We start from the raw sequence: 57,671 nt of genomic DNA, 5'->3' as shown, positions 1-57,671 counted from the left end.
CCGACGCCATCACCGCGCTGGCAAAGGCGATCGGTATTGCCACGCTCGCCGGTCTCAGGCTGGCGGTCTATGACGCTTACCGTCCACAACAGGCGCAGGCGCAACTGTGGCAGGCGTGTCCCGATCCCCAGTACGTCGTCGATGTGTCCATTGGCTCCAACCACAGCCGCGGCACGGCGATTGATGTGACCCTGCTGGATGAGAGCGGCAAGGCGCTGGATATGGGGGCGGGCTTCGATGAAATGCACGATCGTTCCCATCAATATCATCCCTCCGTGCCGCCTGATGCGCAGCGCAATCGCCTGTTGCTCAACGCGATTATGTTTGGCGCGGGCTTTGTCGGCATCACCAGTGAATGGTGGCATTTTGAATTACCCGGCGCGGCCAGTTATCCGCTGCTCAGCGACCGTTTTGCCTGTTTTTCACCCCAGCACACCTCCCTTTAACTCTGGAGCACGGCCATGAAAAAATCGTTTATCACTACGCTCATCGTCTCCGCCCTTGTTCTGAACACGTCTGTTGTGTTGGCCGCGGTGCCAAAAGATATGCTGGTTATCGGTAAAGCAGCCGACCCGCAAACGCTGGATCCTGCCGTGACCATTGATAACAATGACTGGACGGTCACCTATCCGTCTTATCAACGCCTGGTGCAGTACAAGCCTGGCACCACGGACGTGGAAGGCGATTTGGCCACGGGCTGGAAAGCGTCTGAGGATCAAAAAGAGTGGACCTTTACGCTTAAAAATAATGCCATGTTTGCCGATGGTACGCCGGTGACAGCCGACGCGGTCAAACAGTCTTTTGAGCGACTGTTGAAAATCAGTCAGGGTCCGGCAGAGGCGTTCCCAAAAGATCTTAAGGTCGAAGCGGTTGATACCCATACCGTTAAATTCACGCTAAGCCAGCCGTTTGCCCCATTCCTCTATACCCTGGCGAACGATGGCGCGTCGATTATTAACCCTGCGGTACTCAAAGCAAACGCAGCGGACGATGCTCGCGGTTACCTGGCACAACATACCGCCGGTTCCGGTCCCTTCATGCTGAAAAGCTGGCAGAAAGGACAGCAGCTGATTCTGGTTCCCAACCCGCACTGGGCGGGTGATAAGCCGCACTTCAAGCGCGTCTCGGTCAAAATCATCGGTGAAAGCGCGTCGCGCCGCCTGCAGCTTTCTCGCGGCGATCTGGATATTGCAGACGCCCTGCCCGTGGATCAACTTACCGCCCTGAAACAGGAAAATAAGGTCAACGTGGCGGAATACCCCTCGCTGCGAGTGACTTATCTGTACCTCAACAACAGCAAAGGGCCGATGACACAGGTCGATTTGCGTCGCGCCGTCTCCTGGGCGACCGATTACAACGGCATGGTGAAAGGTATCCTGAGCGGGAACGGTAAGCAGATGCGTGGCCCGATCCCTGACGGGATGTGGGGCTATGATGCCACCGCCATGCAATACAGCTTTGACGAGGAGAAAGCAAAAGCGGCGCTCGGCAACGTGAAAGACAAACCGGCAAGCCTGACCTTCCTCTATTCTGATAACGACCCGAACTGGGAGCCGATCGCCCTCTCTACCCAGGCCAGCCTCGGCAAGCTGGGCATTAACGTAAAGCTCGAAAAACTGGCGAATGCGACCATGCGCGACCGCGTGGGTAAAGGCGATTTCGACATCGCGATCGGTAACTGGAGCCCGGATTTTGCTGACCCCTATATGTTTATGAACTACTGGTTTGAGTCGGATAAAAAAGGGCTGCCGGGAAATCGCGCGTGGTATGAAAATTCAGAGGTGGATGGCCTCCTGCAGAGTGCACTGAAAACCACTGACCAGGCTGAACGCACCAAAAACTACCAGCAGGCGCAGAAAATTGTGATCGACGAAGCGGCCTACGTTTACCTGTTCCAGAAGAACTATCAGCTTGCGATGAACAAAGAGGTCAAAGGCTTTGTGTTCAATCCGATGCTTGAACAGGTCTTTAATATTAACACCATGAGCAAGTAAGCCAGCTGGCGCCGGGTTTCCGGCGCCCGGGGGGAAACGTATGACGTTCTGGAGCATTGTGCGCCAGCGCTGCTGGGGGCTTATCCTGGTGGTCGCGGGCGTCTGTATCATCACGTTTATTATTTCGCACATGATCCCGGGCGATCCTGCGCGTCTGCTGGCGGGCGATCGCGCCAGCGACGAAATCGTGCAGAATATTCGCCAACAACTGGGTCTGGACCAGCCGTTATACGTCCAGTTTGGACGTTATGTCGATGCGCTGGCCCATGGCGATCTCGGCACCTCTATCCGCACCGGACGCCCTGTCGCTGAGGAGCTGAAGGCGTTTTTCCCGGCCACGCTGGAGCTGGCTTTTTGCGCTCTGGTGCTGGCGTTATTTATCGGCGTACCGCTGGGGATCCTCTCCGCGGTCTACCGAAATCGCTGGCTCGATCATCTGGTTCGTCTGATGGCGATAACCGGCATCTCTACTCCGGCGTTCTGGCTCGGGCTGGGCGTGATTGTTCTGTTCTACGGCCATTTGCAGATCCTTCCCGGCGGCGGTCGGCTGGATGACTGGCTTGACCCACCCACGCATATCACCGGTTTTTATCTGATTGACGCGCTCATTGAGGGGAACGGAGAGGTCTTTTTCAATGCCCTTCAGCATCTGCTGCTGCCCTCCCTGACCCTTGCGTTTGTCCATCTGGGGATCGTGGCGCGCCAGGTCAGGTCGGCCATGCTGGAACAACTCAGCGAAGATTATATCCGCACGGCTCGCGCCAGCGGCTTACCGGGTGCATACATCATTTTGCGCTATGCCCTGCCCAACGCGATGATCCCCTCAATTACCGTTCTTGGCCTGGCGCTGGGCGATCTGCTGTATGGCGCCGTTCTGACCGAAACCGTCTTTGCCTGGCCCGGTATGGGCGCATGGGTGGTGACCTCTATTCAGGCACTGGATTTTCCCGCCGTCATGGGGTTTGCCGTTGTGGTTTCACTCGCCTATGTGCTGGTGAATCTGGTCGTTGACCTGCTCTATCTGTGGATTGATCCACGCATCGGGCGCGGAGATGCACAATGATGATGTCACACGAAACGCCCGTCCCAGCCCCCTCAGTCAAATGGCGGCTAAATGGGGCAAAACTCTTCTGGCTGCTGCGTAAAAGCCCTCTTACGCTGGTGGGGGGCGCCATTATGATATTGATGCTGGCCCTGATGCTGCTTTCACCCTGGATAGTCCCCTACGATCCCAATGCGCTGGATCTTACGGCACGTCTGCTGGCCCCCTCTGCGGCACACTGGTTTGGTACCGATGAAGTTGGGCGGGATTTGTTTAGCCGGGTGCTGGTGGGCAGCCAGCAATCCATCGCCGCGGGCCTGGCGGTGGTAGTGATTGCCGGGGGAATCGGCTCCTTGCTGGGCTGTTTGTCCGGCATTCTCGGCGGTCGGGGGGATGCCATTATTATGCGCATTATGGATGTCATGCTCTCAATCCCGTCGCTGGTGCTGACCATGGCGCTGGCCGCTGCGCTGGGGCCGAGCCTGTTCAATGCCATGCTCGCCATCGCCATTGTGCGCATCCCATTTTATGTCCGACTGGCGCGCGGGCAAACGCTGATCGTTCGCCAGTTCACCTATGTTCAGGCGGCACGTACTTTTGGCGCATCGCGCTGGCATCTTATCAGCTGGCATATTCTGCGTAACGCGTTGCCGCCGCTGATTGTCCAGGCATCGCTGGATATCGGCAGCGCGATTCTGATGGCGGCGACGCTTGGATTTATCGGCCTGGGCGCACAGCAACCCACCGCTGAATGGGGCGCGATGGTCGCCGTCGGGCGTAATTACGTGCTGGATCAGTGGTGGTACTGTGCCTTTCCCGGCGCGGCAATACTGATCACCGCCGTTGGCTTTAATCTGTTTGGTGATGGCATTCGCGATCTGCTGGACCCGAAATCTGGAGGAAAACAGTGATGAGTGATTCTGTTCTCTCAATCGACGATGTACACCTGAGTTTCCCGATCTTTCGCGGTGAAGTCCACGCGTTAAACCGGGTCACGCTTGAGATAAAGCGCGGCGAGATTGTTGGTGTGGTTGGTGAATCCGGTTCCGGAAAATCGGTCACCGCCATGCTGGCCATGCGTTTATTGCCGGAGGGCAGCTACCATATTCACAGCGGAAGGGTGAATTTACTGGGTGAAGATATCCTGAACGCCAGTGAAAAACAGATGCGCCAGTGGCGCGGAGCCAGGGTGGCGATGATTTTTCAGGAGCCCATGACGGCGCTCAACCCCACCCGCCGGATTGGCAAGCAGATGACCGAAGTGATCCGCCAGCATCAGTCACTCTCCCGCGACGCGGCCAAACAGAAAGCGATCTCTCTGTTAGAAGAGATGCAAATCCCGGACGCCAAAGAAGTGATGAGCCGTTACCCTTTTGAGCTTTCCGGCGGTATGCGTCAGCGGGTGATGATTGCCCTGGCCTTCTCCTGCGAGCCGGAACTGATTATCGCCGACGAGCCGACCACCGCCCTCGATGTGACCGTACAGCTGCAGGTCCTGCGCCTGCTCAAACACAAAGCCCGGGCCAGCGGAACATCGGTACTGTTTATCAGCCACGATATGGCCGTGGTCTCGCAGCTGTGCGACCGGGTCTACGTGATGTATGCCGGAAGCGTTATTGAAAGTGGAGAGACGCAAACGCTCATCCATCACCCTGTACACCCTTATTCTATTGGCCTGCTGAAATGTGCCCCTGAATAGGGGGAACCGCGTGAAATGCTGCCCGCGATTCCCGGCACGGTACCTAATCTGACCCGTTTACCCACCGGCTGCGCCTTTCGCGAGCGCTGTTTCGCGGCGGGCACAAAATGTACTCAGACCCCGGCGCTTATGCCTGCGGGAAATGACGATCGGCAGGTCGCCTGCTGGTATCCACAACGGGAGGCGCATCATGTCTGATATTTTACTGGAGCTGGATCGCGTGCATGTCAATTTTGCGGCACGGAAAAACTGGCTGGGTCGCGTAACGGAACAGGTTCATGCCCTGAACGGAATGGATTTGCAGATCCGTCGGGGTGAAACGCTGGGCGTGGTCGGGGAATCCGGATGCGGTAAAAGCACCCTGGCACAGCTGCTGATGGGCATGATTAAACCGAGCGAAGGTACCTGCCATCGCGCCGCTGACGGCATGCAAATGGTGTTTCAGGATCCGCTCTCCTCGCTCGATCCTCGCCTGCCCGTGTGGCGTATCATTACCGAACCGGTATGGATACAAAAACGCCGTCGCGAACGTGAACGGCGCGCGCTTGCAGAGAGCCTGGCCATGCAGGTGGGTATTCGTCCTGAGTACCTCGACCGGCTGCCGCACGCGTTTTCCGGTGGACAGCGCCAGCGTATCGCCATCGCCCGGGCCCTGTCGTCCAACCCGGATATCATCGTGCTGGATGAACCCACCAGCGCGCTGGATATTTCCGTACAGGCGCAAATCCTCAATCTGCTAGTGACGCTGCAACGCCAGCGCACGCTTACCTATGTTTTGATTTCACATAACGTCTCCGTCGTGCGCCATATGAGCGACCGCGTTGCCGTAATGTATCTCGGACAGATTGTCGAACTGGGCAATACGCATCAGGTTCTGAGCGCGCCTTTGCATCCCTACACGCAGCTTTTGCTCGATTCTGTTCCCAAAACCGGTGTGCTGCTGGATGACGCGCTGGCATTGCGCAAAACCGACCTGCCGGGCAACCGCCATTTGCCCTCTGGTTGCTTCTTCCGCGACCGCTGTCCGCTGGCGACCGAAGGCTGTCAGGCGGTGCAAACGTTGCAGACTGCAGCGGATGGACGCGCGGTACGCTGCTGGCGTAATGTCTCCTGATGCGTCTCATCATACTTCTGCTTGTGTTTTCCGCGAACACTCTGGCGGCACAGCTTGTGCCGCCATCCGGCTTTGGCAAACCGCTGCCGCATACCCATAACGGGCTGTGCATTGCCCTGCCTGCACCCTGGACAGAGCGTCTCATTTTCCGCAGTAAATATGACGGTTCCGACAGCGCACGCGCGACCCTGAATCCCGTTGCGGAACAGACTTTCCGCAAACAAACAAAAGCGATAACCGACTTCGAACGCGGGCTTTCTGAGATGGTCTGGCGTTATAAACAGAGCGGCGATCCTGCCACGCTGCACTGTATTCTTCATGAGCTGAATGCCTGGGCCTCTGCCGAGGCGTTGACCTCGACGCAGACGAATCACACCGGGCGGGCGATGCGCAAATGGGCGCTCGCGACGGTGGCCACCAGCTGGATTGAACTCAAATTCAAGCCTCTTGCACCCGTAAAAGAGACCAGTGAGATAGAGCGCTGGATATCCCTGCTCGCCGATCGGGTGGTTGAAGACTGGGATGGTTTGCCGCCTGAGAAAACCAACAATCACACCTACTGGGCCGCATGGTCCGTTATGGCGGCCTCTGTTGCGGTCAACCGGCGGGATTTGTTCACATGGTCACTCAAAGCGTATCGCCATGCGGTCGGACAGATTACCGACAAGGGAACGTTGCCTAATGAGATGAAACGCGGTACCCGGGCGCTGGCTTATCATCATTACGCATTACAACCGCTGGTGATGATTGCCAGTTTTGCGCAGGCCAATCATGTAGATGTTATGAATGAAAACAGCGGCGGGTTGTTACGGCTGGCGGGCTTTGTTTTACAACATGATAAAACCACCTATGAGTGGCTGGAGCCCTGGTGTTCACTTACCGATTGTGACAGTGTCACTACTTTGGCACGGGATCGTGGCCGTCCATGGGTGAATCGTCGTATGGGAGGGAATTTAACGGTGCTGTATGCGCGGTGAGTGCAAGCCGGGCTGACGCCCGGCAGCAAAACTTAATTCAGGGTGTAGTCCAGGGTGATTTCTGCTTTCAGCACCTGAGAGACGGGGCAGCCCGCTTTGGCTTTCTGAATGATGCCGTCAAACTGCTGCGGATCGATACCCGGTACGGTAACTTTGCTTTGCAGCGCAATCTTGCTGATAGCAAATCCGCTGTCGGTTTTGTCCAGTGAGACATCCGCCGTAGTATCAATGGCGTCCGCGGTATAGCCCGCTTCACCCAGCATGAGCGATAAGGCCATTGAGAAACAGGCCGCATGCGCCGCCCCGATCAACTCTTCAGGGTTGGTGCCTTTTGCGCCTTCGAAACGGGTGTTGAAGCCGTAAGGTTGCTGATTAAGAACGCCACTTTCGGTAGATACCGTCCCTTTCCCACGTTTAATGTCACCTGACCAGTGTGCCGAACCGTGTTTATGAATCGTCATTCTTGCTCTCCTTTTGACTTACAAAGGGTTAAGTATAGAACGTGGTTCAAAAGTTGGGAGGAAGACGGACAAGTCTTAAGGCAACCGCACCGTACTGGTCACGACGCCATCAGACTGCCCGCCAGTTCATCGAGAAATAACCGCTGGGCGGCGGGCTGATGATCCCGTGACTGGTAGATCCCGTAAATACTCATCGGTTTAGGCTCGAAACCGGGCAACAGCGTCACCAGCTTTCCGCTGTCCAGCGCAGCTTGCGCCTCAATAATGGGAAGCATCGCGATCCCAAGATGCTGCACAGCCGCATCCATTAGCAGAGAGGAGATGCTGGCACACAGATTTCCACTTACCGCCACCGATTCGACCTCGCCCTTCTCGGTGATAAACCGCCACGATTGCCCGGCGAAGAAGCTGTAATGCAGACAGTTGTGCTGGGCCAGTTCAGTGAGACTGGCTGGCGTTCCCCTGGCCCTGAGATAGTCCGGGGAAGCGCACAGCACAGAGCGACACTCACCCAGACGGCGGGCTATCATTCCCGGCTCGGGGTTGTCAGTAATGCGCACGGCCACGTCAATGCGCTCGCCCACAAGGCTTACCGGATGGTTGTTGACATCCATCTCAATTCGCACGTTTGGGTAGCGGGTTAAAAAGCCGGGTAACACCGGCGCGACGATCTGCATCGCGGTCACGTGCGCGCACGCCACGCGTAAAATACCGGCGGGGATATCCTTTGCCGACTGGTCTTCAATTTCCTGGGATAACCGGGTCAGGTTCCTTGTCTTTTGCAACACCTTTTCGCCTGCAGGCGTGAGCGTCAGCTTGCGGGTCGAGCGGTTAACCAGCCGCGTTCCGGCCCACTTTTCCATCTGCTCAAGATAGCGACTGACCATGGGCCGTGAAATTCCCAGGGCTCGCGCCGCCGCACTCAGACTGCCCAGTTCACATATCCGGTTATAAACCTGGGCGGCGATAACACGATCCATTTGCGACTCCATCTGCTCGATTGATGAAACAAAGCATGTCTTGTTTCAGGAATTCTGGCAAATCCTGAATTCGGTAAAATAGCGGCTTTCCTGATAAACAGAGACAATATGATGAAGCTCACCCGCATCGCCCTGCTGTGCACCCTTTTTACCCCAGCCGTGTTTGCCGCACCGTTAACGCTGGATACCTATAATCCTCAGGACAAGGGCATATTCGCCGTCTCGTCCACGATTGTTTCCGGTCCTGAAGAAGCGGTGCTGTTTGATGCTCAGTTCAGCGTAAAAGACGGTGAGGCCCTGGTTGAAAAAATCCGTCGCAGCGGCAAACGCTTAAACAAAATCGTCATCACTTCAGGCGATCCGGATTTCTATTTTGGCCTGCAGCCGCTGGTGAAAGCCTTCCCGAATGCGAAGGTCGTAGCCACCCAGCAGGTGGTTGATCACATCAACGCCACCAAAGACGCCAAGCTCGCCTTCTGGGGGCCGCAAATGAAAGATGGCGCACCGACACAGCTTATTGTTCCGCAGGTGCTGGCCTCTAACACCTTTATGCTCGATGGCGAAAAAATTGAGATTGAGCAGGCCGATAACTACGCCGCGTACGTCTGGATCCCGTCGGCCAAAGCCATTCTTGGCGGTACGGGTGTGTCATGGGGGATCCACGTCTGGACTGCCGATACGCAAACCCCGGCCCGTCGTCAGCAGTGGCAGAAAACCCTGAGTGATATGGCGGCGCACAAACCAGAACGCGTTATCCCCGGACATTATCTTGGCACACCGCCAGCGGGCACCGGTGCCATCACGTTTACCCGGGATTATCTTGTGCAGTTTGAGCAGGCGCTGGCAGACCATAAAGATTCCGCAGGGGTTATTTCAGCAATGAAAAAACAGTGGCCAACGCTGTCGGAAGAAAGCTCATTGTCACTCAGCGCAAAAGTGAACACGGGCGAAATGAAGTGGTAACAGGCTAAATGTCTCCTGCTATATTTTAAACTTTATAGCAGGAGAAAATATGAAGACGACAGTTCGAGGAATTGACCATATCGGCATTACGGTGCCGGACATAGAGCAAGCCACCCTATTTTTTGAACAAGCCTTTGGGGCACGGGTCATATATCGCTCCGTCGAATCTGACAGCGAAAATATTGATCACACCGCGCAACAACACACCTTACGATTATTCCCTGGTACAAAAATTCGCGCTATCCGCATGCTGTGTCTACCTTCTGGCCCGGGTATCGAGTTATTCGAAATGCATGGACCGGAGCAAGGTCACCCGGCACGAGCAAGTGACTTTGGTTTGCAACACTTCGCCGTCTATGTCGATGATTTTGCGCAGGCTATAGCCGCATTTACCGCAGCAGGGGGAGAGATGTTTACTGAGCCCAAACCGCTCTCTTTTCCGGATGAACAGGGAGAGGGAAACGCATTTTGTTATGGTCAAACCCCCTGGGGAAGCATCGTAGAGTTAATTTCATGGCCCTCACCTATGCCTTATGAAAAAAAGACAAACTTGCGCCGCTGGAAACCCTAAAAATGAAATTTACACAGTGGAAATATGACGTTTACATTTCCAGGATGAATCTTAACCACAGCGCGTAAACAATTTGCCATTCTGTTTATGAATTACATTTTATGCGACCGGAACATTAAACAGATAACGACACGGAGGCAGCATGTTTACTCATTACTCAGCAAAAACCGCATCAGCACAACCCGACCTCGTTAATGCCATTGCAATTGGTTTGCAAGCCGAACACGGCGCTGTAACTCAGGATGACATTTTGATGGAGCTCACCCGCTGGGTAGAAGCCTCTGACAATGACATCCTGAGTGACATCTACCAGCAGACCATCAATTATGTGGTAAGTGGCCAGCACGCCTCTTTCTAAAAATCTGCTAAGATGGATCTGCAACCTATGGGGTTACATTTTGATCACCTTGTCACTCTTAACAGGATTAAGGAGTTAATATGAAAACGAACCGTCAGGCACGCCATATTCTGGGACTTAACTACAAGCTTTCTAACCAACATAAAGTGGTGATTGAAGGCGACAGCGAAAAGCTCGTTTCCCATGCGACAGGCAGAAAACGCCGCACGGGCAAGTAAGTCCCCGGCAGGATCCACGACACCATCGGCATTCCCGATGGTGTTTTTGTTTCTGCGGGGCGGTAATTCATATTCAGCTCCTCTATAATACCCCCCGACCGACCCCCTGAAGACACGCCAGAAAGATGAGAAACAATCGACCAGGGACGGATATTCAAAAAATCGAGTGAGTGACATGGACAACAAAGCAAAAAAGCATCGTTCCCTTTACATCCCCTACGCCGGCCCGGTTCTGCTGGAATTCCCCCTTCTCAATAAAGGCAGCGCATTCAGCATGGAAGAGCGCAGCAGCTTCAACCTGCTTGGGCTGTTACCGGAAGTGGTAGAATCCATCGAAGAGCAGGCAGAACGCGCATGGATCCAGTATCAGGGTTTCAAGACTGAAATCGATAAGCACATCTATCTGCGTAATATTCAGGACACGAACGAGACGCTGTTCTACCGCCTGGTGCAAAACCATCTCGAAGAGATGATGCCAGTGATCTATACCCCGACGGTTGGCGCAGCCTGTGAGCGTTTTTCCGAGATTTATCGCCGTTCTCGCGGTGTCTTTATCTCTTATCAGAATCGTCACAACATGGACGATATTCTGCAGAACGTGCCGAATCACAATATCAAAGTGATCGTGGTCACCGACGGTGAACGTATTCTGGGGCTCGGCGATCAGGGGATCGGCGGCATGGGCATCCCAATCGGTAAGCTCTCACTTTATACCGCCTGTGGCGGCATCAGCCCGGCCTATACGCTGCCTGTGGTGCTGGACGTCGGGACCAATAACCAGCAGCTGCTTAACGATCCCCTCTATATGGGCTGGCGTCACCCGCGCGTCACTGACGATGAGTATTATCAGTTTGTTGATGATTTCATTCAGGCCGTGAAGCAACGCTGGCCGGACGTGTTGTTGCAGTTTGAAGACTTTGCGCAGAAAAACGCCATGCCGTTGCTCACGCGCTATCGCGACGAGATCTGCTCGTTTAACGATGATATTCAGGGCACCGCGGCAGTCACAGCCGGCACCCTCATTGCAGCCAGCCGGGCGGCGGGCAGCCAACTGAGCTACCAGAAAATTGTCTTCCTGGGCGCAGGCTCGGCAGGCTGTGGTATTGCTGAACAGATTATTGCGCAAACCCAGCGTGAAGGATTAAGTGAAGAGTTAGCCCGCTCACGCGTGTTTATGGTCGATCGCTTTGGCCTGCTCACCGATGCGATGCCAAACCTGCTGCCGTTCCAGACCCGACTGGTGCAAAAACGCGAGAACCTGAAGAACTGGGATACGGATAACGAGGTGCTCTCCCTGCTTGACGTGGTTCGCAACGTTAAACCGGACATTTTGATTGGGGTTTCAGGACAAACCGGCCTCTTCACGGAAGAGATCATTCGCGAGATGCACAAGCACTGCGCACGCCCCATTGTGATGCCGCTGTCTAACCCGACCTCCCGTGTCGAGGCCACGCCGCAGGATATCATCGCGTGGACCGAGGGTAACGCCCTGGTGGCAACCGGTAGCCCGTTCGATCCGGTGATCTGGAAAGACAAGCTTTACCCTATTGCTCAGTGCAACAACTCCTATATTTTCCCGGGGATCGGTCTTGGTGTGATTGCCTCAGGCGCAAAACGGATCACCGACGAAATGCTGATGTCAGCAAGTGAAACGCTGGCGAAGCATTCACCGCTGGTGAACAATGGTGAAGGTCTGGTTTTACCGGAGCTGAAGGATATTCACATTGTGTCTAAAGCGATCGCCTTCGCCGTGGGCAAAATGGCACAGCAACAGGATGTGGCCGTTAAAACCTCGGCAGATGCGCTGCAGCAGGCGATTGATGAAAACTTCTGGATGCCGGAATACCGCAGTTACCGTCGCACCTCTATCTAAATAACCACCGGTCAGTGGATGAATAACCCACTGACTTTTTTGTCTCAATCGCCCAGCTTGTGCCATCTCCTGATATTCGCTTATACTTTCGCCATTCATTCACCCATCGAATATATAAGGAGGCAAATTATGCTGTACTGTGAAATTTTTAATTTTTCACATACTCTTGGTGATCGCACCTGCTCAAGCGTTATCGATATCGTGCTGCGATAACTTCGGCTTGAGCGAAGACACCCTGTTCTGAATCCCTTCTCTCGGGCTTACTGAGTTATCGTCAGCGATGTTTGACGAGGCATTTTCCTGCCTGTAACTCTTGAGTAAGCAACAATGAGCACTTTACTGACTGCACAATCTTTACGTGTTGATACGGCGTTTGGCACGCTCTTCGACTCCCTCTCCTTTACCCTGAAGAAAGGCGACCGCATTGGTCTGCTTGGGGATAATGGCTGCGGCAAAAGCACCCTGCTAAAAATCCTCGACGGTACAGAATCTGCGACTTCCGGCACCGTGGCGCTGGCTGGCCAGTGTCTGATGGCCCGCGTGGAACAACATCTTCCCGAATCGGTACTTACTCTCACCATGCTGGATGCGGTGATCGCACAGCTACCTGCCGCAGAGCGCGGGAGTTTATCCTGGAAAGCGGAAGCGTTGCTGGGCAGCATGGGCTTTACCTCACAGGACTGGAACCTGGGCTGCGCGACGCTCAGCGGCGGACAGCACACGCGTCTGATTCTGGCCCGTGCGCTGATTCATGAACCCGATCTGCTTTTACTCGATGAGCCGAGCAACCATCTGGACCTACCGACGTTGATCTGGCTGGAGCAGTTTTTGCAGAACTGGTCAGGCAGCTTTGTGCTGGTCTCGCATGACAGACAGCTGCTGGATGCCGTTACTAACGGAAGCTGGATCCTGCGCGACCGGACGCTGCACGGGTTTGCCCTTCCCTGCACCGCTGCACGCCAGGCGCTGACGGCAAAAGATGAGAGCGATGCGTTACGCCATAAAGCGGAGCAAAAAGAGATCGACCGTGTCGCAGCCAGTGCGAAACGGCTGGCGACCTGGGGCAAAGTTTACGATAACGAAGATCTGGCGCGTAAAGCCAAACAGATGGAAAAACAGGTTGAGCGTTTAAAAGAGCGCCAGACCGATCTGACCGCGGGCAGCCCGTGGACGTTAACCCTCCGGGGTGACGCGTTACGCGCCGACCGCCTGCTGGAGTTGAACCATCTCGCGGTCCCGCCTGCGCCGGGGCTGCCGCCGTTATTCGACGTGGACGTTGCCAGGCTGAAAAGCGGCGACCGGGTCGCTATCGTCGGACATAACGGCTGTGGAAAATCGTCGCTGATGCGGCTGATCTGGCAGCAGTTTAGTCGCGGAATACTGGACGATGCAGTCAACATCCATCCTCGCGTGGCAATCGGCTATTACGATCAGACGCTGCATCAGCTCCCGGATGAAGCCACTCTACTGGAGGCCCTCGAACCTTTTGCGCCGCATCCGCAGGATCGCAAAATGGCGCTGATCGCCTCCGGTTACCCCTGGGCACGGCACGGGCAAAAAATCAGCACCCTGAGCGGCGGCGAGCGCTCGCGTCTGTTATTCGTCGGATTGACGCTGGCGCGCTACAGCCTGCTGATGCTCGACGAGCCGACCAACCATCTGGATATCGAAGGTAAAGAGGCGCTGGCCTGCACCCTTAAGGCGTTTGAAGGCGGGGTACTGTTGGTGAGTCACGACAGGCAGCTTATCACCCAAAGCTGTAATCGGTTCTGGCTGATTGAACAGGGAAAACTCAGCGAGTGGCAGGATGCACAGTCCGTCTTCGATCGGCTACGTGAACGGCCAGAAACGCCACCATTACCCCATTCTCAGGCGAAAGAATTGCTGCCGGTTCTGGACAGTGACGATCTGCTGGAGAAGCTGGTCACGCTGGAAACCCTGCTGGCTGAGGATTTAGCCAGAAAGCCTAAACATCAGAAACCGCACCTGCAGGCGCAGTGGCGTAAGGAGATTCAGGCCCTGGAAGATAACTTGTAAAACAGAGCCCGGCGCAGTCGCGCCGGGCCTTTTATTATTGCGGGGCCTTTGCTTTCCAGGCATCCCATGCCTGCTTGATTTCCTGCTTCGCGCTGGCGGCATCGTTAAAACCGCTTAACTCCACAGTTTTGCGCCCTTCCGGCAGTTGCTTATAGACGCGGAAGAAGGATTCCAGACGCTGAACCTCAATCTTTGGCAGATCGCTCAGCTCTTTGATGTCGTCATAGGTTGGGTCAATTTTGCTCGCTGGCACTGCCACGATTTTGTCGTCCTTCTCCCCTCCGTCGACCATTTTCAGCACGCCTATTGCGCGCAGCTTGATCAAGGTGCCGGGCGCCATCGGGGCACGCGTATAGAAAATGACGTCAAGCGGATCGCCATCACCCGCCAGGGACTGCGTCAGAGAGCCGTAGTTTGCCGGATAAGCGACCGGCATGGACTGGAAGCGATCGGCAATAATGAACCCGGTTTTAGCGTCGGTTTCATATTTGATCATGCCGCCCGCAGGGATTTCAGTTACTGCATAAAACTCTTCCGGATTGTTGTCCGGCTGGGGGAATTCGAGAATATTTTGAGCCTGAACGGAAGCGGACAGAAGAAGACTTACCGCGACGATTTTTTTCACCAGATGCATTGTCTTTTAACTCTTCGGTTATTGAGAAGACAACACGTTACGTTTCGTTCATGACAGAAACATGACGATGAGTTGTCAGATTTAATGTCTCTGCTCGTTGAGTAAAATCTGCGTCTCTGGGTTAATTTGTACGCAAAACCCCCTGAATTTATGACAATTTGTTGCGCCGGCCTTGTATAACTGTCACAAGCTTATACTCTGTAAGGAGTAATACACCTGCTAATGATTCTCATTGTGAATAAGGAAAACGCATATGAAAGCTGCAGTTGTCACTCAAGACCATCAGGTAAACGTTACGGAAAAAACCCTCCGCTCCCTGCAACACGGCGAAGCATTGCTGAAAATGGAATGTTGTGGTGTGTGCCACACCGATCTTCACGTGAAAAACGGCGACTTTGGCGATAAGACGGGCGTCATTTTAGGCCATGAAGGTATCGGGATTGTCAGGGCGATTGGCCCGGGCGTTTCCTCACTGAAAGTGGGAGACCGTGCAAGCGTAGCCTGGTTCTTTGAGGGGTGCGGGCATTGCGAATATTGTAATAGCGGAAACGAAACCCTCTGCCGTGACGTGAAAAATGCCGGTTACAGCGTGGACGGCGGCATGGCGGAAGAGTGTATCGTTACCGCTGACTATGCGGTGAAAGTGCCGGACGGCCTGGATTCTGCCGCTGCCAGCAGTATCACCTGTGCCGGTGTCACCACCTATAAAGCGGTGAAGATTTCCAGCATTAAACCCGGCCAGTGGATTGCCATTTACGGGTTGGGTGGTCTTGGGAATATTGCGCTGCAGTACGCCAAAAATGTCTTCAATGCCAAAGTGATCGCCATCGATGTGAATGACGAACAGTTAAAACTCGCTGCGAGCATGGGTGCCGATCTGACGATAAACTCACGCTCTGAAGACGCCGCAAAAATCATTCAGGAAAAAACCGGTGGCGCTCATGCCGCGGTAGTCACTGCCGTCGCGAAAGCCGCCTTTAACTCCGCGGTTGACGCGGTTCGTGCCGGAGGCCGTGTCGTGGCAGTCGGTTTACCCCCCGAGTCGATGAGCCTGGATATTCCACGTCTGGTTCTGGACGGTATTCAGGTTGTCGGTTCGCTGGTCGGTACCCGTCAGGATCTGATCGAGGCGTTCCAGTTTGCTGCAGAGGGGAAAGTGGTGCCTAAAGTCACCCTGCGTCCTCTGGAGGATATCAACGCTATCTTTAAAGAGATGGAACAGGGCCAGATTCGCGGCCGTATGGTCATCGATCTGCGTTCATAATCTGTGTCACTCCCTTGCCCCTGCGGGTAAGGGAGTTGTCTCAGGACGTACTGCGTCTGTCTGCAATCCACTCCTGCACCTCTATCTGAAACGTATCCGGCGCTTTGCGATACATCTTACGGGCCAGATCGAGGATGGTATGCCGTGCCAGCTCCTCTTCCATGCGTTGTTGCGCACTGTCCATCACTGAACGTACACCACATGGCCCGTCACAGGCCCACGCAGGCGGGGTGTCATCAAATAACGCCAGCCTTTGACGTATTTCCCGACACTCGAACATATTTTTTTCGCCATCGATGGCGTGCGCTACATCCAGCACCGAAATGAGCTCAGCGGCACGGGCAAGCTTAAAACCCCCGCCTTTGCCTTCGGTACTGGTCACCAGACCTGCGCGCGATAAACGGGTGAAAATTTTGCCGAGATAATCATAAGGCACACCCTGTAAGGCCGCCATTTCTCTGACGCTCATTTCACGCTCATTACCCCTGGCATCGACCATGCACATCAGGCTATGAATGCCATATTCCACACCAGAACTGTAAAAAGCCATTGTAAACTCCGAAATCAATCATCCTGGTTATTATAGCCTCATCAACCCGCTTAGAGACAGCGCTAAAAAGAGATTCTCCTAATACCCTATTTTTCAAGTAAATTATTTATCCGCCACCCGCTAACTGCGAAAAATGTTGTCGTAGTTAACTGCGACATGTATAGTCGCAGAATGTCAGACGCACAGCCTGACGAACATAAGGAACGAAGATGAAAAAGCACATTTTGATTGTGGGCAGCGGTTTTTCGGGTATGTGGTCCGCCATCAGCGCGGCACGCCTGGCGGCATTACAGAACAGTGACGAACTGGGTATTACGGTGCTTTCGCCGGCGCCCGAACTGCGTGTTCGCCCGCGCTTTTATGAAGAAAACGTCTCAGGCTTTGTCGCCCCGCTCACCGAATTATTCACTGAACTGAATATTGTTCATCTTGAGGGAAGTGCGGAACGTATTGATACAAAGGGTAAAACGGTATCCTGGCGTGACAAGCATGGCAGGACAACGGTGACAGGCTACGACCGTCTGATTCTGGCTGCCGGCAGCCAGACAAAGCGCCCACCCATCGCGGGCCTGGCGGAATTTGCCTTTGATATTGATCAGCTTGAGTCAGCGCAGGTGTTTGAAAGACACCTTGATGCACTCAGCGCGCAACCGTCCACCCCTGCCCGTAATACCGTGGTGGTCTGCGGCGGCGGTTTTACCGGCATTGAACTGGCGACGGAACTCCCTGCCCGTCTTCGTGCACGCTTCGGCGAAGATACAAAGACAAAAGTAATCGTAGTTGAACGCGGTGCAGTCGTAGGGGGTCGTTACAGCGAAGCGTTGCGGGATGTGATTACTGAAGCAAGCGCGGCGCTGGGGGTGGAATGGCGTCTTAATGCCGGGGTTGATGCAATAGACGCAGAAGGCGTGACGCTGACATCGGGCGAGCGCATCGCCTCCGCGACCGTCATATGGACAGCGGGCGTACAGGCGCATCCGCTGACTCAGCAGCTCGACGCCGAGCGCGACGGTCAGTCACGTCTGCGGGTTAATGAAACCTTGCAGCTCCCTGGGCTACCGGACGTTTATGCCACCGGTGATACAGCCCATGCCAGAACGGACGATGAGGGCAATACGGCGCTGATGACCTGCCAGCATGCGATTCAGCTGGGAAAATTTGCCGGACACAACGCGGCGGCCAGCTTGCTGAATATCGAACCTTATCCGTATCGCCAGGTAAATTATGTGACCTGTCTGGATCTGGGAGGATGGGGAGCGGTCTACAGTGAAGGATGGGATCAGCAGGTCAAATCCGTGCGTCAGGAAGCCAAGAAAATCAAAATGGCGATTACTAATGAGCTGATCTATCCCCCGGCAGCCGACCGGAAGGTCGCGTTTGCGGCAGCGGACCCGCTGGCGAAATTTGTTTAGCCCACACCAGACCGCCCCTCACGGGGCGGTATACGACTCAGGCAATGGCTTTCGCGCTGGCGTGTTGCCGTTTGGCTTTTTGATAGCCGTACAGCAACAGCGAGGTCATTGCCGCAAAGGAGAGAACCGCCGCAGGAAGGGTGACGTAACTCCAGCTGAAGCCGAAAGTAATCATCATTCCACCACACCACGCGCCAATAGCGCTGCCCAGGTTAAAGGCTACCTGGCCTCCCGCTGCGCCCAGCAACTCTCCCCCTTTCGCATTCTGTAACAGCAAGATTTGCAGTGGGGCCGATAAGGCAAACAGCCCTGCGCAGCAAATGAACCCCATCACCAGCGATGCCGTCATGTTCTCGCCAAACGCGAAAAGCAGGAGCAGCGACAGCACAATCACCAGATCGGTGGCCGCCGCAATTCGCAGGGGGCTAAAACGACCCGAAATCCTGCCGCTGAGGATATTACCCAGTACCATTCCCAGCCCCATCAGCATCATGATCATCGTCATATAGCCTTCGGAGAAACCGGATACGGTGACCATGAAGGGTTTAACATAGCTAAACCAGGCAAAGACACCCGCGTTGCCAAACATGGTGGCGGCAAAAATCAGCCAGGGTTCGGGCTTTTTCAGAAAGTGAAATTGCGCTGTCAGGCGGCTTTCTGATTTATCGTAGAGATTTGGAACCCACAGCGCCACCGAGACGATAACCAGCGCGTCAAAAACGGCAATCAGGAAGAAGGTATAACGCCAGTTAAAGGTCTGGCCCAGCCAGGTGCCAAGGGGGACACCTACCAGATTGGCGACGGTCATCCCGGCTATCATCCCCGCAACCGCAACGGTGACTTTCCCCGGCGGCGCAATTTTCGACAAGATGATCGCGCCAACGCCAAATATCGCGCCGTGCGGGAAGCCCGACACCAGACGGCCAATGGCCAGACCGGTATACGAGGTCGAAAACGTGAACATGGCGTTGCCAATCACGCAGAGCGCGACCAGAAAAAGGAGCGTCGATTTTAATGAGAAGCGGCTGGAGCAGAGCGCCACCACGGGGGCGCCGATCACCACGCCAAACGCATAAAAAGAGATCATATTGCCCGCGGAAGGGATGCTGATCCCCGTATCCCGGGCGAGTTCGGTTAAAACACCCATAATGCCAAACTCAGCCATTCCCAGGCCAAACGTCCCCAGTGCTAACGAAAAAATCGTTTTTTTCATACCAAAACCACAGGTTAAAAGAGTGCTGCCGCCATTATCAAACAAACTTGTATGGTGAACCAGTTCAAATCCGCCGACTGACAGGTTAATCCATTATTTCAGGTCGTTTACACTCAATGTGGGATGTCCCCTTTTCCGCGACAGATCAGCCAGAGGAAACCAGTATGGTCAGCAAGAAGAAAGCCAGTACCGCTGTCGATGTCGTTAAACATGCCCCGCTCAAAAACAAAGAGTATGAAAAAGAGCTTCGCCGCCTGCATGTAGAACTGGTTAAGCTTCAACAGTGGGTTGTCACTAAAGGTCTTAAGGTGTGTATCGTCTTTGAAGGGCGGGACGGTGCCGGAAAAGGCGGGACGATTAAAGCGATGACCGAGCGCGTCAGTCCGCGCGTTTTTCGCGTGGTTGCCCTGCCCGCGCCGACCGACAAAGAAAAAAGCCAGCTCTATTTTCAACGATATGTGCCACATCTGCCCTCTGCGGGTGAGATCGTGATATTCGATCGCAGCTGGTATAACCGGGCGGGCGTGGAACGGGTCATGGGATTTTGCACGCCCGATCAGGTTGAAAAATTCCTGGATGGCGCCCCTATTATCGAAAAAGCGATGGTCGACGCCGGGATTATTCTGTTGAAATACTGGCTGGAGGTGACGCCCAAAGAGCAGGAGCGCCGGTTACGCGATCGCATCAATGACGGGCGGAAAACGTGGAAGCTCTCTCCGATGGATATCAAATCGTTCAAGCTGTGGGATGAATACACCGTGGCGCGCGACGCCATGTTTGCCGCTACGGATACCGCCTGGGCGCCGTGGTTCGTGGCACGTTCAGAAGATAAAAAACGGGTGCGCTTAAACGTCATTTCTCATCTGCTTTCGCAGATCCCTTATAAAACGCTGCCGGTTGAAGAGGTCAAACTGCCCCGGCGTAAAATCGGTAAAACAAAACCGACCGATTATCCGTTCCGCTATATTGCCGAACGCTTCTAACTGAAGTTAAGAGAAAGGTAAAACGCCGCCGGGACGTACCGGCGGCGCAGGCGTTATTTCATGCCTTCGGTGCTCTCTTTTTTCGCTTCCATGCGCTCAACGTCGCGATACCAGCGAGGATGGTGTTTTTGCGCCCAGCGGCGGCTCACCTTCCCTTCAATCATGCCTTTGATTGATCCTTTCACCCAGAACGCCATATACATGTGGATGAGGATTGCGTGGATCAAAATGATTGCCGACGTCGCGTGAATGAGCAGACTATAACGAATCACCTGCATCGGGAAATACGGTGCGAAATACGGACGCCAGATGATAACGCCGGTCACCAGCAGCACGAAAATCATGCTCATGATGGTCCAGAACATCATTTTTTGTCCGGCATTGTATTTGCCCACTTTCGCGACTTTATGTTCGTTGCCTTTCAGAACTTCAACAATCCCCTTCACCCAGGGAATATCCTGCTTATCCGGGATATTGTGATGAACGAAACGCGCGAACATAAACATCAGCACCACGAAGATCAGTACGCCAAAGAACGGATGCAAAATGCGGCCCATCTGCGGTGTGCCGAAGGTTTCGGTCAGCCATTGCAGCGTCGGGAAGAAGAACGATATCCCGGAAACCGCCACCAGAAAGAAGCAGATCACCACCGTCCAGTGACAGGCGCGGTCAATAAATTTCGTGCGCACGATCATCTTTGACTTACTCATGACGATCTTCCTCCTCATCATCCACTTCTTTGTTTGGCCCGATACCGATGTAGTGATAAATCAATCCGGCAAAGGTGGCGATGAACCCGGCTGCGGCAAGCGGTTTCAATGCGCCTTTCCACAGATTGATTGACGTATCAATCGCCGGCTCTTTTGGCAGGTTGTGATAGAGCTCTGGCTGGTCATTGTGGTGCAGGACATACATCACATGTGTCCCACCCACGCCCTGCGGATTGTAGATCCCCGCATTTGCATAGCCGCGCGCCTTCAGCTTATCGACGCGTTGCTGCGCCACTTCCAGCATCTCTTTTTTGGTCCCAAAATGGATAGCACCGGTTGGGCATGTTTTGACACATGCAGGTTCCTGCCCCACGCTCACCCGATCAACGCAGAGGGTGCATTTGTATACCCGGTTATCCTCTTTATTCAGGCGCGGAACATTGAACGGGCAACCGGCAATACAGTAGCCGCAGCCGATGCAGTTATCCTGCTGAAAATCGACGATCCCGTTTGCATACTGAATAATCGCCCCGGCGGACGGGCACGCTTTCAGACACCCCGGATCTTCGCAGTGCATGCAGCCGTCTTTGCGGATCAACCACTCCAGCTTGCCGTTCTGATCGGTTTCGCTAAAGCGCATCACCGTCCAGGACTTCGCGCTGAGATCGGCCGGATTGTCATAGACGCCCACGCAGTGCCCCACCTCGTCACGGATATCATTCCACTCTGAGCAGGCCACCTGGCAGGCTTTGCAACCCACGCAGGAGGAGACATCAATCAGCTTGGCGACTTCCGCTTTATAGTCCCGCACACGAGGTGCGGGCGTCATTGCGTTGGTAGCGGAGCGTTTAATAATGTCTTGTGTTTCCATTGCCATTTATTCGCTCCTTACGCTTTCTCGATGTTGACCAAAAACGCCTTGTACTCTGGCGTTTGCGAGTTGGAATCGCCGACGTTTGGCGTCAGGGTGTTAGCGATATACCCTTTCTGGGCCACGCCTTCAAAGCCCCAGTGCAGAGGAATCCCTACCGTTTCCACCTGCTGACCGTGAACGTTCAGGGTCTGCAGACGGCGCGTAACCACCGCGACGGCACGTATGAAGCCGCGCTTGCTGCTCACCTTCACGTGGTCACCGTTAGCGATACCTTTCGCTTTTGCCAGCGTTTCACTGATCTCCACAAACTGTTCTGGCTGCGCGATGGCGTTCAAACGCGCATGCTTAGTCCAGGTGTGGAAATGTTCGGTCAGACGATAGGTTGTGCCCACGTACGGGAATTTGTCTTTCTTGCCCAGACGCAGCGCATCTTCTTCGTACAGACGCACAACGGGGCTTGAAATCACATTCGGGTGCAGCGGGTTTGTCCCCAGCGGCGTTTCCATTGGCTCGTAGTGTTCCGGGAACGGGCCTTCCGCCAGCTTATCCAGAGCAAACAGTCGTCCCAGCCCTTCCGGCTGCATGATAAACGGATTGGTCGCACTGCCCGGCGGCGCGGTGTTAAAGTCCGGGATATCGTTCCCCGCCCATTTCGTCCCGTTCCATTCGATGAGCATCCGTTTCGGATCCCACGGCTTGCCGTTGACATCCGCTGAGGCGCGGTTATACAGCACACGACGGTTTAGCGGCCATGCCCACGCCCAGCCCAGCGTATTCCCCAATCCTGACGGATCAGCGTTATCGCGGTTGGCCATCTGGTTGCCTTGTTCCGTCCAGCTCCCGGCATAAATCCAGCAGGATGAGGCTGTCGTGCCGTCATCACGCAAAAGCGCAAAGCTGTTAAGCAGCTGGCCTTTTTTCGCCAGCAGAGTGCCGTTAGCGTCGTACAGATCCGCCAGCGCCACGCCGTTGTTTTCCTTCGCGACCTCTTCGGATTCCGGATGATCGGGCTGTTTGTATTCCCAGCTCATCTTCAACAGCGGTTCAGCGCCCTTGCCGCCTTCGCTGCGGTACATCTCACGCAAACGATGATAAATTCCGGCAAGGATTTCACCGTCGTTGCGCGCTTCGCCCGGCGCATCCTGGCCTTTCCAGTGCCACTGCAACCAGCGACCGGAGTTGGCTATCGATCCGTCTTCCTCGGCAAAGCAGGTCGACGGCAGACGGAAGACTTCCGTCTGAATAGACGCCGTATCCACGTCATTCATCTCGCCGTGGTTTTGCCAGAAGTTGGAGGTTTCCGTGACCAGGGGATCAATCACCACCATATACTTCAGTTTGCTCAGGCTGCGAACGACCTTGTTTTTATCCGGGAACGACGCAACCGGGTTAAAGCCCTGGCAGATATAGCCCGTGACCTGGCCCTTATCCATCATATTGAAATATTTGATAACGTCGTATGCCTGGTCCCACTTCGGCAACCACTCAAAGCCCCAGTCGTTCTCTTTTTGCGCCGCATCGCCGTAGAAAGATTTCATCAGGCTGACGTAGAACTTAGGATAGTTACCCCAGTAGTTCACCTGCTCAGCCAGCGTGGCTTTTGGCGTATTAGCCGCAAGATAGGTCTGCAAATCCGCCTGTTTGTCTGAAGGCAGCGTCAGGTATCCGGGCAGGCTGGTGGACAGCAAACCGAGATCGGTCAGACCCTGAATATTAGAGTGCCCGCGCAGCGCATTCACCCCACCTCCCGCCATGCCCATATTGCCAAGCAGAAGCTGGATCATCGCCATGGTACGGATGTTCTGCGCCCCCACGGTGTGTTGCGTCCAACCCAGTGCATACAGGAACGTAGTGGTACGGTCGGCTGCACTGGTGGAGGCCAGCACTTCGCAAACCTTCAGGAAGTCCGCTTTTGGCGTGCCGCAAATGTTCTCCACCACGTCCGGCGTATAGCGGGAGACGTGCTGTTTCAGCAAGTTCCACACGCAGCGCGGATCGGTCAGGGTTTCATCGCGTTTCGCATAGCCGTTCTCGTCGAACTGATAGTTCCAGGAGGATTTGTCGTACTGCCGTTTATCGGCGTCGTAACCACTGAATAAGCCGTCGTCAAAGGCAAAATCGTCCCGCACCAGTAAATTGGCGTTGGTGTAGTGCTTGACGTACTCATCATTGATTTTGTTGTTTTCAATCAGATACAGCAGCACGCCCGAGAGGAACGTAATGTCCGTACCGGAGCGAATAGGCGCATAGATATCTGCCACCGATGCCGTACGCGTAAAGCGGGGATCGACGACGATAAGCGTCGCGTCGTTATTGTTTTTCGCTTCCATCGCCCAGCGGAACCCGACCGGGTGTGCTTCAGCAGCGTTACCGCCCATCACCACGACGACGTTTGCGTTTTTGATATCAACCCAGTGGTTGGTCATCGCACCGCGACCAAATGTTGGAGCAAGACTTGCTACCGTTGGTCCGTGTCAGACGCGCGCCTGGTTGTCTACCGCCAGCATGCCGAGTGAACGCACAAATTTTTGCGTCAGCATGCCGGTTTCATTACTTGCCGCGGATGCGCAAAGCATCCCGGTGGAAAGCCAGCGGTTAACCGTTACGCCCTTGTCGTTTTTCTCAACGAAGTTGGCATCGCGGTCAGCTTTCATCAGTTTTGCAATCCTGGAAAACGCCTCATTCCACGAGATCCGCTGCCATTTATCGGAACCCGGCGCACGGTATTCAGGATAACGCAGACGATTTTCGCTGTGGACATAATCCAGCAGGCCCGCGCCTTTCGGACACAGTGCCCCACGGCTCACCGGATGATCCGGATCCCCTTCAATATGGTAAATCGCTTCTTTGGCGTTCTTCGCGCCATCGCCCAGGCTATACATCAATAGCCCGCATCCAACAGAGCAGTACGTGCAGGTGTTACGAATCTCTTTGGCGCGCAGCAGCTTAAAGTTGCGCGACTGAGCCAGTGCAATTTTGGGCGCAAATCCCAACGCAGCAGCTGTCGTTCCGGCCATACCGCCTGCACAGATTTTAAAAAACTTTCTGCGGCTGACGTCCATTGTTGTCCTCGTTATTAATTAAGACTTCGCGGCGCAAACTAACAGCAATACCCCTGCGTTTTTTGCGTCAAATCAATGTCGCCATTTTTCGCCCCCTAAATAGTCGCCCTTGTGACGATTCTTTAATCCTAAGGGGTTACAGATTGCGCGTAAGGTTCGCGGAAGCACCTGAAAAAATGCTATAAATTCGCCCCATGTTAAGAATTTCATTGGATAAATGATGGACAAAAAGAGAGCGACGCTGATTGGTCTGGCCGCCATATTTCTCTGGAGTACGATGGTTGGGCTTATTCGGGGCGTCAGTGAAGGCCTGGGGCCAGTGGGCGGCGCAGCAATGATCTATACCGTGAGCGGATTATTATGTCTGGCGACGGTAGGCTTTCCTGAACTTAAACGTTTTTCGCCACGCTATCTTATTGCAGGCAGCGTTTTATTTGTGAGCTATGAAATTTGCCTTGCGCTCTCTCTGGGCTATGCCGCAACTCGTCAACAGGCCATCGAAGTGGGCATGGTCAATTATCTTTGGCCAAGCCTGACGATTGTGTTTGCCATTCTGTTCAATGGTCAAAAATCGAACCTGTGGGTCGTGCCGGGATTATTACTTTCGATCCTGGGCATCGCGTGGGTATTGGGGGGAGAACGCGGGCTTCATATTGATGAGATAATCGCCAATATTGTCTCCAGTCCGCTTAGCTACGGCCTGGCCTGCGCGGGCGCATTTATCTGGGCCGCCTACTGCACGGTGACCAGTAAATATGCCAAAGGGCAGAACGGCATCACGCTCTTTGTGCTTCTGACGGCCGTGAGTTTATGGTTGAAATATCTACTGAGTGAACAGCCAGAGATGGTGTTTAGCCTCCCCGTCGTGATCAAATTATTGATGTGCGGCGTGGCGCTGGGTTTTGGTTACGCATCGTGGAATATAGGTATCCTCCACGGCAATGTTTCCGTGCTGGCCACCGTCTCCTATTTCACCCCTGTGCTTTCAGCAGCACTGGCGGCGATTCTGCTGAGTGCCCCTCTCTCCTTTGCCTTCTGGCAAGGCGCCATCATGGTATGCGCGGGTTCGCTTCTCTGTTGGTACGCCACTCGTCGTTAATGAATGCGCTTCGTCGCCGGACAAAATTATTCCCGGCGACGCCACGTGTGGGTTGATAGTGTGATCCTGCGTCAAAATCTCAATTTATTACGTAGCGTCTCTGTTTAATAATTGTTTATATTGCTCACCCGTAATGTTCCCTTACATTTATATTGACATAAACTGACAACAGTTGTTATTAGTGCCCTTCTTATATTACCGCCCGATATAGCACAAATCGCAATAGTGTGTTTCTGGATATTTCAAAATAAATTGTTTGATAAGTAGTCAGATAAATCTCTAAGCTATTGTTTTCAGGTTATTGCGCTGCGTATTATTTAAGCATTTCATTCACGAGAAACGATAATTAACCACCAAAACTAAAACGACAATAAACTATTTAATCGTGAATGATAAACATGATGAAATAGTGATATTTGGCCTAATTATTAGCCAATTTCAGCCTTTTCAGGCGCATTTATCCGATCCCGATCACACTCTTTGAAATTATAAGTAATAATTTGAAACTTATTATTGAAACAAGGCTATTAGATTCTTAAAAATAGCATGCCGTTGACGAACAGCCTCGTTTACTAATTGTTTAGAAATGGCACAGGAAATACCTAAATAAAATTATAAGGGTTTTAACAATGAATCTTAAATTAGTTGCAGTGGCAGTAACTTCCATGTTGGCGGCAGGCGCGGTAAACGCTGCCGAAGTTTATAACAAAGACGGTAACAAACTGGATCTGTACGGCAAAGTAACCGGCCTGCACTATTTCTCTGACAATAGCAGCGACGACGGCGACAAAACTTATGTTCGTCTGGGCTTCAAAGGTGAAACTCAGATCAACGACCAGATGACCGGTTACGGTCAGTGGGAATACGAATTCAAAGGCAATAACGACGAATCCAACGGCGACAAAGGCAACAAAACGCGTCTGGCATTCGCGGGTCTGAAATTCAACGAATTTGGCTCATTCGACTACGGTCGTAACTACGGTGTTGCTTACGACATCGGCGCATGGACTGACGTACTGCCAGAATTTGGCGGTGACACCTGGACTCAGACCGATGCCTTCATGACCGGCCGTACCACGGGTGTTGCAACCTACCGTAACCAGGACTTCTTCGGTCTGGTAGATGGTCTGAACTTTGCTGCACAGTATCAGGGTAAAAACGACGACCGTGACATCACTAAAGCGAACGGTGATGGCTGGGGCCTGTCATCAACTTACGAAATGAACGGTTTCGCAGCGGGCGCTACCTATGCAAAATCTGACCGTACTGACAACCAGGTTGCAGCAGGTCGCGTAGCAGGCACCATCAATGCCGGCGGTGAGAATGCAGAAGTGTGGGCAGCTGGCCTGAAATATGATGCGAACAACATCTATCTGGCAACGACCTACTCTGAAACCCGCAACATGACTAACTTCGGTGATGGTTATATTGCGAATAAAGCGCAGAACTTCGAAGCGGTAGCACAGTACCAGTTCGACTTCGGTCTGCGTCCATCCATTGCTTACCTGAAATCCAAAGGTAAAGATATCAACAACTATGGCGACCAGGATCTGGTTGAGTACATCGAAGTGGGTGCGACTTACTACTTCAACAAAAACATGTCCACCTACGCGGACTACAAAATCAACCTCGTTGACGACAGCAACTTCACCAAAGCTGCTGGTGTTGCGACCGACAACATCGTTGCACTGGGTCTGACCTACCAGTTCTAAGATTGTGACGGTTTAAAAAGCCAGCCCTTGTGGCTGGCTTTTTTTCGCTCTATCTGGCGTGATAAGGGAGTACGCCATGCAACGCTATACCGGACGCTGTTTATGTGGGATGAGTCATTTCAGCGTAAATATCGATAATCTCGACGTCTATGCTTGTCATTGTACGCTTTGCCAGAAATGGTCGGGCGGCATTGCGATGTATCTTGAAACGAACGCCGCACCTGATCTGGAAAAGGCCTCCATTGCCCCCTCGTATTTCACCTCGTCTGCACGAGGTAAGCGCTGGTTCTGCCCTGGCTGCGGCTGCCCACTGTGGTTTGAACTCACCTCTTCAGGGCGCTACTTTGTTCCCTGGACACTGCTTGAACTCGAGGAAAACGATCGATGTCGTCTGGTCCTGGCGGCGGAAATATACACCGAAACACAACCTGCTTTCTGGCGGCTGACCGGACAGTACGCGCGTTTTAGCGGTACGGAGATTGAGGCGCTGGATAATCATTGTCTGTTAGCGCATGAAAATTAGCGCCTTTAGAAAACTCGCCCGACGCAGAGCGTCGGGCCTGAAAACTACTTCGGTACTTTTGCCAGGCTAAACCAGACACCGATGGCCAACAGCATTAACATCGCGCCCGCACTGCCCAGCGCCACGCTGTGGGAGGTGATAAACGCCGTCTTCGCTGACGCGATCACTGCATCAGCCAGTGCCGGCGTCAGTCCCTGGGCGACGTTAACGGCTTCACCCATTGATGATGACGCTTTTTCAGCCAGCGATGCTGCAAGCCCTGCTGGCAGCTCGATGGACGCCGAAAAGCTCCGGGTCAACAGCAAACCAAACAGCGCAATGCCCAGCCCCGCCCCCAGCTCGTAAGACATGGTTTCAATCGCCCCCGCGGCAGCCGCTTTCTCTTTGGGAGCAGCGGCCATGATCGCAGACGTCGATGCCAGCAACGCACTCGCCGCGCTAAAGCCAAGCAGAACCATCAGGCTCCATGCCTGCCATTGCTGCGTGCTGAAATCGAGTTGCGACAGACCAATAAAACTTACTGCACTCAACCCCATCCCGCCCGCGGCCACAATTCGCAGCCCCAGCCGCCCGACCAGAACCCCGGCGATTGGCCCGCTAAAACCACTGGCCACCATCACCGGCAGCATAAATGTTCCGGCTTCAAACGGGGTGAAACCGTGCACAAACTGCAGTTCCTGGGCCATTAGCAGTTCAAAACCCACCAGCGCAATCATCGCCATCACCACGCCGCTTAAAATAATGCGATGCGTAAAAAGCCGCATATCGATCATGGGCGTGCTGGCGCGAAGCTGGATCCGCACAAAAACAAACAACATACCGGCACTGGTCAGCAACGTTGCCGCCACCAGCCACGGGGAAAGCACCCCCTTCAGGGCTGTTTTAGCGCTGAACACCAGTAGCAGAATAGCAACGATCAGCATCAACGCATGGCTGATATTAATAGGCTGCTCAGGCCGTCCTTGCTGTGCGGGGACCAGACGCGCCGCGAGCGCGACAACCACTATAACGATCGGTACGTTGATCAAAAAGACGGAACCCCAGTAGAAATGCTCGAGCAGCATTCCCCCTACCAGTGGACCAAACGCAGCACCGCCGGATCCCACCGCCGCCCAGACGCCAAGCGCGATATTACGGTGGCGAGGTTCAATGAACAGCGTACGGATCCCGGCAAGCGTGGCGGGAATGATCATCGCCGCGCCAATCGCTAATGACGCGCGAGCCGTAATCAGCCAGCCCGCAGTGGGCGAAAAAGCCGCCGCCAGGGAGGAAAGCCCAAAGAGAACACTGCCGAGGATCAACAACTTTTTAAAGCCAATGCGATCGCCCAGCGCGCCCATCGGCAAGACCATGCCGGCCATCACCAGCGAATAAATATCAATAATCCACAGCAATTCGTTACCGCTGGCACCCAGCGTCAAACTCAACGTCGGCGCGGCAACGTGCAGCACCGTTGCGTCAATCGCCACCGGGATATAGACCAGCACGATAATGACTAATGCTAACCACTGACGAAACATAAATTTCCTTTTTATTCGAAATCTGGACACATGTCCAAAAGAGGATCCTACGCATTGTTGAACGCATGTCCAGTTTTTTGTTACACTCGTTTCATTACTGTTGAGAGTGAAAAAGATGGCCTATTTAAGCAAGGATGAACGAAGAGAGGCAATTCTCCATGCCGCTATGCATGTCGCCTTAAAAGAGGGATTTACCGGTATGACGGTCAGGCGCATCGCCACAGAGGCGGGCGTCGCCGCCGGGCAAGTTCATCACCATTTTGCAAGTATCGGTGAGCTCAAAGCGCAATCCTTTATTCTTCTTATCCGCGCCCTTCTGGATGCGGAAGTCGTTCCAGAAACGGCAACATGGCGCGAGCGTCTGCATGGCATGCTGGGCAGCGATGAAGGTGGCTTTGAGCCTTACATCCGGTTATGGCGTGAAGCGCAATTTCTGGCCACCCGCGATCCGGAAATCAAAGGGGCTTACGTTCTGACCATGGAAATGTGGCATCAGGAAACCGTGAAGATTATTTGCCAGGGCGCCAGCGAGAAAGCCTTTGTTTTACACGACACACCGGAAAATATTGCCTGGCGTTTAATCGGACTGGTTTGCGGGCTTGATGGAATTTATGTTCTGAATATGCCTGAAATGGATCAAATCGCGTTTAACAACCATCTTGACAAACTTATTACACTCGAATTGCATTAATACTTCTTAATGAGTAAAGCGTGACACTATAATTTACATTTAGTAACACTTAATGCGACCCCTCATCTCCCTTCTAAACACAGGGGTTCGTATTTTTATCTATCCTTCAGACGTATCCCAAAAAATCCTAATATTTCATAAAGGCGCACCATCAGGCAACTGTCTGTTTTTACTTCCTTTTTGTTTTAAATACGGGTAAGTACGAGGGTGATATGTCACAACAAAGTGAGAAAAATAATCATTATCTTTTGAATAACTGGAAACCGGAAAACGCGGCATTTTGGGAAAATAAAGGTAAGCATATCGCCCGCCGAAATTTATGGATCTCTGTCTCATGCCTGCTGCTGGCCTTTTGCGTCTGGATGTTGTTTAGTGCCGTTGCGGTAAACCTCAATAAAGTCGGATTTAATTTTACCACTGACCAACTCTTTATGTTAACGGCGCTTCCTTCTCTTTCGGGCGCAATATTACGTGTTCCCTACTCTTTCATGGTCCCGATATTTGGCGGGCGTAAATGGACCGTATTAAGCACCGTTATACTGATTATTCCCTGCGTCTGGCTCGGGATTGCCGTTCAGAACAGCGCCACGCCTTACTGGGTCTTTATTACCATTGCCCTGCTGTGTGGGTTCGCCGGTGCAAACTTTGCTTCCAGTATGGGCAACATCAGTTTCTTCTTCCCAAAAGCGAAACAAGGAAGCGCCCTCGGCATTAATGGCGGCCTGGGTAATCTGGGGGTGAGCGTCATGCAGATGGTCGCTCCGGCGGTCATTTTTCTGCCGATGTTTACCTTCCTTGGCGTACACGGCGTCACGCAGGAAGATGGGTCAACGCTCTCCCTGGCGAATGCTGCCTGGATTTGGGCGCCGCTCCTGTTTATTGCCACCCTTGCCGCCTTCTTTGGCATGAATGACATCGCCAGCTCTAAGGCGTCGATAGCCAGCCAGCTTCCGGTATTGAAACAGCCCCATCTGTGGTTGCTGAGTTTGCTGTACCTGGCAACATTCGGCTCCTTTATCGGCTTTTCGGCGGGTTTTGCCATGCTCGCGAAAACCCAGTTTCCCGACGTTAATATTCTTCATCTGGCGTTCTTCGGCCCGTTGATTGGCGCCCTGGCACGTTCGGCTGGCGGTGTGGTGTCCGATAAACTGGGGGGCGTGCGCGTCACGCTGGTCAATTTTATCTTTATGGCGCTGTTCAGCGCGCTGATCTTCCTGACCTTACCCGGCTCGGGTTCCGGTAATTTCACCGCGTTCTACCTGGTCTTTATGGGGTTGTTCCTGACGGCGGGTTTAGGCAGCGGGTCAACCTTTCAGATGATCGCCGTCATCTTCCGCCAGATCACCCTTTATCAGGTCAAACTGCATGGCGGAACGGAGGAACAGGCACAACAAGCGGCGGTGACAGACACGGCGGCTGCGCTGGGATTTATCTCGGCGATTGGTGCCGTCGGCGGCTTCTTTATTCCTAAAGCATTTGGCACATCGCTCGCCATGACCGGCTCGCCGGTGGGGGCGATGAAAGTCTTTCTGGTGTTTTACGTCGTCTGTGTTCTGCTGACCTGGCTGGTGTACGGCCGCCGTCAGAAACACGTTAAATCATAACAATTCTATTCGACACTTTGTGAACAGTGTAACCACGGGGCGGGAGTCGTCCCGTCAGGAGAAACATCATGAGTAAACTGTTGGATCGCTTTCGTTATTTCAAACAAAAAGGCGACAGCTTCGCCGACGGCCACGGGCAGGTAATGCACAGCAACCGGGACTGGGAAGACAGTTATCGCCAGCGCTGGCAGTTCGACAAAATCGTGCGATCCACACACGGTGTTAACTGCACCGGCTCCTGTAGCTGGAAAATATACGTTAAAAATGGGCTGGTGACGTGGGAAACGCAGCAGACCGATTATCCCCGTACCCGCCCTGACCTGCCTAATCACGAACCGCGCGGATGCCCACGCGGCGCCAGTTACTCCTGGTATCTCTATAGCGCTAACCGGCTGAAATATCCCCTTGTCCGCCGAAAATTGATCGAACTCTGGCGCGAGGCGTTGGCACAGCACAGCGATCCGGTTCTGGCGTGGAATGCCATCATGAGCGATCCGCAAAAGAGCAAAAGCTATAAACAGGCGCGCGGGCACGGGGGCTTTGTTCGTTCAAACTGGAAAGAGCTCAATCAGCTGATCGCTGCTGCCAACGTCTGGACGATCAAGCACTACGGGCCGGACCGCGTCGCGGGTTTCTCGCCAATTCCCGCGATGTCGATGGTCTCTTACGCGGCAGGTACGCGCTATCTTTCGTTGCTCGGGGGAACCTGTTTGAGCTTTTACGACTGGTACTGCGATCTCCCACCCGCCTCGCCGATGACCTGGGGCGAGCAGACCGACGTTCCCGAATCGGCCGACTGGTACAACTCCAGCTATATCATCGCCTGGGGCTCTAACGTGCCGCAAACGCGTACGCCCGATGCGCATTTCTTTACGGAAGTTCGCTACAAAGGCACCAAAACAATTGCCATCACCCCGGACTTCTCGGAGGTAGCTAAACTCAGCGATCAGTGGCTCGCCCCCAAACAGGGTACCGACAGCGCATTAGCCATGGCGATGGGTCACGTCATCCTGAAAGAGTTTCATCTGGATAACCCGAGCGAATACTTCCTCAACTACTGTCGCCGCTATACCGACATGCCGATGCTGGTGATGCTGGACGAGCGGCCAGACGGCAGTCTGGTTCCCGGTCGAATGGTGCGCGCGTCCGATCTCGCGGACGGCTTGAATGAAGCCAATAATCCGGAATGGAAGACAATTGCCTTTGACGCTGCGGGCTCGCTGGTCGCACCGAACGGTTCCATTGGCTTCCGCTGGGGCGAAAAAGGCAAATGGAATCTCGAATCGCTGGCGGCCGGTCAGGAGACGGAGCTGACGCTCTCGCTGCTAGCAACCCATGACCAGATTGCCGGCGTGGCGTTCCCCTACTTTGGTGGCAATGAGAATCCGCATTTCCGTAGCGTGAAGCAGGACCCCATCCTCATTCGTAAAGTGCCGTCTAAAACGCTTACGCTCGTGGATGGCAGCCAAAAACAGGTCGCCAGCGTTTACGATCTGATCCTGGCTAACTATGGGCTGGATCGCGGTCTGGACGATGAGCATGCGGTCAAGGATTACGCGGAGGTCAAAGCCTACTCTCCGGCCTGGGGCGAACAAATTACCGGCGTGCCGCGCCGTCATATCGAACAGATCGCCCGTGAATTCGCCGATACGGCACATAAAACCCATGGCCGGTCGATGATCATTCTGGGTGCCGGGGTAAACCACTGGTATCACATGGACATGAACTACCGTGGGATGATCAATATGCTGGTCTTCTGCGGCTGCGTGGGTAAAAGCGGCGGCGGCTGGTCACACTACGTCGGACAGGAAAAGTTGCGCCCGCAAACCGGCTGGCTGCCGCTGGCCTTTGCGCTGGACTGGAACCGTCCACCGCGTCAGATGAACAGCACATCCTATTTTTACAACCACGCCAGCCAGTGGCGGTACGAAAAACTCACCGCACAGGAGCTTCTTTCTCCGCTGGCGGACAGTTCGAAATTTACCGGGCATCTGATCGACTTTAACGTGCGCGCAGAACGTATGGGCTGGCTCCCGTCTGCGCCCCAGCTCGATCTTAACCCGTTACACATCAAAGCACGTGCGGATGCGGCGGGGATGACCCCGCAGGACTATACCGTTCAGGCGCTAAAATCTGGCGATATTCGCTTTGCCTGCGAACAGCCCGATAACGGTAACAATCATCCCCGCAATCTCTTTGTCTGGCGTTCCAACCTGCTGGGTTCGTCAGGCAAGGGGCATGAGTACATGCTGAAATACCTGCTCGGCACCGAGAGCGGCATTCAGGGAGACGATCTCGGTTCCACCGATGATGTGAAGCCCGAAGAGGTCGAGTGGCAAACCGCTGCTATCGAAGGCAAGCTCGACCTTCTGGTGACGCTCGATTTCCGCATGTCCAGCACCTGCCTCTTCTCCGATATCGTCCTGCCGACGGCGACCTGGTATGAAAAAGACGACATGAATACCTCGGATATGCATCCATTTATTCATCCCCTTTCCGCCGCGGTCGACCCCGCCTGGGAATCGCGCAGCGACTGGGAAATCTACAAAGGTATCGCCAAAGTCTTCTCGGAAGTGTGCGTCGGGCATCTTGGCAGCGAAACGGATGTGGTTCTGCAGCCGTTGCAACATGACTCTCCCGCTGAGCTTTCCCAGCCGTTTGATATTCAGGACTGGCGTAAGGGCGAATGCGATCTCATTCCCGGGAAAACCGCGCCGGGTATCGCCGTGGTTGAGCGGAACTACCCGGAAACCTACGAGCGCTTTACCGCGCTGGGCCCCCTGCTCGACAAGCTCGGCAACGGCGGCAAAGGCATCTCATGGAACACGCAGGAAGAGATTGAGTTTCTTGGCAAACTTAACTACGTGAAACTGGATGGCCCGGCAAAAGGCCGTCCACGGATTGAAACGGCAATTGATGCCTCTGAGGTGATTCTGGCGCTCGCCCCGGAAACCAACGGCCAGGTCGCGGTCAAAGCCTGGGACGCGTTGAGCGAGTTTACCGGTCGCAAACACAGCCATCTGGCGCTGAACAAGGAAGACGAAAAGATCCGCTTCCGCGATATCCAGGCGCAGCCGCGCAAAATTATCTCCAGCCCGACCTGGTCCGGCATTGAAAGTGAACATGTTTCCTACAACGCGGGTTATACCAACGTCCATGAGCTGATTCCGTGGCGCACCCTTTCCGGCCGCCAGCAACTCTATCAGGATCATCTGTGGATGCGTGAGTTCGGTGAAAGTCTGGTTGCCTATCGTCCCCCGATTGACACCCGCAGCGTGACGCACATGCGCGAAATCCCGCCGAACGGCTTCCCGGAAAAAGCGCTGAACTTCCTGACGCCACACCAGAAATGGGGCATTCACTCCACCTACAGTGAAAACCTGCTGATGCAGACTTTGTCGCGCGGGGGGCCGATTGTGTGGATCAGCGAAACCGATGCAAAAGAGCTGGGCATTGAGGATAACGACTGGATCGAAGCCTTTAACGCCAACGGTGCCCTTACCGCCCGTGCGGTGGTCAGCCAGCGCGTACCACCGGGTATGACCATGATGTACCACGCACAGGAGCGCATTCTGAATATTCCAGGCTCTGAAGTGACCGGGCGTCGTGGCGGCATACATAACTCCGTCACCCGCGTTTGCCCTAAACCGACGCATATGATCGGGGGCTATGCGCAACTGGCCTATAGCTTTAACTACTACGGCACCGTTGGCTCAAACCGCGACGAATTCATCATGATCCGCAAGATGAAAAACATCAACTGGCTGGATGGCGAAGGTCGGGATCAGGTACAGGAGGCGAAAAAATGAAAATACGCTCACAGGTAGGCATGGTTCTGAATCTCGACAAATGCATTGGCTGTCACACCTGCTCGGTAACGTGTAAAAACGTCTGGACCGGGCGCGAAGGGATGGAATATGCGTGGTTCAATAACGTCGAAACCAAACCGGGTATTGGTTATCCCAAAAACTGGGAAGACCAGGATGAGTGGCAAGGCGGCTGGATCAGAGGCATCCACGGCAAGCTCACTCCGCGTCTGGGCAGCAAGCTCGGCGTACTGTCGAAAATTTTCGCCAACCCCGTTCTGCCGCAGATAGATGATTACTATGAACCCTTCACCTTTGATTATCAGGATCTGCACCGCGCGCCGGACGGCGATCATCTGCCTACCGCCCGTCCTCGCTCGCTGATCGACGGTAAACGGATGGATAAAATTGTCTGGGGGCCAAACTGGGAAGAGCTGCTGGGCGGTGAGTTCGAAAAACGAGCCCGCGACCGCAACTTCCAGAAAATCCAGAAAGAGATGTACGGTCAGTTTGAAAATACCTTCATGATGTATCTCCCGCGTCTGTGCGAGCACTGCCTTAATCCAAGCTGCGTGGCCACCTGCCCGAGCGGTGCGATATACAAGCGTGAAGAGGACGGCATTGTCCTGATCGACCAGGATAAGTGTCGCGGCTGGCGTCTGTGCATCAGCGGGTGTCCGTACAAAAAAATCTACTTCAACTGGAAAAGCGGCAAATCAGAAAAATGTATTTTCTGCTATCCGCGTATTGAATCCGGGCAGCCGACGGTCTGCTCCGAAACCTGTGTCGGCCGCATCCGCTATCTGGGCGTATTGCTGTATGACGCAGACCGTATCGAAGAAGCGGCCAGCACCGAGCATGAAACCGATCTTTATGAACGCCAGTGCGACGTGTTCCTTAATCCAAACGATCCGGCGGTGATTGAAGAAGCGTTAAAACAGGGTATTCCTCAAAACGTCATCGACGCGGCGCAACGTTCGCCGGTTTACAAAATGGCGATGGACTGGAAGCTCGCCCTGCCGCTGCACCCTGAATACCGCACCCTGCCGATGGTCTGGTACGTGCCGCCGCTGTCACCCATTCAGTCCTATGCGGACGCGGGCGGCCTGCCGCAAAGCGAAGGCGTATTGCCTGCCGTGGAAAGCCTGCGTATCCCGGTGCAATATCTGGCAAACATGCTCAGCGCAGGCGATCCAGGTCCAGTCCTTCGCGCACTGAAACGCATGATGGCGATGCGCCATTATAAACGTTCTCAGACCGTTGAAGGCGTCACCGATACCCGCGCCATCGAAGAAGTGGGTCTGACCGAAGCACAGGTTGAAGAGATGTACCGTTATCTGGCGATTGCGAACTACGAAGATCGTTTCGTGATCCCCACCAGCCACCGTGAAATGGCACGCGATGCCTTCCCGGAGAAAAACGGCTGCGGTTTCACCTTCGGCGACGGGTGCCACGGCTCCGACACCAAATTCAACCTCTTTAACAGCAGCCGTATCGACGCTATCAACATCACCGAGGTGCGCGAACACGGGGAGGGAGAATAATGCGTATCCTGAAAATCATCGCGCTGTTGATTGAGTATCCGGAAGAGACGCTGTGGGAAAGCCGCGAGGAAGCGCTCTCCCTGGTGGAACAGGACGCCCCCATGCTGCTGCCGTTTGCGCAGCAGCACCTGAGCGCCCCGCTGCTGGATAAGCAGGCCGAATGGTGTGAAGTGTTCGAGCGCGGTCGCGCTACATCGCTGTTGTTGTTCGAGCATGTTCATGCTGAATCGCGCGATCGTGGTCAGGCGATGGTCGATCTAATGGGACAGTATGAGAAGGCGGGCCTTGCGCTGGACTGCCGCGAACTCCCTGACTATCTCCCCCTTTATCTGGAATACCTCAGCATTGTCAGCGACGACGAAGCGCGTGAGGGGTTGCAAAACGTCGCGCCGATTCTGGCGCTGATTGGCGGACGGCTAAAAGCGCGGGAGGTGGCGCATTACCAGCTGTTTGACGCCCTGCTGAAAATGGCGGGCACGCCTCTCTCCAGCGACAGCGTGGCGAAGCAAGTTTCCGGCGAAAAACGGGACGATACCCGTCAGGCGCTGGATGCGGTCTGGGAAGAGGAGCAGGTCAAGTTTATCGAAGACAACGCGACATCGTGCGATAGCTCGCCGATGCAGCAATATCAACGACGCTTTAGCCAGGACGTCGCGCCGCTGTATGTGGACGTCAGTGCCGGAGGCCCAAAATGACACACTACCTGAACGTGTTTTTCTATGACATTTATCCGTATATCTGCGCCACCGTTTTCTTCCTCGGCAGCTGGTTGCGCTATGACTATGGGCAGTATACCTGGCGCGCCTCTTCCAGCCAGATGCTCAGCAAACGCGGGATGAACTGGGCGTCCAACCTGTTCCATATTGGTATTCTGGGGATATTCTTCGGGCATCTTTTCGGCATGTTAACCCCGCACTGGATGTACGCCTGGTTTCTGCCCGTCGCGGTCAAACAGCAGTTGGCGATGATTGCGGGCGGGATTTGTGGCGTGCTGACCCTGATTGGCGGATCCATGCTGTTAATCCGTCGTCTCTTTAACCAGCGCGTTCGCGCCACCTCCACCACGCCGGATATCATTATCATGAGCATTCTGCTCATCCAGTGTATTCTGGGCCTGAGCACCATTCCCTTCTCGGCGCGTTACCCGGACGGCAGTGAAATGATGAAGCTGGTGGGTTGGGCACAGGGGATCGTCACTTTCCGCGGCGGTTCGTCGGAAATGCTCAGCGGGGTTGATTTTATCTTCCGCGTTCACCTGGTGTTAGGGATGACCATTTTCCTTATCTTCCCGTTCACCCGTCTGGTGCACGTATGGAGCGCGCCGTTCGAGTATTTCACCCGTCGGTATCAGCTGGTGCGCTCACGCCGCTGATGAACATTTTTCTCCCTCTCCCTGTGGGAGAGGGCCGGGGTGAGGGCATCAGCCCGCACGGGTCTGTTTTGCCGGGTAACGATTCCGCCTTACCCGGCAAATCACGCAGCCGTACCGGGGCTAGTGCGCTCACGCCGCTGATGAACATTTTTTCTCCCTCTCCCTGTGGGAGAGGGTCGGGGTGAGGGCATCAGCCCGCACGGGTCTGTTTTGCCGGGTAACGATTCCGCCTTACCCGGCAAGTCACGCCAGCCGCACCGGGGCTAGTGCGCTCACGCCGCTGATGAACATTTTTTCTCCCTCTCCCTGTGGGAGAGGGCCGGGGTGAGGGCATCAGCCCGCACGGGTCTTATTTGCCCGCCTGCGGATGGGTATCAAACCCCGCCATGACCGCCGTGAGTTCGGCAAGCGTAAAGCCGTGCTTCGGATCGTCAACCCCCAGGCCAAATCTCTCCTGCATAATCTGATAAAGCGCCTCTGCATCCGGCAAATGGGTCTGCTCTTCGACGTGGCCTCTATTCCAGTGGGTGAAGCTTAAATTGGTCAGCGTCAGCTTGCCGCCGTCAGGCAGGTGGCGACACATCAGCAGATGATGACGAAAATGCGATTGTGGCCAATGGGCCGACCAGAAGTTGCCCATTACGTAATCGGTGAAGTACTGCGTGGTCAAATCGAAGTGGTACATCGACTGCCAGTGATCGTGGTGCTGGAACTGAAGCACCCAGTCGTTACCTTCATTCATCAGACGGTATAACCCGTGCGGCGTCGCCTGCTCTTCCCCGGCGATCAACCTGATCGGCGCCGTCAGCGTCTGCCCGCCAAAACCGACGTCGGCAATCCAGCGCTCGCCGTTGAGTTCCACCAGCAAAAGACGGTGCGTACGGGGTGGCATCTGGGGTGGATTAGCCAGAATCACCCTACCCAGAACGCTGCGAACCTGAAAACCTGTCTCACGCAGCGCGCGCTCGAAAAGGCCGTTTTGCTCAAAGCAGTAACCGCCCCGTCGCGCAGTGACGAGTTTGTCTTCCACGCTCTGATCATCAAGCTGGATTTCCCGGGGTAACACAACGTCGATGTTCTCAAACGGAATGGAACAGTTGTGGTGCAGATGCAAGGCTCGCAGCGTGTCGATGTCGACAGTTGCGGGTTGTTGCCAGCCGATACGGTTAAAATAGGCGCTCAAAAATGGGGACATCGTCAGATTCCTTAAAGTGATGTCCCCTTTTTATAACCTATTTTCAGCCCGCCACTGGCGCAAAAGTGCTTTTTTAATCGCGCGTACCGCGCTGCATAATTCCCAGCGCTGACAGCATCAATACGAGCCCCGTAAGTAACGTGAGCGTTGCCATCGCCATACCCTGGCCTATGGAACCCTGCTCGAACTGCCGCCAGATAAAAACAGAGACGGTCTGGGTACCTGCGGGCGCCAGTAGCAGAGAGGTCACCAGCTCACGCGAGGCGATCGCAAACACCATCAGCATCGCCGCCAGCAGCGCCGGAGACACCAGCGGCAATACGATATAACGCAGCGCCTGGAATGCCGATGCGCCGTGCACCCGTGCCGCCGACTCCAGATTGCAGCCAAGCTGGCGCAGCGCGCTGCCCACATACCGCACGGGCCACGGAAGGAGAAGGCAACAGTACGACAGCAGTAACATCATCCAGGTGTTATAGGGGGAGATCGGCCAGAATGAGCGATTCCACAACAAAATTAACCCGACCCCGACGACAATGCCGGGTAAAGCGGCGGGCATCAGTGAGAGCGCATCGAGAACGGCACGCCCTTTTATCTTTTGCATGACCACCAGCCAGGAGACAAATAGTCCTACCAGGCCCGTAATACAGGCGGTGCCGAGGGCCAGCGAAAGGCTTGTTCCGAGCGCGCTGAGCGCGTCGCCTTGCTGACTTAAGAGTGCCGTATAGTGCGATAAAGTGAAGTTACTCAGGTTCACCCCGCCGGATAAGGTGCCAAGCACCCCGGAGAGGATCATTGACACCCCGGGCAAGATCACAGCAATGAACCCAATCAGCCCCATCACCGCGACAACCGGCACCAGCCAGCCTCCGGCGTCTGCCCCGCTGTTTTCCGTCGGCTTTCCGGTAATACTGGTAACATCCTGGTGACCGGTGAGTTTTTTCTGCAACCACCAGGCGCTCAGCGCAATCGCCACCAGAACGATTGAGAGCATGGAAGCCCCGGAAAGATCGACCGGCCAGTCGGCCAGTTTTTTCTCGATATCGGTCGTCAGCATCAACACGCCCGCGCGTGTTCCGAGCGCCGCGGGCACGCCAAACTCTTCAATCGCCAGGGTAAACGCCAGCAGCATGCCGGCCGCCAGTGACGGAGAAAGCAAGGGCAACGTAATATGCCAGAAGGCCCTGCCCGCGCTGGCACCGTGTACCCGTGCCACAAGCGCCAGACGTTGCCCGCTCGCCAGCAGGCTGCGTGATACCGCGAAATAGATTACCGGGAAGATGTTTAACGACATCACCAGCACAATTCCGTATTTGCTGAACAGCAGGTCGTTGAGGTTTATACCGGTCAACTGCTGCAAGTAGCCGTTGGTTTGCAGAACCAGCATCCAGGAAAGCGCAGCAATATAAGGCGGCGTTAAAAATGGAATTAAAAACAGCACATCCCATAAGCGAGGGAACGGCAGTGTTAATAACCCCCGTGCCACGCCAGGCAGAAAGCCAAGCAATGCGCTCACCAGTGCCACGCCAAGCGCAATCTGCACGGTTCCCCCGAGCATCGTGGGCAATTGGGGCTCGGCCAACAGCGCAGGCAGGCCAGCAAACGCACCGGCAAGCGATCCGGCGCTGAACTGCGGAAATACCGCCTGCAGCAGGATGAATGCCAGCGGCAGCGCCACCAGAATCACCAGCAGCGCAAGCGTCATCAGGGACAATAATCGTTGATTCACGCGAAAGTCCAGAAGACGGGGGGTTACCCCGCCCGAGTCGTTTACAGAGAGAAAAGCGTATTAAAGCGCTTCAGGATATCGCTGCGTTCGCTGTTGCCGTCACTTTTGGTTGGCAGGATTTTCAGCTCATTAAGCAGCGGACGTTTGGCTTTAACATCATCCCGGGCGGGCATCAGCCAGGCATCGGCTACCATCGCCTGGCCTTCCGGCGAAAGGACATAATCCACAAAGGCTTTTGCCTCGTCAGCCTGCTGCGTTGATTTAAGGATCATCATCGGACGCGGCGCGATTACCGTCCCGCTTGCCGGGAAGATCACCTTCAGGGATTCGCCCTGATGGATATTGCCGTAGGAGACATAGTCAACCGCGCCAAAGACCGCCGCTTTCGCCCCCTGCATCACCGGCGTGACCGCCTGCGCATTCGGACCACTGACGACCATGCCGTTCTGTTTCAGCTTATCGAAAAGTGACCAGGCGTTATCACCCATGCCGTTTTGCAGCCCGATAAGCAGATCCAGTGACGCCCCGGAAAGCGCCGGGTCAGGCGTGGTGACCTTGTCCTTAAAGGCTGCCGTGGTCAGGTCCTGCCACTCTTTTGGCTCGGGGGTACCGCTTTTGGTATTCCACACAATGCCCAGCGCGGAGATCCCCTGCGCCACATAATCGGCAGATTTCAGTTCATCCGGCACGTTTGCCGCATTGGGACTTTGATAAGGCAGTAACCAGCCACGATTGTGGAGATCTTCAGCCGTATCCCACGAGGCTGAAATCAAAATATCCGCCTGCGGGTTAGCTTGCTCCGCCTCCAGTCGCGCCATTACCTTGCCGGTTGTCGCCTGGAAAATAGCGACCTTAACGCCGCTTTTCTTTTCAAATCCGTTGGCCAGATTTTTAGCCAGAGAGCCGGGGCCGGCAGTATAAACGGTAAGCGCGTGGGCGCTGGACATCATGACGGAAGATAACGCCATTGCGAGCAGAACTCCTTTTTGGATGGACAATGATCTTTTCATGCGAACGCTCCTGTGGATGAAATCAAACGATCGGCAGCGATGCTGCCAGCAGACAGATGCACGATACGATCGGCCAGAATTTCAGCCTCCCGGCGATCGTGGGTAACATAAACGGCAGTCGTGCCGAGCTGGCGCAACAGGGTGGCCATCTCCTGACACAGAGATTCGCGCAGATCGCTATCCAGATTAGAAAGCGGTTCATCGAACAGCAGAACGCGTGGTTCGGCGACAATCGCGCGGGCCAGCGCCACCCGTTGCTGTTGCCCCCCGGATAATCCGGCAGGTTTGCGGTGAGCAAATTCGCTCAGGCCCACCCGGGTCAGAGCCTGGGCGACCCGCTGTTCACTTTCATGACGGGAGACATGGCGCATCTTCAACGGGAACGCCACGTTCTGCGCCACCGTCATGTGCGGCCATAACGCGTAATCCTGGAAGACCATACCGATATCGCGAGACTCAGGCGGCAGCGACCAGCCCGCTTTAGCGACCAGGCGTTCACCAAAGTGAATGTCGCCCCGCGCGGGGGGCGTAAGCCCGGCAAGCAGACGCAGCAGCGTACTTTTCCCGCAGCCTGACGGGCCAAGCAGCGCAACCACGCTACCCGCATCAATATGGAGATCGATTTGATTTAAAACCGTGTTCGCCCCAAAGGCGTACGACACGCCGTTGAGCGAGATGGAGGTGAACATCTTGTTATCCTCTTTGGGATTTAGTGTTCGACACTCTAGGGAGCCAACATGACGGGTTCATGACAGAAATATTGCGCCTTGATTTCCTGGCAGATTCAGTCGTTTAATGCCCCTATTCCCCTGCTGAGGATCCCCGCATGAGCCACTTCCGCCCTGTCGACTTAAAACACGCCAGCCGTCTGTTAAACCATGGCCCAACCGTGCTTATCACCAGCCGCGATAATCACATTGGCAGACGCAACATCATGGCTGCCGCCTGGTCCATGCCCGTTGAGTTTGAACCACCCCGTCTCGCCATCGTGGTGGATAAAAGCACCTGGTCACGGGAGCTTATTGAGCGCAGCGGCATGTTCGGCATCGTGATCCCGGGCGTGTCGGCCACCAACTGGACCTACGCTGTCGGCAGCATCAGCGGGCGCGATGAAGACAAATTCAACTGTTATGGAATTCCGGTCATCAACGGCCCGGTGTTAGGCTTGCCGGTCGTTGAAGAGAAATGTCTGGCGTGGATGGAGTGTCGTTTATTGCCCGCAACGTCAGCGGCGGAAAAATATGACACTTTATTTGGCGAGGTTGTCTCGGCCTCAGCGGATGAGCGCGCGTTTGTCGCGGGACGCTGGCAGTTTGACGGAGATAAGCTTAATACGCTGCATCATTTAGGCGCAGGCACGTTTGTGACCAGCGGTAAGCAGGTCAAAGCACCGGAATAGTCGATTGCTTTGGGATGAGAGTAAAAAAATCCCTCTCTCAACGAGAGAGGGATTTGTCAGGATGTTTAACCTTTTGCTCGACCAGCAATAATTTCATCCGCCACGTTGCGCGGGGCTTCCGCGAAATGGTGGAACTCCATGCTGTAGGTTGCCCGGCCTTGCGACATCGAGCGCAGCGTCGTGGCGTAGCCAAACATTTCGGCTAGCGGAACATCGGCGCGAATAATCTGGCTACCAAACCGCTCCTCCATGCCCTGAACCATACCGCGACGCGACGAGAGATCGCCCATGATGTTGCCGGCGTACTCTTCAGGCGTTTCTACCTCAACATGCATAACGGGCTCCAGTATCGCCGGGTCGGCTTTGCGGGCGCCCTCTTTGAACCCAAAGATAGCCGCCATGCGGAATGCCATTTCCGATGAATCGACGTCATGATAAGAGCCAAACGTCAGCGTGGCTTTGACATCCACCACCGGATACCCGGCCAGCACGCCGTTATTCATCGCTTCACGAAGACCTTTTTCCACCGAAGGAATGTATTCACGCGGTACCACGCCCCCTTTCGTCGCATCCTCAAAGACAAAACCACTGCCCGGCTCAAGCGGCTCCAGACTCAGGACAACGTGACCATACTGTCCTTTGCCGCCAGACTGACGCACAAATTTCCCTTCAATGTCTTTCACCGCTTTACGCAGCGTTTCACGATAGGTGACCTGTGGTCGGCCGATGTTTGCTTCGACGCCGAATTCACGCTTCATGCGGTCGACGATGATCTCCAGGTGAAGCTCCCCCATCCCGGAAATGATCGTTTGACCGGACTCGTCGTCAGTATGCAGCCGGAACGACGGATCTTCGGCAGCCAGACGGTGCAATGCGATGCCCATTTTTTCCTGATCGGCCTTGGTTTTTGGCTCGATAGCGAGCGAAATCACCGGATCGGGGAATTCCATGCGCTCAAGCGTTATGACCGCCGCCGGATCGCACAAAGTGTCCCCGGTGGTGACATCTTTCAACCCCACACAGGCCGCGATATCTCCCGCTCTCAGCTCATCCACCTCGTGACGATCGTTGGCATGCATTAACACAATGCGTCCGATACGCTCTTTTTTGCCTTTCACCGGGTTGTAAACCGCGTCACCTTTTTTCAGCACGCCGGAATAGACGCGGATAAAGGTTAGCTGGCCCACATACGGATCGGTCATCAGCTTAAAGGCCAGCGCCGAGAAAGGTTCATCATCATTCGGATGACGCTCGGCGGGTTGCCCTTTTTCATCCACGCCATCAATGGCGGGAACATCCAGCGGTGATGGCATCAGCTCAATCACGGCATCCAGCATGCGCTGTACGCCTTTGTTTTTGAATGCGCTGCCGCACAGCATCGGCTGAATTTCACCGGCGATGGTGCGCGAACGTAAACCCGACATAATATCGGCTTCACTGAGATCGCCCGTTTCCAGATAACTGTCCATCAGCGCTTCGCTGGCTTCGGCTGCGGCAGAGACCATTTTTTCGCGCCATTCCCGCGCGGTCGCCATCTGGTCGTCGGGCACGGGGGCATAGCTGAACGTCATCCCCTGCGTCGCGTCGTCCCACAAAATGGCGCGCATTTTGATCAAGTCCACCACCCCGATGAAGTGCTCTTCCGCACCGATCGGGATGACGATCGGTACAGGATTTGCCTTCAGACGGTCATGCATCATCTGCACCACGCGGAAGAAATCAGCACCGGGCCGGTCCATTTTGTTCACGAAGGCCAGTCGCGGAACATGGTATTTATTGGCCTGACGCCAGACGGTTTCCGATTGCGGCTGCACGCCGCCTACGGAGTCATACACCATGACCGCCCCGTCCAGCACGCGCATGGAGCGTTCGACTTCAATGGTAAAATCCACGTGCCCGGGGGTGTCGATAATATTGATCCGGTGCGGTTCAAAGCTTCTGTCCATACCTGGCCAGAAGCAGCTCACCGCGGCAGAGGTGATAGTAATTCCGCGCTCTTGCTCCTGCGCCATCCAGTCAGTTGTTGCCGCGCCATCGTGAACTTCACCTAATTTGTGGCTCATCCCGGTGTAAAACAGGATGCGCTCGGTGGTTGTCGTTTTACCGGCATCGATATGCGCGGAGATACCGATGTTGCGATAACGGTCGAGGGGGATGGGTCGGGGCATGATGCGTCCTTAGTCAGTTTGACATGAGAGTGACGACCAGGATGGTCGCCTTCGTGTTCGTTTGCTATAATAGTCCTATTGTACGAGTATATTCGAACTATTTTTTAAGATCAGAGCTATCATTGGTATAGCTCAACCTGATGGCTTAGCCAGGAACACCATGACGCCGAATCATCCTGAACCTGAACAGATCCTGCTGGAAAATGTGCTTTTTGCCCTCGGGCACCCGCTACGGCTGGCGATTGTCCGTCAGCTTGCCGGAGGATGTGAACTGAGCTGTAACGCGCTTCGGCCAGAGGCGATGGCGAAATCGTCCATGACCCATCACTGGCGGGTGTTGCGTGATAGCGGCGTGATCTGGCAGCGTCCTCAGGGACGTGAAAATATCATTTCGTTGCGAAGAGAAGATTTAGATGCCCGTTTCCCGGGGCTGTTAGACGCCCTGCTGCGGGTCATGCCGCCTGCTTAATCGTCAGGCGGCGTAACCGCATTCGGCGTTACATTGAATAGCCCGGCTTTTTAATGAGCGTGTCCAGCTTCGGGCCTATCTCGGTATCCCAGACCTGCGCTTTCCAGTCTTCCTGCTGGACCTGCTGTAGCGCGACCGAAACCGAGCCGTCTTTACTGTTGAAATGGCGAACGATTACCTCAGCAATATCTGCGGCTAACGCGTTTTTTTGCTCTTCATTAAAATCGCGGGGAAAACTTTTAATATCGACGTGTGGCATGTGCAGGCTTCCTGTAGTCATTGAGACTGTAAACGTATCAGATTATTTCGTTAGCTTTTAACACCTTGTGCAGTTCGGGCCGCTGGCAGACCGCATCCGCGATGGCGGTGATATTTGGCGTATGGGCAGAAAACCATTCCTGGCGCGGGCCCCAGGTGCGGATCACGACAAGATAAACATCAATCAGCGTCAGCGTTTTGCCCAGCGCATACGGTGTCGCCTGCAGATGGTTATCCAGCCAGAGATAGAGTGATTTACGGTACTCAATGCAGTTTTGCTTTAACTGTTCCGGGGCATCGGGCGCCCAGCGTTCAGGATAATCCGCGTAGGTGAACGTGGGATAGACGTTAGCGACAAACCAGATAAGCAAGCGTTGAAATTGCAGTCGTTCAGGGCTCCCCACGGGCGGTGCAAGATGCGGGCAGCGGTCCAGTACCATCAGCGCGATCGCCGCCGATTCGGTCATGACAGTGCCATCCTCCAGCTCCAGCGTAGGAACCTGACATAAAGGGTTCAGGTTTTGCAGCAGATCGCGCTGTGGGCCGGGCCGATCAAACCCGTCCACATTGATAAACTGATACGGGATATCAGCCAGCGTGAGCATCAATTCGCTGATGACCGAACCCCAGCCAGGGACGCCATAGACTTTAATCATCCTGCCTCCATACGCATAAAAGGTTAAGTATAGAGCAGCGTCAGTAGGTTATCCCGGGCGGGTTGACCTGCGACCCGGAGACCGCCTCGCCTTGCTCGCCCCATCGCGCGAGCACGGACTGGTATTCACCACGCTTTATCGCGCCATTGATTGCCGCCTGAAGGGCGTAAACAAGGCCATTTCCTTTTTTTGTGGTGGTGGCGACAAACGCCTTCTTCGGCCCCAGGCCCACAACGCGGGTTTTACCGGTCAGTGCGGCTTTGTAAGCCGACACCGACTGGGGTCCAAAGAACACATCTGCCCTGCCAGACTGAATATACAGATTCCCCGAGGCGTCATCCGTCAGATAGACCGGCAGCGCAGGCTCGCGTCCGGCTTGTTTATTTTCCTCATTCCAGCCGAGTAAAATCCGCTCCTGGTTGGTTCCGGAACCGACAATGACCTTTTTGCCCGACAGGTCCGCCGCACGCTCAATGCGCTCAGTCTTACTGGTGGATTTCACCGAAAAAGCCAGTGAGTCGACGCGATAGGTGGCGAAATCAAACTTTTCTTTGCGTTGTTCGGTCACGGCAATATTCACCAGGGCGACATCATAACGTCCGGCACTGATGCCCAGCGGCCAGTCTTCCCAGGCCGTGGGCACCAGCTTAAGCTTTAAACCAAGACTCCCGGCCAGCAAACGGGCAATATCCGGGTCACTGCCGATCCGCGTGCGGTTATCGCTGGCAAGCAGCGCCAGCGGCGGAGAGTTCAGAGCAGAAATCGCCACCGTCAGCGTCCCCGGCTCGACAAAGCGATAATCCTTTGGGATCGCCGCGATCGCGTGCGGATCCTGCGTGACGGGCAGCGGCTGCTCGTTTGCGTGTAAACCCAGGCTGGCATGACCGGCCGTCGCGACGCCGATCAGCGCCAGTAATCCATATTTCATGCGCACTCCTACAATACCTTTGATAAAAACTGGCGCGTTCGCGCATGCGATGGCCGATTGAGCACATCATCGCTGCTGCCCTGCTCGACGATTTTTCCGTCCACCATAAAGACCACCTGATCGGCCACTTCGCGGGCGAAGCCAATTTCATGCGTAACGACCACCAGCGTGGTGCCGGATCGGGCCAGCTTTTTGATCACGTCGAGAACCTCCCCGACCAGCTCCGGATCCAGCGCTGAGGTGGGTTCGTCAAACAGCATAACCCGTGGGCGTAAGGCCAGGGCACGGGCGATGGCGATACGCTGCTGCTGTCCACCGGAAAGATGACGAGACCAGGCATCGGCTTTATCTCGTAAACCCACGACGTCAAGCAGTCCGTAGGCTCGTTCTACCGCCGCTTTCCGGCTCAGTTTTTTATGCGCTATGGGCGCTTCAATCAGGTTCTCAAGCACCGTAAGGTGCGGAAACAGGTTGAAGTTCTGGAAAACATAGCCCACGTTGATACGCTGCTTCAGGATCTCTTTCTCTTTCAGTTCATAAAGCGTGTTGCCCTGGCGGCGATAGCCAATGTAATCACCATCAATCTGGATAAACCCCTCGTCAACGCGCTCCAGATGATTAATGGTGCGCAGCAGCGTAGATTTGCCCGAACCGGACGGCCCCAGAATGACGGTGACCGAACCTGGGGGGATCTCAAGCGAGACGTTATCCAGCGCTTTATGACGTCCGAAAGATTTGCTGACGCCAGTAATAGAAATATGTCCTTCAGGAGAGGCTGACATGGACAGGCTCCTGTGTTGGGGTGACGTCACGGGTACGATGGGTCGTACGGGCGGTATTCACCGCCGAGCGGCGTTCACTGCGGGCCAGGGCGCGCTCAACGCTATGCTGCACAATTGACAGCAGAGTAGTGATAACCAGATACCAGACTGCGCCCACCATCAGCAACGGGATCACTTCCTGCGTGCGGTTGTAAATCATCTGAATGGTGTAGAACAGTTCCGGCATCGCCAGCACGTAAACCATCGCCGTTCCCTTTGCCAGGCTGATGATTTCGTTAAATCCGGCAGGCAAAATCGTGCGTAATGCCTGCGGCAGGATGATACGCACGGTGCGGCGCCCTGCCGGTAAACCCAGCGCGGCGGCGGCTTCATACTGACCGTGGTCGACCCCTAAAAATCCGCCGCGAACGATCTCGGCGGTATAGGCGCTTTGCACCAGCGTCAGCCCTACCACTGCGGTAGAAAACTGTCCGAGCACGTTAATGGTCTCGAAGCTTCCCCATGTCAAAGTGGTAAAGGGCACGCCGAGCGAGAGCGTGTCGTAGAGATAAGAGAAGTTATAGAGAATGATCAGTACCACAATCAGCGGTAGCGAACGGAACAGCCAGATATAACCAAATGCCAGCCCGCTCAGTAACCACGACGAGGACAGTCTGGCCAGCGCCAGAATCCCGCCAAAGACGACGCTGAGCAGCGTGGCGATAAGGGTCAGCAGCAGCGTTTGCCCCAGCCCTTCAAGAATCACCGGATCAAAAAACCAGCGGGCAAACACGCCCCACTCCCAGCGTGGATTAAAGGCCACCGATTGAATGACCACGGCCAGTACAAACAGCGCCACAACGGCCCCGACGGTCCGCCATGGGTAGCGCGCCGGGACCACTTTGATGATTTCAATGTTGTTCATCGTCGCTCCTCATGCCGTTTTGCTGAACGCTTCACGCACCAGCGTTTTGGTGAAACGCAACCGTCCGTCATAGGGCGGCTGGCTGTACTCTTCCGGATCTCTTTCCAGGTCAAACTGCGGCGTGTAGCCCTGGCTGAGATAAAGCCTGACCGCCTCCGGCTGCCGAAAACCGGTAGTGAGGTACATCTGGTTATAACCTGCGAGGACCGCCCTGCGCTCCAGCTCCTGTACTATTCGCGCCGCCAGTCCCTGCTGACGCAGCGTTTTCTGAGTCCAGATACGTTTGATCTCTGCGGTGTGTTCATCGCGGGGTTTATAAGCGCCGGTGGCAATGATGTCGCCCTCGCGCTCCAGCACAATGAATAACCCTTGTGGCGGCAGATACCATTCCGTCTGCTCCACTTCGGCATCTTTTGAAAAGTAATCGCCATAGCGCGACGCATACTCACCAAACAACCCGTCGAGTATGGGTTGCAACAACGCATCGTCGGGGGAGACGTCGCGATAAAGATCGTTCATGGGATCTCCTTAGTCGCCGAGCCCGGCAGGATTCAGTTCTGAATGCGGGATACGCTCTACGCCTTCTCCCCAACGGTTGAGGACTTTGTCGTAATCCCCGTTTTGAATGACGCCGTTGAGCGCCGTCTGTACAGGCTCAGCCAGTCCACTGCCCTTTTTCACGGTCACAGCAATATGCGCGGCCTTTGGCCAGCCACCGTCGACGCTGCCCACCAATTTGGTTTTACCGGTCAGCGCCGCTTTCCACGCCCCAATGACGTTAGGACCGAAAAAAGCGTCCGCGCGTCCGGACTGAATTGCCAGGGTTTGCGCGGCATCGTCTTTGGTATACACCGGGGTAAAAGGCTTCAGACCTTTCTTGAGGTTTTCAGCATTCCACGCCAGGAGTATCGCCTCCTGATTGGTGCCAGAACCGACAATAATCCGCAGGCCAGCAATGTCTTCAGCCTTGTCGATGTGGGCGATCGGGCTGGTCGATTTCACATAAAAACCCAGCGAGTCTTTACGGTAAGTCGCAAAATCAAATTTCGCTTTGCGCTCTTTGGTCACCGTGATGTTGCTGATGGCGGCGTCGTATTTACCGGAGGCAACGCCCAGCGGCCAGTCTTCCCACGAGGTGGGCACCACGTTCAGCTCCAGCCCCAGGCTATCCGCAACCAGCCGGGCAACATCCACCTCGCTGCCCAGCAACGTTTTATTGTCATCCGAAAACACGGTTAACGGCGGGGAGTTCAGCGCCGCCACCGCAACGGTCAATTTGCCCGGGTGCGCAAAGCGATAATCCCTGGGTAACTGCGCGACCGCTGCGCTATTTTTCACGGTATTGATGGGGGTTTTATTGGCCTCAAGACTCACCCCCGTGCCGTTGATGTTGACATTTTCTGCCCAGACAGCCGGGGCAAAGGCGAGCGTGAGCGCCAGAACAAGCGATGATTTCTGCATAGCGGGTGTCTCTTATTGTTGTGTGTATTGATTTTGAGGCAGGTCCAGCCCCAGGCTTTCACGCAGCGTGGTGCCCGGATAATCGGTACGGAACAGACCGCGCGCCTGCAATATCGGGATCACCGTGTCGACAAAGCGCGGGAACGTGTCCGGCGTGCCGCCCTGAATAATGAAACCGTCTGCGGCACAGGCGTCAAACCACGCTTGCATCCCGTCAGCCACCTCCTGTGGCGTGCCGGAAAAGCGCGGGCGCGGGGATGCGGCTTCCAGGGCGACCTGGCGCAGCGTGAGTTGCCGTTCACGGGCATGACGTTTAATTTCATCGGTTGTGCTACGGAAACTGTTTTGCCCTAAGTCCCCGACATCCGGGAAAGGTGCGTCGAGCGGATACTGACTGAAATCGTGATGCTCAAAATAGCGGCCCAGATAATTAAGCGCGTCCTTGATGGAGACGAGCGCGGCGGTGGTCTGGTATTGCTGCTCAACATCTGCCGCATCGTTACCAACAATGACGCTCACCCCCTGGAATATCTTTAACGCATCGGCCCGACGACCGTGGCTCTCCAGCTGCTGCTTCACATCGCGATAAAACGCTTTGGCATCCTCCAGGGTCTCATGATGGGTGAAGATAGCATCTGCATGTTTCGCCGCTAATTTTTTACCGTCGTCCGATGCGCCAGCCTGAAAAACAATCGGACGCCCCTGCGGTGTACGGCCAATATTCAACGGCCCGGCCACCTGGAAAAAATCACCCCGATGATCGAGCGGATGTAATTTTTGTGGATCGAAGAACTGACCACTCTCTTTATTGCGCACAAACGCATCCTCTTCCCACGAATCCCACAGCCCTTTCACCACGTCCAGGTATTCGTCGGCTATCCGGTAGCGCAGCGCGTGTTCAGGATGTTTCTCTCGTGAGAAATTTTTAGCCGAACCTTCCAGCGGCGAGGTCACCACATTCCACCCAGCGCGCCCCTGGCTCAGGTGATCGAGGCTGGCGAACTGGCGCGCCACGGTGAACGGCTCGCTATAGGAAGTCGACAACGTCCCGACCAGACCCAGGCGCGTGGTCAGGCTCGCCAGCGCAGACAAAACCGTCAGCGGCTCGAAGCGATTGAGAAAATGGGGGAGGGATTTTTCATTGATATACAGTCCGTCGGCGACAAACAGAAAATCCAGTTTCCCCTCCTCCGCTTTACGCGCTGTCTCCTTAACAAACGCAAAATTAATGCTCGCGTCGGCGACCGCCGCGGGGTGACGCCAGGCCGACATATTCCCGGACGCACCGTGCAAAATGGTTCCCAAATGCAGTTGTCGTGTTGCAGACATAGTTACCTCTGAACGTTAGAGTTGCTGTAATGCTTTTTCGGCCAGCCGGGCAAAATAGCGGGCGGCGGGCTCGATGAGGGCCTCGTCAGGATTGAAGGCTGGATGGTGTAAACCAAACGGACTGGCACTCCCGATGCTGACGAACGCGCCGGGTATATGCTGCAGATAGACGGCAAAATCTTCGCCCCCCATGTGCAGTTCCGCATGCCGGGTTTCGTACCCTGTTTCACGCGCTACGGCGCTGGCGAAGTCGGCCCACCGTTCGTCATTGACTAAGGCGGTTGGCCCCGCATACCAGGTGATATCGATCTGTGCGTTAAAGGCACTGGCAAAACCGGCGGCAATCTCCTGGACGCGCCCTTTTACCTGTTGCTGAACCTCGGTCCGATGCGTACGCAGCGTGCCTTCCAGTTCGACGTTTTCCGGGAGCACATTCCAGGTGTTACCTCCCGTTATGCGCGTAACGCTCAGAACCACGGAATCAAGCGTATTGACGTTACGGCTCGCGACGCTCTGAAGCGCCGTCACCAGTTGACTGGTGATGACTATCGCATCCGTGCCTTCATGAGGACGCGCGGCATGAGCGCCTTTTCCAGTGACGCGAATGACAAAACGATCGACATTGGCGTAAAACGGGCCGCCACGGGTGGCAAAAGCACCCACCGGTAAACCGGGTTCATTGTGCATACCAAAAATGGCGCTGATGTCCTTCAGCGCCCCTGCGCGTACCAGGGTTTTTGCCCCGCCAAAATTCTCTTCTGCGGGCTGGAAAAGCAGGCGCACGCGCCCCGGCAATACGGCTTCGCGGTCTTTTAACCGGAGTGCGGCGCCCAGCATGACGCTGGTATGGATATCGTGCCCGCAGGCGTGCATCACGCCAGGATTTTGCGAGCTAAACGTGACCCCACTGCGCTCCACTATCGGAAGAGCATCAATATCGGCACGCAGCGCAATCTGCTTAAGGCCTGAACCAATTTCCGCCACCACGCCGGTGGGCAAATCGTAAGGCAGCACCCGGATATCCGCTGCGGTCAGCCACTGGCGTAAACGTGCCGTCGTCTGCACCTCTTCCCCAGAAAGTTCAGGATGTTCATGCAGCTCGCGACGCCAGTCGATCAGCTGTTGGCCGAAGCTCATACCCGCACCTCCGCGGCCCGTTTTGCCTCAGCGAGCAGGCGCAGTGACCGGACCCGGGCATCCCCCTTCGCCATCGGTGTATCAATAATGAACTCATCAATACCCCAGGTTTCGTGCAGGGTATTGAGCCTGTCGACGACAACCTCTGCGGTTCCAGCCAGCAATGATTGCGCCCGACGAGCAATCCGCACAGGCTCACTCCCAGCCTGACGCGCAAAGGCATACGCTTGTTCCTCGCTGGCGACGGTAACGCGCTGTCCGTTTTCCAGCTCTACGCCCCACACTTCCACCTTTTGTGCCAGCGCCTCGGCTTCCGACTTCGTCGGCGCAACAACGGCCTGCACCGCAACGATCGTCTCGCGGGCACTGTTGGCCCGCCAGGTTGTGATGACCTCACGCAGTAGCGCCGGATCGCCGTTGAGGTGCGCCGCAAAAACGAAATTCCAGTTCAGGGATGCGGCCAGCAGCGCACTTTCCGTGCTGGCACCCAGTAAAAAACCCTGTGCCGGTATGGCGGGCTGTGGCGTTGCGCGTAATTCATCCTCAGACGGCGTTAACCAGCCGTTCAGTTGGGTAAGTTGCTCCGCGAAGCTGCCCTTCTCCCCGGAATGCTGCCCCTGCTGCAATGCCCGCGTCGACAGCGGTAACCCCCCCGGCGCTTTCCCCACCCCTAAATCCACGCGGCCCGGGGCAATGGCCGCCAGCACGTTGAAGTTTTCCGCCACCTTATAGGGGCTGTAGTGTTGCAGCATCACGCCGCCGGAGCCGACCCGAATCTGTTTTGTCTGGCCCAGGATCCACGCGATAAGCAGCTCAGGTGACGGGCTGGCAAGCTGCGAAGTATTGTGATGTTCGGCAATCCAGAATCGATGATACCCCAGCGCCTCTGCCTGTTTCGCCAGGCTCAAGGTCCGCGCCAGCGCATCGGCGGCGGTTTCGTTGTCCGCTACGGGACTTTTATCCAGAATGCTGATTCGCCAGGACATGTTGTATTCTCGTTAGGCTAAACATGTCGCCATTATTAAAGGGCGATTTCACCTCTGAGAAACAATTAATTTACATTTAGTTTCCCATAAATCAGAAATGCCCCTCAGTGCGGCATATATTCACGGGTTAACCAAGGGGCCGGCAGCGCGCGTGACACCCCCTGTCATAAACAGCGATTCGATACCTCTGTTTATGACAGGGGGTGATGTTTCACTTTATATTTGGCTTAAGTCAAGCGATCGCCTGGGTGCTGTTTTTGGCGAACGTATCAGATTTGATTTTTATTGCAGGGAGGGACAACTTTTAAAAAAATAATTAATTCGGGTTCTTCTTTATTGCCCCATTTTTATGGAAGAATGCGCAGTCAGTAATAACACCGTATTTATTTTGCCATGCCTGAACATTTTTCGGGCGGCTTCTTATGTTTTTAAAAACAGCATGGAATTTTTCATGAGAAATAACACTCCCGTTACACAAAACGAGTATTTTCTTAACGACGGTGCGACGTTGATGTCGACCACAAATATTCACAGCCACATTTCATACGCCAACTCGGCTTTTATCGAAGCCAGCGGTTATAAAGAAGAGCATCTACTCGGCGAACCGCATAATCTGATCCGCCATCCTGACATGCCCGCAGAAGCCTTTGGAGATATGTGGTACACGCTGCAGCAAGGCCAGAGCTGGACAGGTCTGGTAAAGAATCGCCGCGCTAATGGCGATCACTACTGGGTACGGGCAAACGTGACGCCCGTTTATCAGAATGACATTTTGACCGGCTATATCTCAGTTCGCCACGTTCCGCAAAGAGACGAGATCGAGGCCAGTGAAACCCTTTATCAACGTGTCAGAAATAATGAATTAAAACATCATCGATTTTATAAAGGTCTGGTTGTTCATCGAGGTATTTTCTCTTTTCTTTCTCTTTTTAAACGTCTCAGCACGGCAAAAAGAGTTAATTACGCTATTTTCACTGCGGCACTCCTCACCCTTCTGGTCACGTTTCTGTTACCCAAAGGGGTGATGATGGGCGGGGCGTTAATCGGTATTTTCTGTTTATTGCAGATTTTTCTACATCATCAAATCAGCCGCCCTATCAACGCGGTTATGCGGAAAATGCAGCATGTGGTATCCGGTCGTAAAACCGGCTATGAACATTTCGATCGGGTGGATGAAATCGGCATGATGATGCGGCTGGTTAATCAATCGGGATTAAATTTGCAGTCGCTGGTGGACGATGTCGGTGCACAAATAACGGGGATCCGTCAAATCAGCCAGCAGGTCGCCAAAGAAGGCACGTCCTTGCAGGCGCGTTCCGAAGAGACGGCAAGCGATTTACAGCAAACTGCGGCCGCCGTCGAGGAGATCGCCAGCGCCGTACAACAAACCGCCGACACCGCCGCAGAAGCGATCGGTATGGCGGACCGCACCAGTGACAGCGCGCGTCACGGTGAAGCCATCATGCAGAAAACGATTGGTATGATGCAGTCGGTGTCGAAAGACAATAGCCAGATTGTCGACATCATTGGCGTTATCGATCGCATTGCCTTTCAGACGAACATCCTGGCACTCAACGCGGCGGTGGAGGCAGCCCGGGCCGGGGAAGCAGGACGTGGATTTGCCGTGGTGGCGGCTGAGGTGCGCAATCTGGCACAGCACTCTGCTTCAGCCGCAAAAGAGATCAAAACGCTTATCGAGAAAAATGTCGCCAGCGTGAACGCCGGGGTCAATATGGTGGAACAAACTGAAACCCACCTGACCGCCATGGTCGGCAATGTACTGCAAATGTCATCGCTGATTAAGGAGATCGGCCATGCAACACAGGAGCAGACCCAGGCGCTCACCCTGATAAACGCGTCGATCTCGCGTATTGGCGTGATGACGCACAACAACACCGCCATGGTCGATAACGTCACCAGCGCCGCCACGCACCTGACGCAACGCACTACGCGTCTGCAACAGGCCATTGCGGTGTTCAGCGGTTAGCCACCCTGTACTGTTCGTCTGTCACCTTTTCCAGCCAGTCAACCGGGCTACCGTTCACAGATTCAGCGATGGCAATATGGGTCATCGCCGTTTCTGAGCAGGCGCCGTGCCAGTGTTTGACACCCGGTGGGATCCACGCAATATCGCCCTGGTTTAACACCTGTGCCTCTTTATCCCACTCCTGCAACCAGCCACGCCCCTGCGTCACAATCAGTGTTTGCCCCAGTGGATGGGTATGCCATGCCGTCCGAGCGCCTGGCTCAAAGGTCACCGTGGCGCCACCGACGGCAGCCGGTTCGGTAGCCTGGAACGGGGCATCGATGCGTACGGTGCCGCTGAACCATGCTTCCGGCCCACGCACTGAAGGTAATGAACCGCTACGTATAATTTTCATTTCGAACTCCTCTTTTGCT

At 54.8% G+C, this 57,671-nt stretch carries 52 protein-coding genes and 1 pseudogene (1 of these 53 running past the window's edge); 28 read left to right on the top strand and 25 right to left on the bottom strand.

Going from position 1 to position 57,671, the window contains the following annotated elements; translation table 11 throughout:
* The 7 genes and pseudogenes from ddpX to LZP96_RS11570 form a co-directional block, all read left to right on the top strand.
* A protein-coding gene (gene ddpX, locus LZP96_RS11600) for a D-alanyl-D-alanine dipeptidase (protein ID WP_064326160.1) crosses the window boundary here: on the top strand, positions 1-446 show its 3' portion. The gene continues 130 nt to the left of window position 1, outside the view; 446 of the gene's 576 nt are visible here — the last part of the coding sequence; its start codon lies beyond the left edge, outside the window; it ends in the stop codon at positions 444-446.
* 15 nt (positions 447-461) lie between these two features.
* Positions 462-1,994, top strand: coding sequence for an ABC transporter substrate-binding protein (locus tag LZP96_RS11595; RefSeq protein ID WP_064326161.1), 1,533 nt, complete (start codon positions 462-464; stop codon positions 1,992-1,994).
* A gap of 40 nt (positions 1,995-2,034) precedes the next feature.
* Positions 2,035-3,057, top strand: coding sequence for an ABC transporter permease (locus tag LZP96_RS11590; protein ID WP_064326162.1), 1,023 nt, complete (start codon positions 2,035-2,037; stop codon positions 3,055-3,057).
* Positions 3,054-3,947 (top strand): D,D-dipeptide ABC transporter permease, encoded by an 894-nt coding sequence (ddpC, locus tag LZP96_RS11585; protein ID WP_064326163.1) that lies wholly within the window; start codon positions 3,054-3,056, stop codon positions 3,945-3,947. The genes LZP96_RS11590 and ddpC overlap by 4 nt, the downstream gene beginning before the upstream one ends.
* A pseudogene (locus tag LZP96_RS11580) lies at positions 3,947-4,933 on the top strand (ABC transporter ATP-binding protein). The gene ddpC and the pseudogene LZP96_RS11580 overlap by 1 nt, the downstream one beginning before the upstream one ends.
* Positions 4,926-5,849: an oligopeptide/dipeptide ABC transporter ATP-binding protein gene (locus LZP96_RS11575; RefSeq protein ID WP_064326165.1), complete on the top strand. Its 924-nt coding sequence runs from the start codon at positions 4,926-4,928 to the stop codon at positions 5,847-5,849. Before LZP96_RS11580 ends, LZP96_RS11575 begins: the two are co-directional and overlap by 8 nt.
* Positions 5,849-6,826 carry a mannuronate-specific alginate lyase gene (locus LZP96_RS11570; RefSeq protein ID WP_064326166.1) on the top strand — a complete coding sequence of 326 codons (978 nt, stop codon included), beginning with the start codon at positions 5,849-5,851 and terminating at the stop codon, positions 6,824-6,826. The genes LZP96_RS11575 and LZP96_RS11570 overlap by 1 nt, the downstream gene beginning before the upstream one ends.
* Positions 6,827-6,858: 32 nt before the next feature.
* Here the strand turns inward: LZP96_RS11570 and LZP96_RS11565 are convergent, their stop codons facing one another.
* Positions 6,859-7,287, bottom strand: a complete 429-nt coding sequence (locus LZP96_RS11565) for an OsmC family protein (protein ID WP_064326167.1) — start codon at positions 7,285-7,287, stop codon at positions 6,859-6,861.
* Positions 7,288-7,385: 98 nt separating this feature from the next.
* Entirely contained in the window at positions 7,386-8,267 is an 882-nt protein-coding gene (locus tag LZP96_RS11560) for a LysR family transcriptional regulator (RefSeq protein ID WP_232462940.1), read from the bottom strand.
* A gap of 111 nt (positions 8,268-8,378) precedes the next feature.
* On the opposite strand from LZP96_RS11560, the gene LZP96_RS11555 reads away from it, so the two are divergent.
* The 6 genes from LZP96_RS11555 to LZP96_RS11530 all read left to right on the top strand — a co-directional run bounded on the left by LZP96_RS11555 (position 8,379) and on the right by LZP96_RS11530 (position 14,287).
* On the top strand, positions 8,379-9,230 hold the full coding sequence (locus LZP96_RS11555; protein ID WP_064326169.1) for a Vmh family MBL fold metallo-hydrolase: 852 nt from the start codon (positions 8,379-8,381) through the stop codon (positions 9,228-9,230).
* Between the two features lie 49 nt (positions 9,231-9,279).
* The gene (locus tag LZP96_RS11550) at positions 9,280-9,801 is read left to right on the top strand and encodes a VOC family protein (protein ID WP_064326170.1); all 522 of its coding nucleotides are present in this window, start codon (positions 9,280-9,282) and stop codon (positions 9,799-9,801) included.
* 142 nt (positions 9,802-9,943) lie between these two features.
* Positions 9,944-10,159, top strand: coding sequence for a biofilm-dependent modulation protein (gene bdm, locus LZP96_RS11545; protein ID WP_064326171.1), 216 nt, complete (start codon positions 9,944-9,946; stop codon positions 10,157-10,159).
* An 80-nt stretch (positions 10,160-10,239) separates the two neighbouring features.
* The gene (gene sra / locus LZP96_RS11540) at positions 10,240-10,377 is read left to right on the top strand and encodes a stationary-phase-induced ribosome-associated protein (RefSeq protein ID WP_064326172.1); all 138 of its coding nucleotides are present in this window, start codon (positions 10,240-10,242) and stop codon (positions 10,375-10,377) included.
* 175 nt (positions 10,378-10,552) lie between these two features.
* Positions 10,553-12,250: an NAD-dependent malic enzyme gene (locus LZP96_RS11535; protein WP_064326173.1), complete on the top strand. Its 1,698-nt coding sequence runs from the start codon at positions 10,553-10,555 to the stop codon at positions 12,248-12,250.
* Between the two features lie 327 nt (positions 12,251-12,577).
* Complete coding sequence (locus LZP96_RS11530; protein WP_064326174.1) at positions 12,578-14,287, top strand: ABC-F family ATP-binding cassette domain-containing protein; 1,710 nt, start codon at positions 12,578-12,580, stop codon at positions 14,285-14,287.
* Between the two features lie 34 nt (positions 14,288-14,321).
* Here LZP96_RS11530 and LZP96_RS11525 read toward each other — a convergent pair whose 3' ends face one another.
* Entirely contained in the window at positions 14,322-14,921 is a 600-nt protein-coding gene (locus LZP96_RS11525) for an inorganic diphosphatase (RefSeq protein ID WP_064326175.1), read from the bottom strand.
* Positions 14,922-15,174: 253 nt separating this feature from the next.
* Between LZP96_RS11525 and adhP the strand changes: the two genes are divergently transcribed.
* Positions 15,175-16,185 (top strand): alcohol dehydrogenase AdhP, encoded by a 1,011-nt coding sequence (gene adhP, locus LZP96_RS11520; RefSeq protein ID WP_064326176.1) that lies wholly within the window; start codon positions 15,175-15,177, stop codon positions 16,183-16,185.
* 40 nt (positions 16,186-16,225) lie between these two features.
* On the opposite strand, the gene LZP96_RS11515 is transcribed toward adhP, so the two are convergent.
* Positions 16,226-16,735 (bottom strand): RrF2 family transcriptional regulator, encoded by a 510-nt coding sequence (locus tag LZP96_RS11515; RefSeq protein WP_064326177.1) that lies wholly within the window; start codon positions 16,733-16,735, stop codon positions 16,226-16,228.
* A gap of 209 nt (positions 16,736-16,944) precedes the next feature.
* Between LZP96_RS11515 and LZP96_RS11510 the strand changes: the two genes are divergently transcribed.
* Positions 16,945-18,147: an NAD(P)/FAD-dependent oxidoreductase gene (locus tag LZP96_RS11510; protein WP_064326178.1), complete on the top strand. Its 1,203-nt coding sequence runs from the start codon at positions 16,945-16,947 to the stop codon at positions 18,145-18,147.
* Between the two features lie 37 nt (positions 18,148-18,184).
* Here the strand turns inward: LZP96_RS11510 and araJ are convergent, their stop codons facing one another.
* Positions 18,185-19,360 (bottom strand): MFS transporter AraJ, encoded by a 1,176-nt coding sequence (gene araJ / locus LZP96_RS11505; protein WP_064326179.1) that lies wholly within the window; start codon positions 19,358-19,360, stop codon positions 18,185-18,187.
* A 164-nt stretch (positions 19,361-19,524) separates the two neighbouring features.
* On the opposite strand from araJ, the gene ppk2 reads away from it, so the two are divergent.
* Positions 19,525-20,343 (top strand): polyphosphate kinase 2, encoded by an 819-nt coding sequence (gene ppk2, locus LZP96_RS11500; protein ID WP_064326180.1) that lies wholly within the window; start codon positions 19,525-19,527, stop codon positions 20,341-20,343.
* Between the two features lie 53 nt (positions 20,344-20,396).
* On the opposite strand, the gene fdnI is transcribed toward ppk2, so the two are convergent.
* Genes fdnI through fdnG form a run of 3 tightly spaced genes read right to left on the bottom strand, consistent with a single transcriptional unit; the run spans position 20,397 to position 24,989 of the window.
* Positions 20,397-21,053 carry a formate dehydrogenase-N subunit gamma gene (gene fdnI, locus LZP96_RS11495; protein ID WP_064326181.1) on the bottom strand — a complete coding sequence of 219 codons (657 nt, stop codon included), beginning with the start codon at positions 21,051-21,053 and terminating at the stop codon, positions 20,397-20,399.
* Complete coding sequence (gene fdxH / locus LZP96_RS11490) at positions 21,046-21,930, bottom strand: formate dehydrogenase subunit beta (RefSeq protein ID WP_258926025.1); 885 nt, start codon at positions 21,928-21,930, stop codon at positions 21,046-21,048. The genes fdnI and fdxH overlap by 8 nt, the downstream gene beginning before the upstream one ends.
* Before the next feature lie 11 nt (positions 21,931-21,941).
* On the bottom strand, positions 21,942-24,989 hold the full coding sequence (fdnG, locus tag LZP96_RS11485) for a formate dehydrogenase-N subunit alpha (RefSeq protein WP_087892602.1): 3,048 nt from the start codon (positions 24,987-24,989) through the stop codon (positions 21,942-21,944).
* Positions 24,990-25,209: 220 nt separating this feature from the next.
* Between fdnG and yddG the strand changes: the two genes are divergently transcribed.
* The 3 genes from yddG to LZP96_RS11470 all read left to right on the top strand — a co-directional run bounded on the left by yddG (position 25,210) and on the right by LZP96_RS11470 (position 28,323).
* Positions 25,210-26,088 carry an aromatic amino acid DMT transporter YddG gene (gene yddG / locus LZP96_RS11480; protein ID WP_064328132.1) on the top strand — a complete coding sequence of 293 codons (879 nt, stop codon included), beginning with the start codon at positions 25,210-25,212 and terminating at the stop codon, positions 26,086-26,088.
* Between the two features lie 629 nt (positions 26,089-26,717).
* Positions 26,718-27,800 (top strand): porin OmpC, encoded by a 1,083-nt coding sequence (ompC, locus tag LZP96_RS11475; protein WP_064326185.1) that lies wholly within the window; start codon positions 26,718-26,720, stop codon positions 27,798-27,800.
* A 76-nt stretch (positions 27,801-27,876) separates the two neighbouring features.
* Positions 27,877-28,323, top strand: coding sequence for a GFA family protein (locus LZP96_RS11470; protein ID WP_064326186.1), 447 nt, complete (start codon positions 27,877-27,879; stop codon positions 28,321-28,323).
* A 44-nt stretch (positions 28,324-28,367) separates the two neighbouring features.
* Here the strand turns inward: LZP96_RS11470 and LZP96_RS11465 are convergent, their stop codons facing one another.
* The gene (locus tag LZP96_RS11465) at positions 28,368-29,843 is read right to left on the bottom strand and encodes an MFS transporter (protein WP_258926024.1); all 1,476 of its coding nucleotides are present in this window, start codon (positions 29,841-29,843) and stop codon (positions 28,368-28,370) included.
* 115 nt (positions 29,844-29,958) lie between these two features.
* On the opposite strand from LZP96_RS11465, the gene LZP96_RS11460 reads away from it, so the two are divergent.
* From LZP96_RS11460 to narI, 6 genes are all read left to right on the top strand, one after another.
* Positions 29,959-30,534 carry a TetR family transcriptional regulator gene (locus LZP96_RS11460; RefSeq protein ID WP_064326188.1) on the top strand — a complete coding sequence of 192 codons (576 nt, stop codon included), beginning with the start codon at positions 29,959-29,961 and terminating at the stop codon, positions 30,532-30,534.
* 212 nt (positions 30,535-30,746) lie between these two features.
* Entirely contained in the window at positions 30,747-32,138 is a 1,392-nt protein-coding gene (locus tag LZP96_RS11455) for a NarK family nitrate/nitrite MFS transporter (protein WP_064326189.1), read from the top strand.
* A 68-nt stretch (positions 32,139-32,206) separates the two neighbouring features.
* Positions 32,207-35,947: a nitrate reductase subunit alpha gene (locus LZP96_RS11450; protein ID WP_064326190.1), complete on the top strand. Its 3,741-nt coding sequence runs from the start codon at positions 32,207-32,209 to the stop codon at positions 35,945-35,947.
* Complete coding sequence (narH, locus tag LZP96_RS11445; RefSeq protein WP_064326191.1) at positions 35,944-37,488, top strand: nitrate reductase subunit beta; 1,545 nt, start codon at positions 35,944-35,946, stop codon at positions 37,486-37,488. Before LZP96_RS11450 ends, narH begins: the two co-directional genes overlap by 4 nt.
* Positions 37,488-38,183 (top strand): nitrate reductase molybdenum cofactor assembly chaperone, encoded by a 696-nt coding sequence (gene narW, locus LZP96_RS11440; RefSeq protein ID WP_064326192.1) that lies wholly within the window; start codon positions 37,488-37,490, stop codon positions 38,181-38,183. Before narH ends, narW begins: the two co-directional genes overlap by 1 nt.
* Positions 38,180-38,860, top strand: coding sequence for a respiratory nitrate reductase subunit gamma (gene narI, locus LZP96_RS11435; RefSeq protein ID WP_064326193.1), 681 nt, complete (start codon positions 38,180-38,182; stop codon positions 38,858-38,860). The genes narW and narI overlap by 4 nt, the downstream gene beginning before the upstream one ends.
* A 349-nt stretch (positions 38,861-39,209) precedes the next feature.
* On the opposite strand, the gene nhoA is transcribed toward narI, so the two are convergent.
* The 4 genes from nhoA to LZP96_RS11415 all read right to left on the bottom strand — a co-directional run bounded on the left by nhoA (position 39,210) and on the right by LZP96_RS11415 (position 43,483).
* Positions 39,210-40,055, bottom strand: coding sequence for an N-hydroxyarylamine O-acetyltransferase (nhoA, locus tag LZP96_RS11430; RefSeq protein ID WP_064326194.1), 846 nt, complete (start codon positions 40,053-40,055; stop codon positions 39,210-39,212).
* A 73-nt stretch (positions 40,056-40,128) separates the two neighbouring features.
* Complete coding sequence (locus tag LZP96_RS11425) at positions 40,129-41,784, bottom strand: ABC transporter permease (RefSeq protein WP_064326195.1); 1,656 nt, start codon at positions 41,782-41,784, stop codon at positions 40,129-40,131.
* A 41-nt stretch (positions 41,785-41,825) separates the two neighbouring features.
* The gene (locus LZP96_RS11420; protein ID WP_064326196.1) at positions 41,826-42,794 is read right to left on the bottom strand and encodes an ABC transporter substrate-binding protein; all 969 of its coding nucleotides are present in this window, start codon (positions 42,792-42,794) and stop codon (positions 41,826-41,828) included.
* Positions 42,791-43,483: an ABC transporter ATP-binding protein gene (locus LZP96_RS11415; RefSeq protein WP_064326197.1), complete on the bottom strand. Its 693-nt coding sequence runs from the start codon at positions 43,481-43,483 to the stop codon at positions 42,791-42,793. The genes LZP96_RS11420 and LZP96_RS11415 overlap by 4 nt, the downstream gene beginning before the upstream one ends.
* A 137-nt stretch (positions 43,484-43,620) precedes the next feature.
* Between LZP96_RS11415 and LZP96_RS11410 the strand changes: the two genes are divergently transcribed.
* Complete coding sequence (locus LZP96_RS11410; protein ID WP_064326198.1) at positions 43,621-44,193, top strand: flavin reductase family protein; 573 nt, start codon at positions 43,621-43,623, stop codon at positions 44,191-44,193.
* A gap of 65 nt (positions 44,194-44,258) precedes the next feature.
* On the opposite strand, the gene fusA is transcribed toward LZP96_RS11410, so the two are convergent.
* On the bottom strand, positions 44,259-46,361 hold the full coding sequence (gene fusA / locus LZP96_RS11405; protein WP_064326199.1) for an elongation factor G: 2,103 nt from the start codon (positions 46,359-46,361) through the stop codon (positions 44,259-44,261).
* A gap of 160 nt (positions 46,362-46,521) precedes the next feature.
* On the opposite strand from fusA, the gene LZP96_RS11400 reads away from it, so the two are divergent.
* Positions 46,522-46,830 (top strand): ArsR/SmtB family transcription factor, encoded by a 309-nt coding sequence (locus LZP96_RS11400; RefSeq protein ID WP_064326200.1) that lies wholly within the window; start codon positions 46,522-46,524, stop codon positions 46,828-46,830.
* A gap of 28 nt (positions 46,831-46,858) precedes the next feature.
* Here the strand turns inward: LZP96_RS11400 and pptA are convergent, their stop codons facing one another.
* Genes pptA through LZP96_RS11355 form a run of 10 tightly spaced genes read right to left on the bottom strand, consistent with a single transcriptional unit; the run spans position 46,859 to position 55,271 of the window.
* On the bottom strand, positions 46,859-47,089 hold the full coding sequence (gene pptA / locus LZP96_RS11395) for a tautomerase PptA (protein WP_064326201.1): 231 nt from the start codon (positions 47,087-47,089) through the stop codon (positions 46,859-46,861).
* A gap of 37 nt (positions 47,090-47,126) precedes the next feature.
* Entirely contained in the window at positions 47,127-47,744 is a 618-nt protein-coding gene (locus LZP96_RS11390; protein ID WP_064326202.1) for a glutathione S-transferase family protein, read from the bottom strand.
* A gap of 40 nt (positions 47,745-47,784) precedes the next feature.
* Positions 47,785-48,672, bottom strand: a complete 888-nt coding sequence (locus LZP96_RS11385; protein WP_064328133.1) for a transporter substrate-binding domain-containing protein — start codon at positions 48,670-48,672, stop codon at positions 47,785-47,787.
* Between the two features lie 8 nt (positions 48,673-48,680).
* On the bottom strand, positions 48,681-49,454 hold the full coding sequence (locus LZP96_RS11380; RefSeq protein WP_064326203.1) for an amino acid ABC transporter ATP-binding protein: 774 nt from the start codon (positions 49,452-49,454) through the stop codon (positions 48,681-48,683).
* Positions 49,438-50,358, bottom strand: coding sequence for an amino acid ABC transporter permease (locus LZP96_RS11375; RefSeq protein ID WP_064326204.1), 921 nt, complete (start codon positions 50,356-50,358; stop codon positions 49,438-49,440). Before LZP96_RS11375 ends, LZP96_RS11380 begins: the two co-directional genes overlap by 17 nt.
* 9 nt (positions 50,359-50,367) lie before the next feature.
* Positions 50,368-50,877 carry a GNAT family N-acetyltransferase gene (locus LZP96_RS11370; protein ID WP_064326205.1) on the bottom strand — a complete coding sequence of 170 codons (510 nt, stop codon included), beginning with the start codon at positions 50,875-50,877 and terminating at the stop codon, positions 50,368-50,370.
* A 9-nt stretch (positions 50,878-50,886) separates the two neighbouring features.
* Positions 50,887-51,819, bottom strand: coding sequence for an ABC transporter substrate-binding protein (locus LZP96_RS24335; protein WP_064326206.1), 933 nt, complete (start codon positions 51,817-51,819; stop codon positions 50,887-50,889).
* A gap of 12 nt (positions 51,820-51,831) precedes the next feature.
* Positions 51,832-53,148 (bottom strand): LLM class flavin-dependent oxidoreductase, encoded by a 1,317-nt coding sequence (locus LZP96_RS24330; RefSeq protein WP_064326207.1) that lies wholly within the window; start codon positions 53,146-53,148, stop codon positions 51,832-51,834.
* Between the two features lie 15 nt (positions 53,149-53,163).
* A complete protein-coding gene (locus LZP96_RS11360; protein ID WP_064326208.1) occupies positions 53,164-54,285 on the bottom strand; it encodes a M20 peptidase aminoacylase family protein in 1,122 nt (373 codons plus the stop codon).
* Positions 54,282-55,271, bottom strand: a complete 990-nt coding sequence (locus LZP96_RS11355; protein WP_064326209.1) for an LLM class flavin-dependent oxidoreductase — start codon at positions 55,269-55,271, stop codon at positions 54,282-54,284. The genes LZP96_RS11360 and LZP96_RS11355 overlap by 4 nt, the downstream gene beginning before the upstream one ends.
* Before the next feature lie 451 nt (positions 55,272-55,722).
* Between LZP96_RS11355 and LZP96_RS11350 the strand changes: the two genes are divergently transcribed.
* Entirely contained in the window at positions 55,723-57,258 is a 1,536-nt protein-coding gene (locus LZP96_RS11350) for a methyl-accepting chemotaxis protein (protein WP_064328134.1), read from the top strand.
* On the opposite strand, the gene LZP96_RS11345 is transcribed toward LZP96_RS11350, so the two are convergent.
* Positions 57,248-57,652 (bottom strand): (R)-mandelonitrile lyase, encoded by a 405-nt coding sequence (locus LZP96_RS11345; RefSeq protein WP_064326210.1) that lies wholly within the window; start codon positions 57,650-57,652, stop codon positions 57,248-57,250. The genes LZP96_RS11350 and LZP96_RS11345 overlap by 11 nt on opposite strands.
* Positions 57,653-57,671: the final 19 nt, after the last annotated feature.

Origin of the sequence: Huaxiibacter chinensis, assembly GCF_022171985.1 — a bacterium.
Taxonomy (GTDB): domain Bacteria; phylum Pseudomonadota; class Gammaproteobacteria; order Enterobacterales; family Enterobacteriaceae; genus Enterobacter; species Enterobacter chinensis_A.
This window is presented reverse-complemented; position numbering and strand designations above follow the sequence as displayed.

Excerpts from the sequence above, each read along its gene's own strand:
- LZP96_RS11400 (WP_064326200.1), top strand. The coding sequence starts at position 46,522 with ATGACGCCGAATCATCCTGAACCTGAACAGATCCTGCTGGAAAATGTG.
- LZP96_RS11575 (WP_064326165.1), top strand. The coding sequence starts at position 4,926 with ATGTCTGATATTTTACTGGAGCTGGATCGCGTGCATGTCAATTTTGCG.
- sra (WP_064326172.1), top strand. The coding sequence starts at position 10,240 with ATGAAAACGAACCGTCAGGCACGCCATATTCTGGGACTTAACTACAAG.
- LZP96_RS11355 (WP_064326209.1), bottom strand. The coding sequence starts at position 55,271 with ATGTCCTGGCGAATCAGCATTCTGGATAAAAGTCCCGTAGCGGACAAC.
- LZP96_RS11595 (WP_064326161.1), top strand. The coding sequence starts at position 462 with ATGAAAAAATCGTTTATCACTACGCTCATCGTCTCCGCCCTTGTTCTG.
- LZP96_RS11470 (WP_064326186.1), top strand. The coding sequence starts at position 27,877 with ATGCAACGCTATACCGGACGCTGTTTATGTGGGATGAGTCATTTCAGC.
- LZP96_RS11375 (WP_064326204.1), bottom strand. The coding sequence starts at position 50,358 with ATGAACAACATTGAAATCATCAAAGTGGTCCCGGCGCGCTACCCATGG.
- LZP96_RS11570 (WP_064326166.1), top strand. The coding sequence starts at position 5,849 with ATGCGTCTCATCATACTTCTGCTTGTGTTTTCCGCGAACACTCTGGCG.
- fdnI (WP_064326181.1), bottom strand. The coding sequence starts at position 21,053 with ATGAGTAAGTCAAAGATGATCGTGCGCACGAAATTTATTGACCGCGCC.
- LZP96_RS11460 (WP_064326188.1), top strand. The coding sequence starts at position 29,959 with ATGGCCTATTTAAGCAAGGATGAACGAAGAGAGGCAATTCTCCATGCC.
- LZP96_RS11555 (WP_064326169.1), top strand. The coding sequence starts at position 8,379 with ATGAAGCTCACCCGCATCGCCCTGCTGTGCACCCTTTTTACCCCAGCC.
- LZP96_RS11510 (WP_064326178.1), top strand. The coding sequence starts at position 16,945 with ATGAAAAAGCACATTTTGATTGTGGGCAGCGGTTTTTCGGGTATGTGG.
- LZP96_RS24330 (WP_064326207.1), bottom strand. The coding sequence starts at position 53,148 with ATGTCTGCAACACGACAACTGCATTTGGGAACCATTTTGCACGGTGCG.
- LZP96_RS11370 (WP_064326205.1), bottom strand. The coding sequence starts at position 50,877 with ATGAACGATCTTTATCGCGACGTCTCCCCCGACGATGCGTTGTTGCAA.
- LZP96_RS11385 (WP_064328133.1), bottom strand. The coding sequence starts at position 48,672 with ATGAAATATGGATTACTGGCGCTGATCGGCGTCGCGACGGCCGGTCAT.
- LZP96_RS11390 (WP_064326202.1), bottom strand. The coding sequence starts at position 47,744 with ATGATTAAAGTCTATGGCGTCCCTGGCTGGGGTTCGGTCATCAGCGAA.
- yddG (WP_064328132.1), top strand. The coding sequence starts at position 25,210 with ATGGACAAAAAGAGAGCGACGCTGATTGGTCTGGCCGCCATATTTCTC.
- narW (WP_064326192.1), top strand. The coding sequence starts at position 37,488 with ATGCGTATCCTGAAAATCATCGCGCTGTTGATTGAGTATCCGGAAGAG.
- nhoA (WP_064326194.1), bottom strand. The coding sequence starts at position 40,055 with ATGTCCCCATTTTTGAGCGCCTATTTTAACCGTATCGGCTGGCAACAA.
- LZP96_RS11550 (WP_064326170.1), top strand. The coding sequence starts at position 9,280 with ATGAAGACGACAGTTCGAGGAATTGACCATATCGGCATTACGGTGCCG.
- araJ (WP_064326179.1), bottom strand. The coding sequence starts at position 19,360 with ATGAAAAAAACGATTTTTTCGTTAGCACTGGGGACGTTTGGCCTGGGA.
- LZP96_RS11415 (WP_064326197.1), bottom strand. The coding sequence starts at position 43,483 with ATGTTCACCTCCATCTCGCTCAACGGCGTGTCGTACGCCTTTGGGGCG.
- LZP96_RS11410 (WP_064326198.1), top strand. The coding sequence starts at position 43,621 with ATGAGCCACTTCCGCCCTGTCGACTTAAAACACGCCAGCCGTCTGTTA.
- fusA (WP_064326199.1), bottom strand. The coding sequence starts at position 46,361 with ATGCCCCGACCCATCCCCCTCGACCGTTATCGCAACATCGGTATCTCC.
- LZP96_RS11350 (WP_064328134.1), top strand. The coding sequence starts at position 55,723 with ATGAGAAATAACACTCCCGTTACACAAAACGAGTATTTTCTTAACGAC.
- ompC (WP_064326185.1), top strand. The coding sequence starts at position 26,718 with ATGAATCTTAAATTAGTTGCAGTGGCAGTAACTTCCATGTTGGCGGCA.
- LZP96_RS11525 (WP_064326175.1), bottom strand. The coding sequence starts at position 14,921 with ATGCATCTGGTGAAAAAAATCGTCGCGGTAAGTCTTCTTCTGTCCGCT.
- LZP96_RS11450 (WP_064326190.1), top strand. The coding sequence starts at position 32,207 with ATGAGTAAACTGTTGGATCGCTTTCGTTATTTCAAACAAAAAGGCGAC.
- LZP96_RS11565 (WP_064326167.1), bottom strand. The coding sequence starts at position 7,287 with ATGACGATTCATAAACACGGTTCGGCACACTGGTCAGGTGACATTAAA.
- LZP96_RS11530 (WP_064326174.1), top strand. The coding sequence starts at position 12,578 with ATGAGCACTTTACTGACTGCACAATCTTTACGTGTTGATACGGCGTTT.
- LZP96_RS11455 (WP_064326189.1), top strand. The coding sequence starts at position 30,747 with ATGTCACAACAAAGTGAGAAAAATAATCATTATCTTTTGAATAACTGG.
- LZP96_RS11560 (WP_232462940.1), bottom strand. The coding sequence starts at position 8,267 with ATGGATCGTGTTATCGCCGCCCAGGTTTATAACCGGATATGTGAACTG.
- LZP96_RS11420 (WP_064326196.1), bottom strand. The coding sequence starts at position 42,794 with ATGAAAAGATCATTGTCCATCCAAAAAGGAGTTCTGCTCGCAATGGCG.
- LZP96_RS11345 (WP_064326210.1), bottom strand. The coding sequence starts at position 57,652 with ATGAAAATTATACGTAGCGGTTCATTACCTTCAGTGCGTGGGCCGGAA.
- narH (WP_064326191.1), top strand. The coding sequence starts at position 35,944 with ATGAAAATACGCTCACAGGTAGGCATGGTTCTGAATCTCGACAAATGC.
- LZP96_RS11360 (WP_064326208.1), bottom strand. The coding sequence starts at position 54,285 with ATGAGCTTCGGCCAACAGCTGATCGACTGGCGTCGCGAGCTGCATGAA.
- narI (WP_064326193.1), top strand. The coding sequence starts at position 38,180 with ATGACACACTACCTGAACGTGTTTTTCTATGACATTTATCCGTATATC.
- bdm (WP_064326171.1), top strand. The coding sequence starts at position 9,944 with ATGTTTACTCATTACTCAGCAAAAACCGCATCAGCACAACCCGACCTC.
- adhP (WP_064326176.1), top strand. The coding sequence starts at position 15,175 with ATGAAAGCTGCAGTTGTCACTCAAGACCATCAGGTAAACGTTACGGAA.
- ddpC (WP_064326163.1), top strand. The coding sequence starts at position 3,054 with ATGATGATGTCACACGAAACGCCCGTCCCAGCCCCCTCAGTCAAATGG.
- ppk2 (WP_064326180.1), top strand. The coding sequence starts at position 19,525 with ATGGTCAGCAAGAAGAAAGCCAGTACCGCTGTCGATGTCGTTAAACAT.
- LZP96_RS11590 (WP_064326162.1), top strand. The coding sequence starts at position 2,035 with ATGACGTTCTGGAGCATTGTGCGCCAGCGCTGCTGGGGGCTTATCCTG.
- LZP96_RS11515 (WP_064326177.1), bottom strand. The coding sequence starts at position 16,735 with ATGGCTTTTTACAGTTCTGGTGTGGAATATGGCATTCATAGCCTGATG.
- LZP96_RS24335 (WP_064326206.1), bottom strand. The coding sequence starts at position 51,819 with ATGCAGAAATCATCGCTTGTTCTGGCGCTCACGCTCGCCTTTGCCCCG.
- LZP96_RS11380 (WP_064326203.1), bottom strand. The coding sequence starts at position 49,454 with ATGTCAGCCTCTCCTGAAGGACATATTTCTATTACTGGCGTCAGCAAA.
- fdxH (WP_258926025.1), bottom strand. The coding sequence starts at position 21,930 with ATGGCAATGGAAACACAAGACATTATTAAACGCTCCGCTACCAACGCA.
- pptA (WP_064326201.1), bottom strand. The coding sequence starts at position 47,089 with ATGCCACACGTCGATATTAAAAGTTTTCCCCGCGATTTTAATGAAGAG.
- LZP96_RS11465 (WP_258926024.1), bottom strand. The coding sequence starts at position 29,843 with ATGTTTCGTCAGTGGTTAGCATTAGTCATTATCGTGCTGGTCTATATC.
- LZP96_RS11535 (WP_064326173.1), top strand. The coding sequence starts at position 10,553 with ATGGACAACAAAGCAAAAAAGCATCGTTCCCTTTACATCCCCTACGCC.